This window comes from Streptomyces sp. NPDC054834, from assembly GCF_053611185.1.
This window is the reverse complement of the sequence record NZ_JBSGZV010000022.1, coordinates 1-57,671: the sequence shown is the minus strand read 5'-3', so window position 1 is coordinate 57,671 and position 57,671 is coordinate 1. Positions and strand designations below refer to the sequence as shown.

General features: G+C 72.1%; 41 protein-coding genes and 2 pseudogenes (1 of these 43 running past the window's edge). 19 read left to right on the top strand and 24 right to left on the bottom strand.

The window, feature by feature from the left end:
• Both ACWGJM_RS27075 and ACWGJM_RS27070 read right to left on the bottom strand, forming a co-directional pair.
• Positions 1-1,190: the 5' portion of an ABC transporter ATP-binding protein gene (locus ACWGJM_RS27075; RefSeq protein ID WP_453414315.1), read on the bottom strand. Its footprint begins 592 nt before the window's first position; the window shows 1,190 of its 1,782 coding nt (coding positions 1-1,190); its start codon is at positions 1,188-1,190; its stop codon lies off the left edge, out of view.
• Positions 1,187-2,998: an ABC transporter transmembrane domain-containing protein gene (locus ACWGJM_RS27070; RefSeq protein WP_453414314.1), complete on the bottom strand. Its 1,812-nt coding sequence runs from the start codon at positions 2,996-2,998 to the stop codon at positions 1,187-1,189. The genes ACWGJM_RS27075 and ACWGJM_RS27070 overlap by 4 nt, the downstream gene beginning before the upstream one ends.
• 173 nt (positions 2,999-3,171) lie before the next feature.
• Between ACWGJM_RS27070 and ACWGJM_RS27065 the strand changes: the two genes are divergently transcribed.
• The 3 genes from ACWGJM_RS27065 to ACWGJM_RS27055 all read left to right on the top strand — a co-directional run bounded on the left by ACWGJM_RS27065 (position 3,172) and on the right by ACWGJM_RS27055 (position 7,141).
• On the top strand, positions 3,172-3,927 hold the full coding sequence (locus tag ACWGJM_RS27065) for a L,D-transpeptidase family protein (protein WP_453414313.1): 756 nt from the start codon (positions 3,172-3,174) through the stop codon (positions 3,925-3,927).
• A 51-nt stretch (positions 3,928-3,978) separates the two neighbouring features.
• On the top strand, positions 3,979-5,583 hold the full coding sequence (locus ACWGJM_RS27060; RefSeq protein WP_453414312.1) for a peptide-N4-asparagine amidase: 1,605 nt from the start codon (positions 3,979-3,981) through the stop codon (positions 5,581-5,583).
• A 181-nt stretch (positions 5,584-5,764) separates the two neighbouring features.
• On the top strand, positions 5,765-7,141 hold the full coding sequence (locus tag ACWGJM_RS27055; RefSeq protein WP_453414311.1) for a cation:dicarboxylate symporter family transporter: 1,377 nt from the start codon (positions 5,765-5,767) through the stop codon (positions 7,139-7,141).
• 80 nt (positions 7,142-7,221) lie between these two features.
• Here the strand turns inward: ACWGJM_RS27055 and ACWGJM_RS27050 are convergent, their stop codons facing one another.
• Entirely contained in the window at positions 7,222-7,671 is a 450-nt protein-coding gene (locus ACWGJM_RS27050; RefSeq protein WP_453414310.1) for a MarR family winged helix-turn-helix transcriptional regulator, read from the bottom strand.
• A gap of 125 nt (positions 7,672-7,796) precedes the next feature.
• Here ACWGJM_RS27050 and ACWGJM_RS27045 point away from each other — a divergent pair, with 125 nt between their 5' ends.
• Complete coding sequence (locus tag ACWGJM_RS27045; RefSeq protein WP_453414309.1) at positions 7,797-9,599, top strand: ABC transporter ATP-binding protein; 1,803 nt, start codon at positions 7,797-7,799, stop codon at positions 9,597-9,599.
• A 62-nt stretch (positions 9,600-9,661) separates the two neighbouring features.
• Positions 9,662-10,576: an endolytic transglycosylase MltG gene (gene mltG / locus ACWGJM_RS27040; protein ID WP_453414308.1), complete on the top strand. Its 915-nt coding sequence runs from the start codon at positions 9,662-9,664 to the stop codon at positions 10,574-10,576.
• A 12-nt stretch (positions 10,577-10,588) separates the two neighbouring features.
• Here mltG and ACWGJM_RS27035 read toward each other — a convergent pair whose 3' ends face one another.
• The gene (locus ACWGJM_RS27035) at positions 10,589-11,704 is read right to left on the bottom strand and encodes an NAD(P)-binding domain-containing protein (RefSeq protein WP_453414307.1); all 1,116 of its coding nucleotides are present in this window, start codon (positions 11,702-11,704) and stop codon (positions 10,589-10,591) included.
• Between the two features lie 87 nt (positions 11,705-11,791).
• Between ACWGJM_RS27035 and ACWGJM_RS27030 the strand changes: the two genes are divergently transcribed.
• The 4 genes and pseudogenes from ACWGJM_RS27030 to ACWGJM_RS27015 all read left to right on the top strand — a co-directional run bounded on the left by ACWGJM_RS27030 (position 11,792) and on the right by ACWGJM_RS27015 (position 14,791).
• Positions 11,792-12,214: a secondary thiamine-phosphate synthase enzyme YjbQ gene (locus tag ACWGJM_RS27030; protein WP_453414306.1), complete on the top strand. Its 423-nt coding sequence runs from the start codon at positions 11,792-11,794 to the stop codon at positions 12,212-12,214.
• A 14-nt stretch (positions 12,215-12,228) separates the two neighbouring features.
• Positions 12,229-12,601: pseudogene (locus tag ACWGJM_RS27025) on the top strand (IS701 family transposase); the annotation flags it as partial.
• Positions 12,602-12,930: 329 nt separating this feature from the next.
• Entirely contained in the window at positions 12,931-13,134 is a 204-nt protein-coding gene (locus tag ACWGJM_RS27020) for a cold-shock protein (protein ID WP_384436196.1), read from the top strand.
• A 172-nt stretch (positions 13,135-13,306) separates the two neighbouring features.
• Positions 13,307-14,791, top strand: coding sequence for a DEAD/DEAH box helicase (locus ACWGJM_RS27015; RefSeq protein WP_453414305.1), 1,485 nt, complete (start codon positions 13,307-13,309; stop codon positions 14,789-14,791).
• A 497-nt stretch (positions 14,792-15,288) separates the two neighbouring features.
• Here ACWGJM_RS27015 and ACWGJM_RS27010 read toward each other — a convergent pair whose 3' ends face one another.
• Together ACWGJM_RS27010 and ACWGJM_RS27005 are read right to left on the bottom strand one after the other, a co-directional pair.
• A complete protein-coding gene (locus ACWGJM_RS27010) occupies positions 15,289-15,504 on the bottom strand; it encodes a DUF4177 domain-containing protein (protein ID WP_453414304.1) in 216 nt (71 codons plus the stop codon).
• A 171-nt stretch (positions 15,505-15,675) separates the two neighbouring features.
• Positions 15,676-16,863 (bottom strand): cytochrome P450, encoded by a 1,188-nt coding sequence (locus ACWGJM_RS27005; RefSeq protein WP_453414303.1) that lies wholly within the window; start codon positions 16,861-16,863, stop codon positions 15,676-15,678.
• A gap of 390 nt (positions 16,864-17,253) precedes the next feature.
• Here ACWGJM_RS27005 and ACWGJM_RS27000 point away from each other — a divergent pair, with 390 nt between their 5' ends.
• Positions 17,254-19,410: a SpoIIE family protein phosphatase gene (locus tag ACWGJM_RS27000; RefSeq protein ID WP_453414302.1), complete on the top strand. Its 2,157-nt coding sequence runs from the start codon at positions 17,254-17,256 to the stop codon at positions 19,408-19,410.
• A gap of 155 nt (positions 19,411-19,565) precedes the next feature.
• Here ACWGJM_RS27000 and ACWGJM_RS26995 read toward each other — a convergent pair whose 3' ends face one another.
• Positions 19,566-20,750, bottom strand: a complete 1,185-nt coding sequence (locus ACWGJM_RS26995) for a type III polyketide synthase (protein WP_453414301.1) — start codon at positions 20,748-20,750, stop codon at positions 19,566-19,568.
• A gap of 375 nt (positions 20,751-21,125) precedes the next feature.
• Here ACWGJM_RS26995 and ACWGJM_RS26990 point away from each other — a divergent pair, with 375 nt between their 5' ends.
• Complete coding sequence (locus ACWGJM_RS26990; protein ID WP_453414300.1) at positions 21,126-22,577, top strand: amidase; 1,452 nt, start codon at positions 21,126-21,128, stop codon at positions 22,575-22,577.
• A gap of 126 nt (positions 22,578-22,703) precedes the next feature.
• On the opposite strand, the gene ACWGJM_RS26985 is transcribed toward ACWGJM_RS26990, so the two are convergent.
• On the bottom strand, positions 22,704-24,161 hold the full coding sequence (locus ACWGJM_RS26985) for a 6-phospho-beta-glucosidase (protein ID WP_453414299.1): 1,458 nt from the start codon (positions 24,159-24,161) through the stop codon (positions 22,704-22,706).
• Entirely contained in the window at positions 24,158-25,078 is a 921-nt protein-coding gene (locus tag ACWGJM_RS26980) for a DeoR/GlpR family DNA-binding transcription regulator (protein WP_453414298.1), read from the bottom strand. Before ACWGJM_RS26980 ends, ACWGJM_RS26985 begins: the two co-directional genes overlap by 4 nt.
• Positions 25,079-25,268: 190 nt before the next feature.
• Between ACWGJM_RS26980 and ACWGJM_RS26975 the strand changes: the two genes are divergently transcribed.
• The 3 genes from ACWGJM_RS26975 to ACWGJM_RS26965 all read left to right on the top strand — a co-directional run bounded on the left by ACWGJM_RS26975 (position 25,269) and on the right by ACWGJM_RS26965 (position 28,463).
• Positions 25,269-26,546, top strand: a complete 1,278-nt coding sequence (locus ACWGJM_RS26975; RefSeq protein ID WP_453414297.1) for an extracellular solute-binding protein — start codon at positions 25,269-25,271, stop codon at positions 26,544-26,546.
• A gap of 151 nt (positions 26,547-26,697) precedes the next feature.
• Positions 26,698-27,633, top strand: coding sequence for a carbohydrate ABC transporter permease (locus ACWGJM_RS26970; protein WP_453414392.1), 936 nt, complete (start codon positions 26,698-26,700; stop codon positions 27,631-27,633).
• Positions 27,630-28,463, top strand: a complete 834-nt coding sequence (locus ACWGJM_RS26965) for a carbohydrate ABC transporter permease (RefSeq protein WP_453414296.1) — start codon at positions 27,630-27,632, stop codon at positions 28,461-28,463. Before ACWGJM_RS26970 ends, ACWGJM_RS26965 begins: the two co-directional genes overlap by 4 nt.
• Positions 28,464-28,509: 46 nt before the next feature.
• Here the strand turns inward: ACWGJM_RS26965 and ACWGJM_RS26960 are convergent, their stop codons facing one another.
• The 7 genes from ACWGJM_RS26960 to ACWGJM_RS26930 all read right to left on the bottom strand — a co-directional run bounded on the left by ACWGJM_RS26960 (position 28,510) and on the right by ACWGJM_RS26930 (position 41,819).
• Positions 28,510-30,261, bottom strand: coding sequence for a hypothetical protein (locus tag ACWGJM_RS26960; protein WP_453414295.1), 1,752 nt, complete (start codon positions 30,259-30,261; stop codon positions 28,510-28,512).
• Positions 30,258-33,770: a vWA domain-containing protein gene (locus tag ACWGJM_RS26955; RefSeq protein ID WP_453414294.1), complete on the bottom strand. Its 3,513-nt coding sequence runs from the start codon at positions 33,768-33,770 to the stop codon at positions 30,258-30,260. Before ACWGJM_RS26955 ends, ACWGJM_RS26960 begins: the two co-directional genes overlap by 4 nt.
• A gap of 5 nt (positions 33,771-33,775) precedes the next feature.
• Positions 33,776-34,945, bottom strand: coding sequence for an AAA family ATPase (locus ACWGJM_RS26950; RefSeq protein ID WP_453414293.1), 1,170 nt, complete (start codon positions 34,943-34,945; stop codon positions 33,776-33,778).
• 70 nt (positions 34,946-35,015) lie between these two features.
• On the bottom strand, positions 35,016-40,040 hold the full coding sequence (locus ACWGJM_RS26945) for a hypothetical protein (protein WP_453414292.1): 5,025 nt from the start codon (positions 40,038-40,040) through the stop codon (positions 35,016-35,018).
• Entirely contained in the window at positions 40,037-40,891 is an 855-nt protein-coding gene (locus tag ACWGJM_RS26940; protein ID WP_453414291.1) for a DUF4132 domain-containing protein, read from the bottom strand. The genes ACWGJM_RS26945 and ACWGJM_RS26940 overlap by 4 nt, the downstream gene beginning before the upstream one ends.
• Positions 40,892-40,915: 24 nt before the next feature.
• Positions 40,916-41,368, bottom strand: a complete 453-nt coding sequence (locus ACWGJM_RS26935; RefSeq protein WP_453414290.1) for an ABC transporter permease subunit — start codon at positions 41,366-41,368, stop codon at positions 40,916-40,918.
• A gap of 55 nt (positions 41,369-41,423) precedes the next feature.
• Entirely contained in the window at positions 41,424-41,819 is a 396-nt protein-coding gene (locus tag ACWGJM_RS26930) for a DUF5997 family protein (RefSeq protein ID WP_453414289.1), read from the bottom strand.
• A gap of 59 nt (positions 41,820-41,878) precedes the next feature.
• Here ACWGJM_RS26930 and ACWGJM_RS26925 point away from each other — a divergent pair, with 59 nt between their 5' ends.
• Entirely contained in the window at positions 41,879-42,643 is a 765-nt protein-coding gene (locus ACWGJM_RS26925) for a LysR family substrate-binding domain-containing protein (protein ID WP_453414288.1), read from the top strand.
• A 37-nt stretch (positions 42,644-42,680) separates the two neighbouring features.
• On the opposite strand, the gene ACWGJM_RS26920 is transcribed toward ACWGJM_RS26925, so the two are convergent.
• The 3 genes from ACWGJM_RS26920 to ACWGJM_RS26910 are packed head-to-tail and all read right to left on the bottom strand — an operon-like array spanning position 42,681 to position 45,366.
• Positions 42,681-44,120 (bottom strand): MFS transporter, encoded by a 1,440-nt coding sequence (locus tag ACWGJM_RS26920; protein WP_453414287.1) that lies wholly within the window; start codon positions 44,118-44,120, stop codon positions 42,681-42,683.
• Positions 44,121-44,170: 50 nt separating this feature from the next.
• The gene (locus tag ACWGJM_RS26915) at positions 44,171-44,866 is read right to left on the bottom strand and encodes an HAD family hydrolase (protein WP_453414286.1); all 696 of its coding nucleotides are present in this window, start codon (positions 44,864-44,866) and stop codon (positions 44,171-44,173) included.
• A gap of 23 nt (positions 44,867-44,889) precedes the next feature.
• Positions 44,890-45,366, bottom strand: a complete 477-nt coding sequence (locus ACWGJM_RS26910) for an Lrp/AsnC family transcriptional regulator (RefSeq protein WP_361801642.1) — start codon at positions 45,364-45,366, stop codon at positions 44,890-44,892.
• Between the two features lie 230 nt (positions 45,367-45,596).
• Here ACWGJM_RS26910 and ACWGJM_RS26905 point away from each other — a divergent pair, with 230 nt between their 5' ends.
• Positions 45,597-47,087, top strand: coding sequence for an FUSC family protein (locus tag ACWGJM_RS26905; protein WP_453414285.1), 1,491 nt, complete (start codon positions 45,597-45,599; stop codon positions 47,085-47,087).
• A 174-nt stretch (positions 47,088-47,261) separates the two neighbouring features.
• Entirely contained in the window at positions 47,262-48,296 is a 1,035-nt protein-coding gene (locus ACWGJM_RS26900; RefSeq protein WP_453414284.1) for a lactonase family protein, read from the top strand.
• A gap of 92 nt (positions 48,297-48,388) precedes the next feature.
• Here ACWGJM_RS26900 and ACWGJM_RS26895 read toward each other — a convergent pair whose 3' ends face one another.
• The 3 genes and pseudogenes from ACWGJM_RS26895 to ACWGJM_RS26885 all read right to left on the bottom strand — a co-directional run.
• Entirely contained in the window at positions 48,389-49,312 is a 924-nt protein-coding gene (locus tag ACWGJM_RS26895; protein ID WP_453414283.1) for a sirohydrochlorin chelatase, read from the bottom strand.
• 153 nt (positions 49,313-49,465) lie between these two features.
• Entirely contained in the window at positions 49,466-50,452 is a 987-nt protein-coding gene (locus ACWGJM_RS26890; RefSeq protein ID WP_453414282.1) for an N-acetylglucosamine kinase, read from the bottom strand.
• Positions 50,449-50,829: pseudogene (locus ACWGJM_RS26885) on the bottom strand (uracil-DNA glycosylase); the annotation flags it as partial. The gene ACWGJM_RS26890 and the pseudogene ACWGJM_RS26885, both read right to left, overlap by 4 nt.
• 214 nt (positions 50,830-51,043) lie before the next feature.
• On the opposite strand from ACWGJM_RS26885, the gene ACWGJM_RS26880 reads away from it, so the two are divergent.
• Positions 51,044-51,721 carry a uracil-DNA glycosylase gene (locus ACWGJM_RS26880; RefSeq protein ID WP_453414281.1) on the top strand — a complete coding sequence of 226 codons (678 nt, stop codon included), beginning with the start codon at positions 51,044-51,046 and terminating at the stop codon, positions 51,719-51,721.
• A gap of 163 nt (positions 51,722-51,884) precedes the next feature.
• Here the strand turns inward: ACWGJM_RS26880 and ACWGJM_RS26875 are convergent, their stop codons facing one another.
• Positions 51,885-52,175 carry an Atu4866 domain-containing protein gene (locus ACWGJM_RS26875; protein ID WP_453414280.1) on the bottom strand — a complete coding sequence of 97 codons (291 nt, stop codon included), beginning with the start codon at positions 52,173-52,175 and terminating at the stop codon, positions 51,885-51,887.
• 287 nt (positions 52,176-52,462) lie between these two features.
• Entirely contained in the window at positions 52,463-54,325 is a 1,863-nt protein-coding gene (locus ACWGJM_RS26870; protein WP_453414279.1) for a glycoside hydrolase family 76 protein, read from the bottom strand.
• Between the two features lie 351 nt (positions 54,326-54,676).
• Here ACWGJM_RS26870 and ACWGJM_RS26865 point away from each other — a divergent pair, with 351 nt between their 5' ends.
• The gene (locus tag ACWGJM_RS26865) at positions 54,677-57,571 is read left to right on the top strand and encodes an alpha-L-rhamnosidase-related protein (RefSeq protein WP_453414278.1); all 2,895 of its coding nucleotides are present in this window, start codon (positions 54,677-54,679) and stop codon (positions 57,569-57,571) included.
• Positions 57,572-57,671 lie beyond the last annotated feature (100 nt).

Genomic DNA, 57,671 nt, shown 5'->3' with positions numbered 1-57,671 from the left:
GTGGACTTGCCGGCCCCCGAGGGACCCACGAGAGCCAGCCGGGTGCCGGGGGCGACCTCCAGCGACACCTCGCGCAGGACGTCGACGCCCTCGCGGTAGCCGAAGTGCACCCGGTCCGCCTGCACGTCGCGCCCGTCCGGGTCCGGCGCGGCGTCCCCGGCGGCCGGCTCGATGTCGCGCACGCCGACCAGGCGGGCCAGCGACACCTGGGCGACCTGCACCTCGTCGTACCAGCGCAGGATCAGGTTGACCGGGTCGACGAGCATCTGCGCGATGAGAGCGCCCGTGGTGAGCTGCCCCACCCCGATCCAGCCGTGCAGCACGAAGACCCCGCCGACCATGAGGACCGAGCCGAGGACCGTGACATGGGTGGCATTGATGACGGGGAAGAGCACGGACCGCAGCCAGAGGGTGTAGCGCTCCCAGGCCGTCCATTCCTTGATCCGGCGCTCCGACAGGGCGATGCGGCGCTCACCGAGGCGGTGGGCCTCGACGGTGCGGCCGGCGTCCACGGTCTCGGCGAGCGCGGCGGCCACGGCGGCGTACCCGGCGGCCTCCGAGCGGTAGCCGGACGGGGCCCGCTTGAAGTACCAGCGGCACCCCGCCACCAGCAGCGGCACGGCCAGCAGCACGGCGGCCGCCAGCGGCGGCGCGGTGACCACGAGCCCGCCGAGCAGCAGCGCCGCCCACACGACCCCGATCGCCAGCTGCGGTACCGCCTCGCGCATGGCGTTGGCGAGCCGGTCGATGTCCGTGGTGATACGGGAGAGCAGGTCGCCGGTGCCGGCCCGCTCCAGCACCCCCGGCGGCAGCCCGACCGACCGGACGAGGAAGTCCTCGCGCAGGTCGGCCAGCATCCGCTCACCGAGCATCGCCCCGCGCAGCCGTACTTCGCGTACGAACACCGCCTGGACGGTCAGCGCGAGCACGAACAGGCCGGTGGTCAGGCCCAGGTGCAGTTCGCGTGCCCCGTCGGAGACCCGCTCCACCAGTCCGCCCACCAGGTAGGGACCTGCCATGGAGGCCACCACGGCGACGGTGTTGACCGCGATCAGGATCCCGAAGGCACGGCGGTGCCGGCGGAACAGTTCGGCCACGTAGGCGCGTACGGTCGCCGAGGCGCCGACAGGCAGGGTGGTGGCCGTCGTCGGGGCCGCCGGGTCGTACGCCGGTGGCGCGACGCCGATCATGCGCTCTCCTCGATCTCTTCCAGCGCGCCCCGGAGGGCGGCGCGCTCGTCTTCCAGTGGTTCGGTCACGCGAGCCTCGTCGTCGGTCTCGCGGGTCACGACCGCCCGGTACCGGTGCTCGGTGTGCACCAGCTCGCGGTGCACACCGACCGCCACGACCTCGCCGTCGTGCACGAGGACGACCCGGTCCGCGCGGTCCAGGAGCAGTGGCGAGGACGTGAACACCACCGTCGTGCGGCCGGCCCGCAGCCCGCGCACCCCCTCCGCGATCCGTGCCTCCGTGTGCGAGTCGACGGCGGAGGTCGGCTCGTCCAGGACCAGTACCTCGGGGTCGGTGATCAGCGATCGGGCCAGCGCGAGCCGCTGGCGCTGGCCGCCCGAGAGCGAGCGACCGCGTTCGGTGATGCGGGCGTCCATCGGGTCGGTGGCGTCCAGCGATCCCTGGACGAGGGCCTCCAGGACATCTCCGCACTGCGCGGCGGCCAGCGCCGCCTCCGCCTCGACGGCACCGGACGCGGGCACGTCGAGCAGCTCGCGCAGCGAACCGGACAGCAGCACCGGGTCCTTGTCCTGCACGAGGACGGCGGTGCGGGCGCTGTCCAGGGGCAGCTCGTCCAGCGGCACCCCGCCGAGCAGCACCGAGGGGCCCGGCTCGGTGGCGTGTCCGCCCAGTCGTTCGGCGAGCCGCCCGGCCGCGTCCGGGTCCCCGCAGACCACGGCGGTCAGCCGGCCGGAGGGCGCGAGCAGACCGGTTTCCGGGTCGTACAGCTCACCGCCCGGCGTTTCCGCCGCGCGCGAGCCCCCGGCGTCCGTGGGGCGATCCAGGGACAGCACGCGCGCGGCCCGTTTGGCAGACGGGCGCGAGAAGGAGTACGCCATGGCGATCTCCTCGAAGTGCCGCAGCGGATAGGCGAGGATCATCACAGAGCTGTATGCGGTGACGAGTTCTCCGACGGTGATCCGGCCCGTGCGGGCCAGGTGGACGCCGTGCCAGACGACCGCGATCAGCAGCAGCCCGGGCAGCAGCACCTGGATCGCGGCGATCAGGGACCACATCCGGGCGCTGCGCACGGCCGCCCGCCGTACCTCCTGGGAGGCGCTGCGATAGCGGTCGAGGAACAGTTCCTCGCCGCCGATGCCGCGCAGCACGCGCAGGCCGGCCACGGTGTCCGAGGCGAGTTCGGTGGCCCGGCCCGCCTTCTCGCGCTGCACGTCGGCGCGCCGCGTCGCCCGGGGCAGCAGCGGCAGCACGGCGAGCGCCACCACGGGCAGCCCCACCGCGAGCACCACGCCGAGCTCGGGCTGGTAGACGAGCAGGGCGACGCAGACCACGACCACCGTCAGCGCGGCCGCGGTGAAGCGCGAGACCGCCTCCACGAACCAGCCGATCTTCTCCACGTCACCCGTGGAGACGGCCACCACCTCGCCGGCCGCGACCCGTCGGGTCAGCGCGGAGCCCAGCTGTGCGGCCTTGCGGGCCAGCAGCTGCTGGACGCGGGCGGCCGCCGTGATCCAGTTGGTGACGGCGGCCCGGTGCAGGAAGGTGTCGCCGACGGCGATGCCGGCGCCGCACAGCGCCATCAGCCCGCCGGTCAGGGCGAGGCGTGTGCCCGAGCGGTCGACGACGGCCTGCACGGCGAGTCCGACGCAGAAGGGAAGCGCGGAGACGGAGACGAAGTGCAGCAGGCCCCAGGCCAGCGACTTCATCTGCCCGCCCAACTGGTTCCGCCCGAGCCACCACAGGAATCGGGGACCCGAACGCGCGTCGGGTACGCCCGGGTCGGGATAGGGAAGGTCTTGAATCTGCATGGCGTATGACGTCCCAGTGGCTTGTGTCGGGGGAGTCCGGGGGAGACGGCAACAAACCGTGAAAGGTTCGCGTCGCAGCGTGGTCGAAAGCAAACGGTTTTCCAGGAGGGCGATGCGGGTGTGATGTCCGGAACCTTGCGCAATCAGCCGGTACGGAGTGTCACCATGGTCCGGTGCGGACGAACGGCGTGCGGCGCGCGACAGTCCTGGTGGCGGCGCTCGGAACCCTGCTGACAGCTCTGACCGCCCTGTCATCGTGTGGCTCGGCGGAAGACGGCGGAGCCCGGACCGCCGGAGATCGCGGAGCCCCCGCCCGGGACCGGCACGGCAGCCCCGCCGCTGGCCGCACCACCCGCATACCGGGCGTCGGCGACGGGCTGCACCGGCGGATCCCCGCGGCCTCCGGCCAGGTCCTGGTGGTCTACGGCCGGGGCAGGGACTCGGCCGAAGCCACGCTCGTGCTGTACACCAAGCGGGGCACCGGCTGGGAACGGACGCGCAGTTGGCCGGCGCACAACGGCAAGAAGGGCTGGACCGTCGACCACCACATGGGGGACAACCGCAGCCCCGTCGGCGTGTACACGCTCTCCGACGCGGGCGGCGTGCTCGACGACCCCGGTGCCGGACTGCCGTACACACGGGACGAGTCGTTCGCGGCCCCGCGCCAGTGGGACGAGTCGCACTGGCACGACTTCGACTACGTCATCGCCATCGACTACAACCGGGTCAGGGGCACCCCGCCGAACGACCCGACCCGTCCCGAGGGCGAACAGAAGGGCGGCGGCATCTGGCTGCACATGGACCACGGCAGTGGCACGTCGGCCTGCGTCAGCGTCTCGAAGGAGGCCATGGAGTACCTGCTGCGCACGCTCGACCCGGCCCGGCATCCCGTCATCGTCATGGGGGACCGGGCGGGCCTGAAGGCCTGATCCGCCCGGGCCTCATTGCGGCCGGGCCCAACTCCCCGTAGAACACCGGCCATGAGAAGCCGGATAGTCATGTCCATGCTCGCCGGGCTCACCCTCCTGGCGGGCGTCTTCCTGGGAGCGGCTCCCGCCCGGTCCGCCGACGTCCCCGCCGAGTTAGGCACCGACTGGCACGATCCCGTGACCGCCGCCCCGCCGGTCACCGCACCGCACACCAAGTCCTGCCGCGTCACCCTCGCCGAAGCACAGTTCCGGGACTTCACCCCGTACAAGGGCACCTACACGCCCCCCGAGGGATGCGGCGACCGCTGGAGCAAGGTCGTGCTGAGGCTCGACGGCAAGGTGAAGGGCCGTCAGTACGACCGGCTCGGCTATCTGCACGTCGGCGGCGTGGAGATCCTGCGCACGTCGACACCGGAGCCGTCGCCGGACGGCATCGAGTGGTCCGTGGAGAAGGACGTCACGCGTTACAGCTCCACCTTCCGCGACCCGAGGGACGTCGACATGCTCATCGGGAACGTCGTCGACGACACGTACACGGGCGTCATCGACGTCAAGGTCACGCTGACCTTCTACGCGGGCCGTCCCACCGCCACCGTCCCCGACCGCGTCCTCACCCTCACCGACACGGCCGCCGGGACCACCCTCACCACTCCGCGCAACAGCGAGCGCGTCGTCGCCGAGGTGTACGCCACCGGATCCGGCGGCGGCTGCGAGGAGTTCTGGTACCTCGCCGCGCCCGACCCGGCGCCGTACTCCTGCAAGGCGGCCGGGGGCCCCTACCGCGAGGTGCAGGTCAAGGTCGACGGCCAACTGGCGGGGATCGCCGCGCCGTTCCCGAACGTGTGGACCGGCGGCTGGTCCAACCCCTTCCTCTGGTACGTCATTCCGGGCCCGCGTGCCTTCGACGTCCGGCCGATCGAGTACGACCTCACCCCCTACGCGGGGATTCTCAACGACGGCCGCCCGCACCGCGTCGAGGTCTCGGTGGTCGGCGTCCCCGCGGGACAGACGGGCTGGAGTGCTCCCGTCAACGTCCTGGTCTGGCAGGACGCGGGCCGGGCGCACGTCACCGGCGGGCTCACGGTGCACAAGGAGGGTGAGGTCAGGAACTCCTCGACCTACACGCCCGGTTCGGAACACCGCGTGGACACCGACGCCGGCCACCGGCTCACCGTCGCCGGATACGTCGACACCTCGCACGGCCGCGTGAGGACCACCGTCAGCCGGACGCTGGCAAACACCTCCGCACACCGGTGGACGGAGGGCGAGACGACGGACGGACTCGACGTCACCTGGACGGACGACGAGTCGGTCACGATCGACGGACGCGGGCCCGCCCGGACGACGCACACGCACCGGACGTACACGATGAACGGCACCACCACGATCGGTGCCGACGACCGGCTGCGCACGGTGCTCACGCTCGGCGACCGGGCGGCGGTGGCCGAGACCCGCGGCGGCAGGCGCACGGTGTGGTCGCGGCTCGACGACAGGTACACCGGCGACGCCACGTACACCCTCGACGTCCCGCGCGACCAGCGCCACGCGGTCGGCACGACGAGCGAGCGCTACCGGCTCCACGGCTCGGGCGGCTGTTACGACCGCTCCCTGACGACCGTCCAGGGGGTGCTGACCGAGGACAACAGCCGTTGCTGAGCCGCGTGATGTGGGACGCGTCACCCCGGCGCGTGATTTACACGGGTGCAACACGGAGGTTTTCCAAGGGATCACCGAGTCTTCCAGAGTGGTCGTCACGGAATCGGCTTTCCGCATTGCAGAAGTCCTGTTGGAAGTGTCGTCGGACTTCTGGGTGTCGACGTCCCCCCTAGGAGTGCCCGTGCCGCAGTCCGTACCGTCCCTGCCGCGACGCGTCGCACGCATACTGCGTACCTCCCTCTTCGCGCAGGTCGCCTGCGCGCTCGTGCTCGGCATCGTCGTCGGAAAGCTGTGGCCGGACTCGGCCACGGCTTTCCAGCCGCTCGGCGACGGTTTCGTACGTCTGATCAAGGCGGTCATAGCGCCGCTGGTGTTCTGCGTGGTGGTCGTCGGCATCGCCAAGGCCGGTGATCTGAAGGCCTTCGGGCGGATCGGGCTCAAGGCCCTGATCTGGTTCGAGGTCGCGTCGACGGCCGCACTGCTCATCGGCCTGATCGCCGCCAACGTCGTCGGGCCCGGTTCCGGCATGCACGTCGATGCGTCGAAGCTCGACGCCTCCGCCCTCGACCAGCAGACCCAGGGCGGCGCGCTCCCCTCGACGACCGAGTTCGTCCTGGGCGCGCTGCCCAGTAGTTTCGTCGGCGCCTTCGCCGACAACGCCCTGCTCCAAGTCCTTGTCCTGGCCTGCCTGGTGGGCGCCGCGCTGCTGCACCTCGGCCACACCAGGGTGCCGCAGGTACTGCCCGCGATCGAACAGGTCCAGGAGGTCGTCTTCGCGGTCGTCGGCTTCATCATGCGGCTCGCCCCGCTGGCCGTGTTCGGCGCGATGGTCCACCTGGTGGGGCAGTACGGCCTCGGCGTGATCAAGACCTACGGCAAGCTCATCGTGCTGTGTTACGCCGTCGCCGCAGTGTTCCTCGTGCTGCTCGCCGTGGCACTGCGCCTGGTCAGCGGGCTGAGCCTGTGGAAGTTCGTGCGCTACACCAGTGCGGAGCTGCTGCTCGCGCTGGGCACCGCCTCCAGCGAGACCGTCATGCCGCGCATGATGCAGAAGCTGCGCCGAGCGGGCTGCCGGGACGACGCCGTGGGCCTGGTGCTGCCCACCGGCTACTCCTTCAACCTCGACGGCGCCTCCATCTACCTCTCCGTCGGCACCCTGTTCATCGCTCAGGCGGTGGGCGTCGACCTCGATCTCGGTCGGCAGATCACGGTCGTCCTGGTGCTGATGCTGACCAGCAAGGGCATGGCGGGGGTGCCCGGTTCGGCCTTCCTCGCACTGTCCGCGACCGCGAGCTCCCTCGGCGTCATCCCGGCCGGAGCGGTCGCCCTGCTGCTCGGTGTGGACCGCATCATGGACTCGATGCGCGTCACCACCAACCTGCTCGGCAACTGCGTCGCCGTCTTCGCGGTGTCCCGCTGGGAGGGCGCGCTGGACACCGAGCGTGCGAAGAAGGTACTGGACGGCGAGGACGTGTTCGTGCCGGAGGCGGCGCAGGAAGCGCCGAAGGCCGCGATCCCGGCCGCGGTCGCCAAGGAGCCCGCCCCCGAGGCAGGCTGAAGGGCCCCCGGCACACGGCGGCTCCCGCTCCGGCAGTACGGAGTGGGAGCCTCCGTCGTTTCATGCCACGCACGAGGCAGTCAGCAGCGCTTGACCGTCGACCCGTCGACCAGGATGTCCAGCAGATCGCCGAGCACCTCGCGCTGCTCGTGCGTGAGCGGCGCCAGAATTTCCCGCGCGGCCGACCGGCGCGCGCCGCGCAGCTCCTCGAGCGCCTTGCGGCCGGCCTCCGTCAGCTCTATCCGGGTCACCCGCCGGTTCGTCGGATCGGCCACCCGGCGCACCCTGCCGCTCGCCTCCAGCCCGTCGACCAGGGTGGTCACCGCGCGCGGCACCACCTCGAGGCGCTCGGCGAGGTCGGCCATCCGCGGCGGAGAGCCGTAGTGCGCCAGGGTGCGCAGCAGCCGCGACTGGGCCGGGGTGATGCCCAGGTCGCGCTGTTCCAGATGGTGCTTCTGGATGCGGTGCACCCGGCGCGTCAGCCGCAGCAACTGCTCGGCGAGCAGGCCCTCGGGATCGGGGGTGGTCATGCGGGAACAATATCAGGATGCCGTTCATTGTGAGTATAGGTAACAATGGCCTGAGATCCCTCAGCCGTCGTCGGCCGGCCTGATGCGGTCGCGACGCCGACGCCCGTTCACCTCCGTAGGAGCCCATGCATCCCGACCGTGAAACCTCCTGGACCCCACCTGCCGACGCCAAGGAACAGCCCCGGCAGGTGCGGCGCATTCTGAAACTCTTCCGCCCCTACCGCGGCCGGCTCGCGATCGTCGGCCTGCTGGTCGGCGCCTCGTCGCTGGTCTCGGTCGCCACGCCGTTCCTCCTCAAGGAGACCCTCGACGTCGCGATCCCCGACCGCCGCACCGGACTGCTGAGCCTGCTCGCGCTCGGCATGATCCTCAGCGCCGTCCTCAGCAGCGTCTTCGGCGTGCTGCAGACCCTGATCTCCACGACCGTCGGTCAGCGGGTCATGCACGACCTGCGCACCGCCGTCTACGGCCGCCTCCAGCGCATGTCGCTGGCCTTCTTCACCCGCACCCGCACCGGCGAGGTGCAGTCCCGCATAGCCAACGACATCGGCGGCATGCAGGCCACCGTGACCTCTACCGCCACCTCGCTGGTCTCCAACCTCACCAGCGTGGTCGCCACGATCGTCGCGATGGCCGCCCTCGACTGGCGTCTCACCCTCGTCTCGCTGCTCCTGCTGCCGGTGTTCGTGTGGATCAGCCGCCGCGTCGGCAACGAACGCAAGAAGATCACCACCCAGCGCCAGAAGCAGATGGCCGCGATGGCGGCCACGGTCACCGAGTCGCTCTCCGTCAGCGGCATCCTGCTCGGCCGCACCATGGGCCGCGCCGAGTCCCTGACGGCGTCCTTCGCCGAGGAGTCCGAGCGGCTGGTCGACCTCGAGGTGAGGTCCAGCATGGCCGGCCGCTGGCGGATGGCCGTCATCACCATCGTCATGGCCGCCATGCCCGCCGTCATCTACTGGACCGCCGGAGTGGCCCTCCAAGTGGGCGGCCCACAGACCTCGCTCGGCACGATCGTCGCCTTCGTCTCCCTCCAGCAGGGCCTGTTCCGCCCGGCCGTCAGCCTGCTGTCGACCGGCGTGCAGATCCAGACATCGCTGGCGCTGTTCCAGCGCATCTTCGAGTACCTCGACCTGCCGATCGACATCACCGAACGGGAGCGGCCCGTCCACCTCGACCACGTCAAGGGCGAGGTCCGCCTCGAAGACGTCGAGTTCCGCTACGACGGCAAGAGTAGGCCCGTCCTCGACGGCGTCGACATCACCGTCCCGGCGGGCGGCAGCCTGGCGATCGTCGGCCCCACCGGCGCGGGCAAGTCCTCGCTCGGCTACCTGGTGCCCCGGCTGTACGACGTCACCGGCGGCCGCGTGACCCTGGACGGCGTCGATGTCCGCGACCTCGACTTCGACACCCTGGCCCGCGCGGTCGGCGTCGTCTCCCAGGAGACGTACCTCTTCCACGCCTCGGTCGCCGACAACCTCCGCTTCGCCAAGCCGGACGCCACCGAAGAGGAACTGCACGCGGCGGCGAAGGCGGCCCAGATCCACGACCACATCGCCGCGCTGCCCGACGGCTACGACACGGTCGTCGGCGAGCGCGGCCACCGCTTCTCCGGCGGCGAGAAGCAGCGGCTGGCCATTGCCCGCACCATCCTGCGGGATCCGCCGGTGCTCATTCTCGACGAGGCGACCAGCGCCCTGGACACCCGTACGGAGGCCGCCGTCCAGGAAGCCATCGATGCCCTGTCGGCCAACCGGACGACGCTCACCATCGCCCACCGCCTGTCCACCGTCCGGGCCGCCGACCAGATCGTGGTGCTGGACTCAGGGCACGTGGCCGAGCGGGGAACGCACGAGGAACTGCTGGAGCTGGACGGGCGGTACGCGGCCCTGGTCCGCCGGGACGCGCAATTGGAACCGACCAGCTGAAGATATGCCGATATGAACCATATATGCCGGGATTATGACGGTATGCAAGCTACCGTGCCCGCATGCAGACGAACACTCCGCCACGGAGAACCACCCGACTGACACGCCGGGGCCGTATCGCCCTCGTCGTGACCGGCGCCGTCCTGGCCGGCACCGCCGTGGCGGTGCCGCTGCTCGGTCTGGGCGACGAAGTCAGCCCCCGGACCATGAGTCTGGTGATCCCGGAAGGCTCGCGCGCGAACCAGGTCTACGAGGCCGTCGACAAGGCCCTCGACCTGCCCACGGGCACCACTCGGAAGTCCATCGGCAAGGCCGGCCTGAAGCTGCCGAACGAGGCGCAGGGCAATCCGGAGGGGTACCTCTACCCGGCGACCTACCCGATCCACGAGAAGGCGACCCCGCAGTCCCTGCTGCAATTCATGGTCGACACCGCCAACCAGAAGTTCAACAGGGCGCCGGTCGCCGCCGGTGCGCAGCACAACGCGATGAACGTCTACCAGACGGTCACCATCGCGAGCATCATCCAGGCCGAGGCCGCCTCCAAGGCCGAAATGGGCAAGGTGGCCCGGGTCATCTACAACAGGCTCCAGCGCGGCATGCCGTTGCAGATGGACTCCACCATCAACTACGCCCTGGACCGCAGATCGGTCCGGACGAGCACGGACGACACCCGTATCGAGAGCCCCTACAACTCCTACCAGCGCATGGGTCTGCCGCCCACGCCGATCGACAACCCCGGTGCGGAGGCGATGCGCGCGGCGATCAACCCGGAGCCGGGCGACTGGCTGTACTTCGTCACCGTCAAACCCGGCGACACCCGCTTCACCACCGACTACGCCGAGCACCAGCGCAACGTGGCCGAGTTCAACGCGATGCAGCAAGGCAAGGCGCGGCCGTCGGGTCCGGGCCCGGCTCCTCAGTCCTCGCCGAGCGTGCCCGCGCAGCAGCAGCCCCCGCTCTCGCAGTCCCCCCGGTGAGCGGGAGCGCGGTCACGCGGCGACGGGCTCGGCGGCCAGCAGCCGTCTGATGTCCCGCACGGCCGCGCGTCCCGCCCGGTTGGCGCCGATGGTGCTGGCCGACGGCCCGTACCCGACGAGGTGGATACGCGGGTCATCGACCGCGCGCGTCCCCTCGACCCGGATCCCGCCGCCCGGCTCGCGCAGCCGCAGCGGCGCCAGATGCTCGAGAGCGGCGCGGAAGCCGGTCGCCCACAGGATGACGTCGGCGGCCACCTTCTGCCCTCCCCCAAGCTCTCGGCTGCGCTCGAGCAGGGGGGACCCCCATCGCCACTCCACGCCCTCAGGGGTGACGCGGTCGAACATCGGCAGCCGGTCCAGGACGCCGTCCCGCAGCCCCTGCCGGATGGCGTCGTTGAGTGGCAGCCCCGTGACCGAGACCACACTCCTGGGCGGCAGCCCCTGCCGCACCCGCTCCTCCACCAGCGCCACCGCGGCCCGGCCCGCTTCCTCGCCGAACGGCCCCTCACGGAAGACGGGTGGCCTCCGGGTCACCCAGGTGGTGGCGGCCGCGTACGGGGCGATCTCCAGCAGGTGCTGGGTGCCCGAGGCACCCCCGCCCACCACGACCACCCGCTGCCCGGCGAACTCCTCGGGCCCCGCGTACCGCGCGGTGTGCAGCTGCCGTCCCCGGAAGCTCTCCTGACCGGGGTAGCGCGGCCAGAACGGCCGGTCCCAGGTGCCGGTGGCGTTGATCAGTGCCCGCGTCGACCACGTACCGTCGGAGGTCTGCACCAGCAGCCGCCCGCCCTCGCCCTCGCGCACGGCGCGTACATGGACAGGCCGCCGCACCCGCAGGTCGAACGTCCGCTCGTACGCGTCGAAGTACTCCCCGACGACCTCGGCCGACGGCCGCGTCGGATCGGCGTCCGTCAGCTCCATTCCCGGCAGGGAGTGCATCCCGTGCACCTTGCCGTACGTCAGCGACGGCCACCGGAACTGCCAGGCGCCGCCCGGAGCGGGGGAGTGGTCGAGCACGACGAAGTCGCGGTCCGGCTCGAAGCCCGTGCGCCGCAGATGATAGGCACCGGCCAGACCCGCCTGGCCGGCACCTATGACGACCACATCGACCTCACGCGTGTTGTTCACATTTGTACGAACATCGAGGCGGCCGGGGATCTTCCCCGGAGGCGACCGGTGAAGTGTGAAACCCGGCCTGTGGGTCAGGATGGGGGCATGTCAGATGCCTTCACCACACGAGTGCAGCACGTCGCCACCGGTTCCCGGGAGCGGGTCGTGGACCTCACCCGCGACTGCGAGGCCTTCCTCGGCGAGGTGGCGGCCGGCCGCGACGGCCTCCTGAACCTCTTCGTCCCGCACGCCACCGCCGGCATCGCCATCATCGAGACGGGCGCCGGCAGCGACGACGACCTCCTGGCCGCCCTGCACACCCTGCTCCCCGCCGACGACCGCTGGCAGCACCGCCACGGCAGCCCCGGCCACGGCCGCGACCACGTCCTCCCCGCGATCGTCCCCCCGCACGCGACCCTCCCCGTGATCGACGGACGACTGGAACTGGGCACGTGGCAGTCCGTGTGCCTGGTGGACACCAACAAGGACAATCCAGACAGGAGGGTCCGCCTGTCGTTCCTGGGTTGAGGCGGCGCATTGTGGCCCAGGTCGGGGTCTGCCTCGTCTGCGCGGGCCGCCGAGGGCACGCGGCGGTGGACCGCGAGCTGGTGGACCGCGAGCTGGTGGACCGCGAGCTGTACGTACCGCGCTCGTGGGCCGGCGCCCGGACCGCGGGACTCGGTGACCGGACTGTCTTCGCCACCGAGCCGGAACTGGCTGCCCGCATGGTCGGCCGGCTTTTGGGCGCCGGGCGCCACCCTGGAAGCGCGCGGGGTCGGCTACGTGCTCGCGTTGGCCTGCTCCCATGAGGCGACCACCGCCGCCGGGAAGTTCCACGCAGCCGCCCTGGCTGCGAAGGTCCCGAAGCGGGCCTGGCGGAAGCGGTCGGCCGAGCCCCGCTCCGGCAGCCACCGTGTCCGGTTGAGGCGTTCGGCCTTGCTGTTGCCAACGGATTCGGCCTGTCTTTCGCGGAAACAGACCGAGATAATCCCAGCCGAGGGCTGGTCGCGCCTTGGGTAATCTGGAAGCTCACCCTCCGTATGCATTCGAGGCGACGCCGGCTGACGTACCGTGCTAAACTTACTAGCAGTTGCAGTTGTGGTTCCCGAAACTTCAAGTGCCTTGGCGACCGTATGTCGTCGGGCATTTTTGTATCTCCGGTGCTTATCCGGACGGGGTTCATTGTGGCAACGCAGGGGTTCACACGGTGTGGGCTCGCAGGCACTGCCCCAAGGGGATATGAAATGGCTACTGGCACCGTCAAGTGGTTCAACGCGGAAAAGGGCTTCGGCTTCATCGAGCAGGACGGGGGCGGCCCGGACGTCTTCGCCCACTACTCGAACATCGCCGCCCAGGGCTACCGTGAGCTCCAGGAAGGTCAGAAGGTGAACTTCGACATCACGCAGGGCCAGAAGGGTCCGCAGGCGGAGAACATCACTCCCGCCTGACGTCGAAGCGTATGAGATATCTGGGGTCCCGTCTTGCGATGGGGCCCCAGATATCTGTTTCTGCATTCCGATGGAATTCTGTTAGTCTCACATTTCGGCTCGTGCTTGCAATTCATCCGGCTCGTTCCTGTCGGGAATTCCTCGATGCGCGCCCTGTCGAGGAAGGTTCTGCATGAGCCGTTCAGCTCGCACGAATGACCGTTTCCGCCCGCAGGGTCAGGGGCGCCCAGGCGCCGGTCCGGGCGGCACCGGGCGCCGTCCCTCCGCACCGCAGAGGGAGTTCGCGCTGCCGGTCACCGTCACCCCGGCCCTGCCCGCGGCCGCGACCTTCGGTGAACTGGACATGCCAGGCGAGTTGCTGAAGCTGCTCACCAGTCTCGGCCTGAAGGAGCCGTTCCCGATCCAGGCTGCCACGCTGCCGAACTCCCTCGCAGGGCGCGACGTCCTGGGCCGCGGGCGTACCGGATCGGGCAAGACGCTCGCCTTCGGCCTGGCACTCCTCGTGCGCACGAGCGGGCAGCGTGCCGAGGCGCGGAAGCCGCTGGCCCTGATCCTCGTCCCCACGCGCGAGCTGGCCCAGCAGGTCACCGAGGTGCTCGCCCCGTACGCCCGGTTGCTGAAGCTGCGGCTGGCCACTGTGGTCGGCGGCATGTCGATGGGCAGGCAGGCCGGCGCGCTGCGTGCGGGGGCCGAGGTGGTCGTCGCGACTCCCGGCCGCCTCGCGGATCTCGTCGAGCGCAAGGACTGCCGCCTGGACCGGGTGAACATCACCGTTCTGGACGAGGCCGACCAGATGGCGGACATGGGTTTCATGCCGCAGGTCACCGAACTGCTGGACCAGGTACGTCCCGACGGCCAGCGCATGCTGTTCTCGGCCACGCTGGACCGCAACATCGATCTCCTGGTCCGTCGTTACCTCCATGACCCGGTCGTCCATTCGGTCGACCCGTCGGCCGGTGCGGTCACCACGATGGAGCATCACGTGTTGCAGGTGCATGACGCCGACAAGTACGCCACCGCCACCGAAATCGCTGCCCGCGACGGGCGCGTGATCATGTTCCTGGACACCAAGCACGCTGTCGACCGGTTCACCAAGCACCTGCTGAGCAGCGGCGTAAAGGCCGCGGCGCTGCACGGTGGCAAGTCGCAGCCCCAGCGCACCCGCACCCTGGCACAGTTCAAGACCGGCGACGTCACGGCGCTGGTGGCCACCAACGTCGCGGCTCGGGGCATTCACGTCGACGAACTCGATCTCGTCGTCAACGTCGACCCGCCCAACGACCACAAGGACTATCTGCACCGCGGTGGCCGGACTGCCCGCGCCGGTGAGTCCGGCAGTGTCGTCACGCTGGTCCTGCCCGGCCAGCGCCGGGACATGGCCCGTCTCATGTCCGACGCAGGCATCAGGCCGCAGATCACGCAGGTCCGCTCCGGCGAGGCCGAGCTGAGCCGCATCACCGGCGCCCAGGCTCCCCCCGGTGTCCCCGTCGCCGGCAGCGGGCCGGTCGCGGAGCGCCCGAGGCGCGGCGATGCCCCTTTCCGCGGTCTTGGCACCCGCCCGGGGCGGGCCGGCGGTGGTGGCGAGTCCCGCCGGTCTGCTGAGGCCCGCCAGATCGCCGAGGCCCGCAAGGCCGCCCGGGTCCGTCGTGGCGCATAGGCCGGCAACGGTCCCCTCGCACGCTCTGTGCGTGACTCACGTCGGCTTGCGCCACACGGACACACGGAAGTGTGCTTCGCGGAGCCCCGGGTGAACGGCGCCCCGTCCCAGTCCGCGACGCTTCGTTCCGGCTCGAGCCCCGCGATCCGTGCCATCAGGTCGAGTTCCGCCCGCCATGCGTACCGGTGTCGGGAGTTGCCACGGCGGTAACGGCCGTCGTCGCCGTCGCGGGTGAAGCGTGTGCCGCAGGACCGCCGCCATGTGCTCGGACAGTTCGATGCCCACCGCCGGCACGCCGCGTTCCCGAGCGGGACGCCCACGCGTCCGGTTCCGACGGCGAACGCCCGCGCTCGACCGGCGTGCTCCTGCCCCGGCGTAGCAGGTGCTCGTCGCAGTCACGCCGACGGTGGCCGGCGTTCTGCCCGAGGCGAGGTCGGGAACGGCCTGTCGCCATCAGGAGCCGCCGGCCGGCTCGCGCCGTGCAGGAACAGTGGTCGTCAGCGGCGCGGACGCTCCAGAGTGAGCAGCAGGCCCTCGACCGCACCGGGCCCTATACGGCCCTTGACGTCGGCGGACGTGATCGCCTTGAGGGCCCAGCCGTCCTCGGCGTGCTTGTTCAGAACCTTCTCCAGCTTGTCGCTGTCCAGTGCGTCACCGATCAGCGACTCACGGAAGGTGACGACCTTGTATTCGAGTGTGTAGGGGTTGCTCATGGCTGGGGCCTCTCCGTGGATGGACTGCCTGACGGAACGGGGGACAGCCAATCACCGTTCGGCGTTGCCCCACACGGCGGGGTGGGGCTCATGTCATCGGGGAGGGGAGGGGGGCTATGGGGCGGTGCGCGCTGCCGGTACAGCGCGAAGCAGAGGTGAGCCGGCGTCGCGTCAGCGCTGCGCCGGCAGGTCCCAGCGGACGCGCAGAGCCGGGGGCTTCCGGAAGACCAGGCCGCTGGGCGCGGTGGGCGAGGCCGGGTCGAGCCGCAGGCCGGGGAGACGGTCGAGGAGCGCGAGGAGGCAGGCGCGGGTTTCCAGGCGGGCAAGGTGGGCGCCCAGACAGAAGTGCGGGCCGTGCGCGAAGGCCAGCTGGAGGCGGGAGTTGCCCCGTCGCAGGTCGAAACTGTCGGGGTCCGGGAAGATGTCGGGGTCGCGGTTCGCTCCGGCGAGCGAGACGACCACCAGATCACCGCGCCGCACGTCGGCCCCGCCTATCGTCACGTCGGCCGTCGCGTAGCGGTCCACGACCGCCGCGGCGGGCTCCAGGCGGAGCGATTCCTCGATCGCCGCGTCGACCAGGCCTGGATCGGCACGCACGAGGGCGAGTTGACCAGGGTGTGCCAGCAAGTGCAGTACGGCGTTGGCGATCATACCCTCGGTGGTCTCGATACCGCCGAACATCAGCACGGCGGCGTTGGCGACCACCTCCGGCAGTTTCAGGCGCTTGCTCTCGGCCGCCGTGACCAGCAGCGACGCGTCGCTTCCTGCCGCGACCGTCGCCTCGACGCTTCCTCGCAGCTGGTCGAACGCCGCCGCCCCGGCGGGGTTCGCCGGCAGCCCGGCGGTGATGTCGGAGACCGCGCTCACGATGGCGTCGTACCAGGACAGCACCGCCTCGGCGTCCACGCCGACCAAGCCCAGCGACTCGGCGACGACAGCGACGGCCAGGGGCCCGGCCACCTCCCGGCGCAGTTCGGCGCTGCCACGCGGCCGGATGCCTTCCACGAGCCGGGCCGCTTCCTGTTCCACGAACCCGGTGAACCGGTCGTGTACATCTTGCGTGCGGAACGGGTCGGTGAAGGGGGTGCGGTGCCGCTTGTGCTCGGCGCCCTCCACGGAGAGCATGCTCGGACCGACCACCTGGGCGGTGGAGAAGCGGGGGTCGTCCACCGTGAAGGTCGTCGCGTCGCGCATCACGCGCAGTGCGAGATCACGCCGGGTCACCAGCCAGCCGCCCAGCACGGGGAGCCACGAAACGGGTTCGCGGGCGCGCAGCAGAGCCAGCCGCGGGTGGGGGTCGTCCTCCAGCTCCGTGAGCGTGGTCGCGGAGCCGAGCGGAAACCGGCGCGCTGTCACCATGGAAGCCCCCCTGTTCGCGTTCCTGGAATTCCGGCCTCCCCGGAGCCCCCACTCAGAGCGTATGCGTCTCCGCGGCGCGCTGAGCTGGACCCACAGCGTGGGTGACTCGCCCGGCTCCTGCCGGCGGCCGACATGGCCCCGACGGTGCCGGCGCCCAGTGGTCCTGCGGCGGTCGTCACATGCAGGTGGGCGACGGCCCCGGCAAGGTGAGCACGGCCCACCGGCCGCGGCATTCCGCACTGTCCGCGTTCAACCACGGGATTCGCTGGTGTGGGCGAAGCGACCCCCGGTGTTATTCAATGGGGTGTGCGGTCAGGGGATCTCGGGGCCCCGTCGCACGGGTCCGAGTACGGCCCCGGCGCTGCGCCGGGGATTGCTGAGGGGTGCCGCATGGACTCCACACCCTCTCCCTCGTCCTCTTCGTCGTTCGGCCTGGTCAGCAGCGCCCTGGGGCGCTACATCTCACGCGGCGGAGCGGCAGCGGCCGCCGGTCCTGCCGACGTGCAGGGCGAGCGCACCTCCCGCCAACGCGTACCCGACAACCCGGCAGCCGGCCGTCAGGATCAGATTCTCGGCGTGGTCAACCTGGACAGGGATCTGAGAATCACCGGCTGCAATCTGGACGCCCCCGTGTTCGCGGGTCTGGACGCCGTGACCGGGAGTCCCTTCGTCGATCTCCTGCCCCCCGGGGACGTACCGCCGGTCACACGGCGGTTGCGGCAGGTCTTGGAGACCGGTGAGGCGCACGTCGCACGGATCCAGCGCCTGCGGCGCGGCGACGGCTCGGAACTGGTGGTCTCGCTGAGCATCCTGCCCGCCGCGGTGCCTCAGGAGGGCCTGACCGTCTCCGTGATCGCCATGGCCACGAGGCTGCACCTGTACGCCGCCGAGACCGCGATCGGCACCTCGCTGGACATCGACGAGACCGCGCAGTCGCTGGCGCAGTCCCTGCTGGCTTGGGGAGACGTGGCCGCCGTCGACCTCGACTTCGCCGTGTGGACCGGCGAGGGAGTCACCGGGCGGGGGCGCATCCGGCTACGGCGGGCGGCCCTGGTGCCGGACCGGTCGTGGCCCGAGGGCTATGTGACGCCGGGCGACGATCTTCCCAGCGACGCGAGTCGCCTGCTGGCGCAGGCGGTACGGCGGGACGATGCCCCGCAGGCCATCGTCATACCCGACCGGGAGGCGGTCGAGCGGGTACTCGGCAGTCCGCCAGTGATGCGTGCCCTGGTGCCCGGTGAACGGTCGGCGGGTGTGGCGTGCATACCGCTGGTCTTGGACGGCACGCCGCCTGTCGTGCTGGGCCTGGCGGAGGTCTGGCGGCGGGCGGACTGTCCCTTCCGCGACAGCGAGCTGTTCGACCTGCAGGAACTGGTGGCCAGGACCGCCCATCACGTCGACCTGGCCCGTCAGCACCAGCGCGAGCACACGCAGGTGCTGGCGTTGCAGCGCCGGCTGCTGCCCCGGGCCGGCGGCGACACCATCGAATGCGCCAGCGTCTACCAGCCCGCCACGCCCGACAGCGCGGGTGTCGGCGGCGACTGGGTGAACAGCTTTCCGCTGCCGGACGGCCGTACCGCGCTGGTGGTCGGTGACGTCGTCGGACACGGTCTGGGAGCCGCGGCAACCATGGGCCAGCTGAGCATGGAGGCCCGCGCGCTGCTGTCCGCGGGGCTGGCGCCCGACGAGGTGCTGGAGCACCTGGACGAGACCGTGACGCTGCTGGACGACGCGGAGTCCGGGCTGGCGGCCGGCTACAGCGCCCTCGGGTCGACCTGCTGCATCGCCCTCTACGACCCGGTCAGCCATCATGTGGCGCTGTCCAGCGCCGGCCACCTCCCCCCGATCCTGGTGTCCCCGGACGGGCACGCGGGCCCGCTCCCGGTCCGCCCTCATCCCGGACTGGGCGCCGAGTTCGCGCTGCGGGAGCCGTTCGGCGTGCACACGTTCGGCGCGCCTCCGGGCTCCCTGCTCGCCCTCTACACCGACGGCCTGGTGGAGGATCCGGCCCTGTCGATCGACGAGGGCATCGGCAGGCTGGCGGACGCCGTGTCCACGGTGCACCCCTGGGACGCCCTACAGCAGGCCGCACGGCGCGTCGTCTCCGCGCTGGCGCCGGTTCGCCAGCGTGACGATGTGACCCTGATGCTCGCGCGGATGATCGGTTACCGCAAGGGGGACACCGCGACCTGGCGGCTGCCCGCCCGCGACGACGCCCCCGCCCGTGCCCGCGCGCAGGTCTCAGCGCTGCTGCGGCAATGGCGCACCAGGGACGACACCCGGGACACCGTTCTGCTGCTGGTCAGCGAGCTGGTCACGAACGCGGTGCGCTTCGCCGCCGGTCCCATCACGGTGCGGCTGATCAGGGCCGGTCACGGCCTGCTGTGTGAGGTGGGCGACACCGGCAACGGCAGGCCGCGTCTGAGTCTGGGCGGTCTCCTCGACGACGGCGGTCGTGGCCTGCACATCGTGCACAGGCTCACCACCCGGTGGGGGGTGCGGTGGACGGACACCGGCAAGGTGGTCTGGGCGGAAGTCGCGAGCTGACGCGGCTGCGGGGCGGGGGCGCGGCCGGCGTATGGGAGCGCGGCGACGGTACGGGCGTACGCGTCATCCGGCGCCACGGACGGTGCGGACGGCGCCCTCAGCGGTACCGGTGACGCGGACGGCCCGTTTGCCGACACGGGTGGCTCGGGCTCGCACTACAGCCACTCCCCTTCCAGGGCGGTGGCGGTGAGGCCCGGTGCCGCCGCGTACAGGACGGCGCGGTTGCCCGGCTTCTGCCCGGCGTCGTGCGCCCGCCGCATGATGTCGAACACGGCGGCGCCGCCGCGGTTGCCGCTGGTGTAGCTGTCCCGGCTGTGGTCCAGCAGCCCCGACGGCCACGCGTCGGGCATCGTCTGCTCCATGTACTCCAGCACCCGGGTCCCGCCGGGGTGCGCCAGCAGCACGTCGGGGTGCCAGGCGTCGGGGTGGTCCTGGTAACGGACGCGCAGCCACTCCCACATCGCGGTGACCGTCTCCTGTACGGCGCGCGGCCCGCGCCGGTCCATCACGAAGTGGGTGCCGTCCGCCCGCGTGTCCAGGCGGTGCAGGTCCTGGGTGCCGGGCAGGGTGTGGTGCCAGGCGGTGTCCAGCCGCAGCACCGACTCGCGCCTCGGGCGGCCCGTGACCACCATGGCGACCGCGGTGTCCGCGAACAGCAACCGGACGATCAGGGACTCGAGAGTGTCGTCCGCGGGCTGGTAGGTCGTGCTCAGCGCCTCCGCGATCACGACCAGGACCACCCGGTCGGGGTCCGCGGCCACGAGATCCGCCGCCAGCGCCAGGGAACGGGTCCCCGCTATACAGGCCCACTGCGTGGCCGGCAGCAGCATCACGTCGTTGCGGAGCGGAAGCTTGTTGGCCAGGGCGATGTCCAGACCCGGCAGTGCCGGGGTCGTGGAGTGACTGGTGATCAGGCAGTCGATGTCTGCGGCGTCCAGCCCGGCGATCTGCAGGGCACCGCGCGCCGCACGCTCCCCGTAGGATTGCACGGCCTCCCAGGCCGGCGCGGTGCGCTCCTGGACGGTCTGCGGTGCGGGTATCGCCTCAAGTGCGGCGATCACGCGGTCCACGTCCTGCTGGGTGAACCCGTCGCGTGCCAACGCCTCTTGGGCCGACCCGATGCCGACAGCCCGCAGGCCACCGCCGTTGCCGGGCGCGACGGCGGCCTCCAGCGGCAGCATCCACCCGCGGGTCTCGATGCCCGTGCCGGCCGCGATGCCGTCGATCCGCGGCGCCCACGCCGCGTGCGGATGCCGGTCGCGCACCTCCGCCACGATCTGGCTGGTCTCCACGGCGTGCTCGCCGTGTATCACGGCAGGAGGACAGAGGTAAGCGGCCATAAGGGGGCACCTTTCCAAGGAAACAGACAGGAATGTCACGAATGCTGTGTCATGGGTCACTTTGGAACTTCGTGCCCAAGGGGTTGCCGATAGGCTCCACTTCGGGAGTCGGTATCCGGTTCGAGCATGGACGATAAATGGACATTTCCGCTGTGATGCAGACAACTCGGGCACGTCTTTGGGTGCGTGACACGGCACACACCGCTGAAACAGGGGACCTCGGGGCGGCTCCGTAGGCCTTTCTGCCTTACTTGACTCACCGTCAGCCAGGACAGACGTCCGATGATCACCAGCTGACGTTGCCCGGGCCGGGCATCCACCCTTGTGCGAAGCGGCATTTCATGGCCTGCTCCAGAGGCCGGTACGGTCTGATCCATGGGGTGGAGTTTTCAGACGGCCGAAAAACTCGCGGCTGCCTTGCGTGCCGGTGAAGTGACCTCGGTGGAACTGACCGACGAGGCGATCGCCCGTATCGAGCGGGACGACAAGGCGATCAACGCGATCTGTGTGCCGGACTTCGAGCGTGCACGGGCCGCCGCGCGCGGTGCCGACCAGGCGCTCGCCCGTGGTGAGGACCGGCCACTGCTCGGCATTCCGGTGACGGTCAAAGAGTCCTACAACATCGCCGGGCTGCCCACGACCTGGGGCATGCCGCAACACCGGAACTACGTGCCGGCCGAGGACGCGGTGCAGGTGTCGCGGCTCAAGGCCGCGGGCGCGGTGGTGCTCGGTAAGACCAATGTGCCCGTGGGGCTGCAAGATGTGCAGAGCTTCAACGAGATCTACGGCACCACCAACAACCCGTGGGATCACGGTCGAACGCCGGGTGGGTCCTCCGGCGGATCAGCGGCGGCCCTGGCGTCCGGATTCGGCGCGCTGTCCCTCGGCTCGGACATCGCCGGTTCGTTGCGCACCCCCGCGCACTTCTGCGGTGTCTACGCACACAAGCCGACCCTCGGGCTGGCGGCGACCCGCGGTATGGTCCCGCCGCCCGCCCCGGCCCTGCCGGCCGACATCGACCTCGCCGTCGTCGGTCCGATGGCACGCACTGCCCGCGACCTCGCGCTCCTGCTCGACGTGATGGCCGGACCGGACCCGCTGACGTTCGGTGTGGCGCACCACTTGACGCTGCCGCCCGCGCGCCACGAGCGGCTCTGCGACTTCCGGGTCCTGGTCCTGGACGAGCATCCGCTCATTCCGACCGGGTCCGCTGTGCGGGCGGGCCTGACACGAGTGGCCGACGCGCTCGTCGACGGCGGCGCCCGCGTCGAACGGCACAGTCCGCTGCTGCCCGATCCGGCCGAAGCCGCGATGCTCTACACGCAGTTGCTGTTTTCGAGCTTGGCTGCACGTTTTCCCGTCGAAGCGTACGAGCAGCTGCGGACCCGCGCCGCCGGACTGAGCGCAGACGACCGGAGTCTCGATGCGGCGCGGCTGCGCGGCATGGTGTTCAGCCACCGTGACTGGATCGAGGCGAACAGCCGTCGCGAGCTCCACCGCCGCGGCTGGCGGCAGCTCTTCGCCGAGTTCGACGCCGTGGTGTGTCCGATCACGCCCACTCCCGCGTTCCCGCACGACCACAACCCCGATCCGACGGAACGCCGGATCGACATCGACGGTGTCGAGTACCCGTACCTCGACCAGCTCGTCTGGGCCGGTGTGCCCACCATGCCCGGCCTGCCTGCCACCGCCGTACCAGCGGGTCGGTCCCCCGCGGGTCTGCCGGTGGGAGTGCAGCTCATCGGTCCGATGTTCGAGGACCGCACCCCGCTGCGGCTGGCCGAACTGCTCGAGCAGAAGACCGGCGGCTTCCAGGCGCCGAAGTAGGGCGTACCACCGGGTGTCCGCCAGGTACGAGCCGCGGAGCACGACGAGATCCTCCGATGTTCGTTCTGGCGGAGAGCCAGGGGCCTTGCTCTTCGAGCACGGTCGGGGGTCGGTGGGCCGTGAGGCTCAGTCCGGCACAAGGCTTCTGGCCGGCAGGCCGGTTTCGCTGGGTGTGCCGGCCCGGTCAGCTGGGGTGGGGTTGTCTTCGACCCGGGCAGTGGCTCGACTGCCGAGGTAGGCGAGTTCGGGGAAGTGGTGCTGGTAGGCGTCCAGCAGGCGCTTCGCGACGGCGTACGAGTCGATCAGCGGGTGGATCGTCAGCGCCCTGAGCGCGTGGGCGCGGTCGGCGGTGGTGGCGGCTTGGATCACCGCCCGCTCGGCGGTCTTGACCGCGTGCACCAGGCCCTGGCCGTGGTCGGGCAGCGGGGCTCCGGCGATGGGCCGGGCGCCGTTGGCGTCCACGTGGCAGGGGACCTCGATGACGGCGTCGTCGTCCAGGACGGGGATCCGGCCGCGGTTGCGGACGTTGAGCACGAGGGTGGTGCGCTCGTCCAGGGCGATGGCCCGCATGAGCGCGAGGGCGACCTGCTCGTATCCGCCGGACTCCAGGTCGCAGGAGTCCCGTTCGCCCATGCCGACGGCGTCGCGGTTCTCGGCCATGTAGGTGGTTTCGCGCTCCAGGCGGGTGGCGTCCCACGCGCTCCAGGCGGCGCGGGGAGAGGGCGGGCCGACGGCGACGGTGTCCAGGGAGTCGTAGAAGCGCTGTTGCTGTGAGTGCAGGAAGGCTCCCCGTGTCTGGACGGCGGCCCGTGCGGAGCCGACCGACTCGCGGTGGAAGTAGTAGTAGTGCAGGTACTCGTTGGGCAGCGCGCCCAGCGTGCGCACCAGGTCGGCGCCGAAGAGCTTGCCCTCCTCGAACGAGGTCAGTGCGGCCTCGTCCTCGAACAGGGACGGCAGCAGATCCCGGCCGTCGGCGTACAGGCCGCACAGCCAGCCCAGGTGGTTCAGGCCCACGTAGTCCAGGCGGGTGCGGGCCGGGTCGACGCCGAGCGCGCCGGCCACGCGCCGGCCGAGGCCCACCGGAGAGTCGCAGATCCCGATCACGCGGTCGCCCAGACGTGCGGTCATCGCCTCGGTGACCATGCCTGCGGGGTTGGTGAAGTTGATGACCCAGGCGTCGGGTGCCAGGGCGGCGATGCGTTGGGCGATCCCGAGCGCCACCGGGATGGTGCGCAGCCCGTAGGAGATACCGCCCGCGCCGACGGTCTCCTGGCCCAGCACGCCTTCCTCCAGGGCGATGCGCTCGTCCGCCGCCCGGCCGGCGAGCCCGCCCACGCGGATGGCGGAGAACACGAAGTCGGCGCCGGTGACCGCCTCGTCCAGGTCGGTGGTGACGGTGACGACGGGCGGGTCGGGGTGCCCGGCCGCCTGGTCGGCGAGGACCCGGCTGATGGTCGTCAGCCGGGAGGCGTCCAGGTCGTACAGGGTCACCTCGGTGACGCGTCCTTCGCCCCGGTCGCCCAGCAGGGCCCGGTAGACGAGCGGGACCCGGAAGCCCCCGCCGCCCAGGATCGTGAGTCTCATACTTCGACCACCTGAACTCCCGCCTCGCGCAGCCGATTACAGGTCTTCTCGTCCCCCGGGGCGTTGGTCACCACGATGTCGATCTCCTCCGGACCGCACACCCGGGCCATGCCGGTGCCGGGGAACTTGCCCGCGTCCGCCAGCAGGACCACCTGGGCGCTCGCGGCGATCATCGCCCGCTTGACGGGAACCTCGACGGCGGTGGTGTCCAGTACCTGTCCGTCGGGGCGGATCCCGCTGGTGCCGAGGAACAACCGGTCGGCGTGTACCTGCCGCAGGTTGTCCTCGGTGAGGAAGCCGACCAGCGAGCGGTACTCGCGCCGGACCACGCCGCCCAGCAGGATCAACTGGACGTCCTTGTCGTCCTGGAGCTCCTCGTAGACGGCCAGGTTGCTGGTCATCACCGTCAGGGACCGGCCGTGCAGATGGCGGGCCACGCGGTGGGCGGTGGTCCCGATGTCGAGCAGCACGGTCTCCCCGTCCATGACGAGGTTTGCGCACCAGGCGGCCAGGGCGTCCTTCGCCTCGACGCGGATGCCGGCCACGTCGGCGAACGGGTCGTCCTCATCCACGACGGGGGCGGCACCGCCGTAGACGCGCTTGAGCAGTCCTTCGTCCTCCAGTTGCGCCAGGTCCCGCCGGATCGTGGCCTGACTTGCCCCGACCTTCTCGGCCAGGGTGACCACCGTGGTGGGCCCGTCCGCGCGCAGGACGCGCAGGATCAGCTGATGTCTTCGGTCAGGGAGCATGCGGCTGACCATACTCGCGAACTCGCCAAACTCAAGCAAAGTCGCGCAGGAATGTCTGGATATCTGCTTGACCCTTGTCAAACCCGCGCACCGGGTGCACTCTCTTGCGTAATTCGGAGCCCAGGTCCGGACCCCACTCCGGTCGGCCGAAGCGGACGAACGGCGCATTACGCCACCACGGACGCGTCGGCACCGTCTGGGAGGACCAGGTCACACACCCCGAGTGGCTGAAGAGTTCCCACCACGCCGACGCTCTTCAGCCATCCGGCCCCCGCCGCGCCCCCTCCGCGGCCCACGACTCACAGGTCCTGTCGGACATGCCGGACACGCCGAACCCGCCGAAATCTAGGAGAAGATCGTGGACCTTTCCCGCAGACGATTCCTTCAGGCCGCCGCACTGACGGCCACCGCGGCGGGCGCCACCGCAGCGTGCGGCGGCGGCTCCGGATCCAGCGGCAGCAAGCACAGCAAGAACCTGACCCTCTGGTACTGGTCCGGAGGCCTGAGCGACAAGGTCGTCGCGGACGCCAAGAAGCACTTCTCCGACATGACCCTCAAGGCGTCCGTGGTCGGCGGTGACTTCAAGACGAAGCTGCTCACCGGCCTGCGGGCCGCTCAGTCCGCCCCGGACATCACCGGCATCAAGGGCGAGGACATCGCCTCCTTCCTGCCCAACGCCAACCGCTTCATCGACCTGAACACCCTCGGTGCGGACAAGCTGGCCCCGCAGTACCTGTCGTGGAAGCTGAAGCAGGCCACGACGCAGGACGGCAAGCTCATCGGCTTCCCGATCGACGTCGGCCCGTGTGCCACCTACTACCGCGAGGACCTCTTCAAGAAGGCGGGACTGCCCACCGACCCGGCCAAGGTCTCCTCCGAACTGTCCACCTGGGAGGACTACTTCAAGGCAGGCGTCGAACTGCACAAGGCCGTACCCAAGACCTACCTGATCAACAACATCGGCTCGGTGTTCTCGATGATCATCGGCCAGGGCACCCAGCGGTTCGTCGACGAGAACAACAAGTTCATCGGCGACCAGGACCACATCCGCACCGCCTGGACCACCGCCGTGAAGCCCTACACCCTCGGCATCGACGCCAAGATCAACGACAACACGTGGAACGCGGCCATCAGCGGCGGCACCCTGGGCACCGAGCTCGGCGCCGCCTGGCACGCGCTGGACATCAGCAACGCCGCGCCGGGCGGCAAGGGCAAGTGGCGGGTGGCGAGCCTGCCTGGCGGACCGTCCAACCTCGGCGGGTCCTTCCTGGCCATCCCCGCGACCAGCGGCAACCCCGAAGAGGCCTTCAAGATCATCAGCTGGATCCTCAGCCCCGAGAACGAGGCCCGAGGCTTCACCGACGCGGCCCTCTTCCCGACCGCCCCGGCCGCGTACAAGCTGCCGGCGCTGACCGGCGGCGACCCCTTCTTCGGCGGCCAGAAGACCATCGAGATCTTCGGCCCGGCGGCCAAGAAGATCCCCGCCGCGTACGAGGCCCCGGCTGACGCGGCGGTCTCCGCGCCCTATTTCAGCGAGCTGACCAGCATCGAGGCCACGGGCAAGGACCCCGACAACGCCTGGAAGGACGCGGTCAGCCAGGCCAAGCAGATCGCCCAGCGGCAGGGAGTGAAGTGAGATGTCGTCAAGCCCGGTAGCCGGCCCGGCCCCCACCGGACCGACCTCCGGATCCGACACCGGATCCACCGGACCGACCGGACCGACCGGATCCACCGGCCGATCGGCTCCGGACCGCCGCGAGGGAGGTCCGGGGCGGCACCGCCGCCGGATCCGTCCGGTGCAGGCCGGAGCCCGGCCCGGGCCTCGGCGGCGGGTCGCCAGGTACTGGCCGCAGTACCTGGCCATCTCGCCGTACTACCTGATCTTCTCGGTCTTCATGCTCTTCCCGGTGATCTACACCGTGTATCTGGCATTCCAGAAGTGGGACGGCATCGGGGAGATGCACTTCGTCGGGTTCCAGCAGTTCCGCTTCCTCTGGGACGACCCGGTGTTCTGGCTGTCCGTCCGCAACACCCTCGTCATCTGGGTGCTGTCCACGGTGCCGATGCTCTTCCTCGCGCTGGTGCTGGCGGTCCTGGTGAACTCCACCAAGCGGTTCACCGCCTTCTACCGGGTCGCCCTGTTCATCCCCAGCATCACCTCGCTGGTGGCCATCGCGATCTTCTTCGGCGCGGTCTTCAGCAACAACTTCGGCCTCATCAACGCCATTCTCAGGGCCCTGCACCTGTCGGCCGTGCCCTGGATGAGCAACGAGTGGACGATCAAGCTGGTGATCGCGACGCTGATGACCTGGCAGTGGACCGGTTACAACGCCATCATCTACCTCGCCGGCCTCCAGGCGATCCCCTCGGAGGTCTACGAGGCCGCCACGATGGACGGGGCCGGCCCGGCAAGGGTCCTCTTCTCCATCACGATCCCACTGCTGCGGCCCATCATCCTGTTCACCGTGGTGATCTCCACGGTCACCGGCTTGCAGAGCTTCACCGAACCACAGGTGCTGTTCGGCAGCGAGGCGGCGACCAACCCCAACTCCGGCGGCCCGGGCCAGGCCGGTCTGACCACGCTGCTGTACTTCTACCACCAGGCCTTCGACAACAACGACTTCGGCTACGGGGCCGCGATCGTCTGGGCCTTCTTCCTGCTGATCCTGCTCATCGTCGTCATCAACTGGCGTCTGGTGCAGCGTAAGGAGCGCCGGCCGTGAACAGCCAGAACCGCAAGCGCCTGCGAGGGCTGAGCGTCCACGTCGTCCTGCTGACCGGCGTCGTCATCTCGGTGTTCCCGTTCTACTGGATCATCGTCATGGCCACGAACACCTCGCAGGACATCTACCGCTACCCGCCGAAGCTGTGGTTCGGCGACAACCTGCTGACCAATCTCCAGCACCTGTTCGCCAAGATGGACTTCTTCGGATCGCTGTTCAACACGGTGATCGTCGCGGTCTGTACGACGGTGCTGGTGCTGTTCTTCGACTCCCTCGCGGCCTTCGCCTTCGCCAAGTACGACTTCCCGGCCAAGAAGTTCCTGTTCGGTGTCCTGCTGTCGATGTACATCCTGCCGACCCAGCTGGCGATCATCCCGCAGTACGAGATCATGATGCAGCTGGGCTGGCTGGGCACGCTCAAGGCGCTCATCGTGCCGGCCGCCGCCAACGCCTTCGGCATCTTCTGGATGCGCCAGTACACCAGCAGCGGAGTCCCCGACGAACTGCTGGACGCCGCCCGTATCGAGGGCGCGGGCTTCTTCCGTCTCTACTGGCACGTGGTGCTGCCATGCGTCCGGCCGGCCCTGGCGTTCCTCGGCATCTACACCTTCATCGCCGCCTGGAACGACTACATCCTGCCGTTGGTGATGCTGGTCAACCCCGATCGCCTCACCCTCCAGGTGGCGCTGGCCCAGCTGTACGCCGGACACTCCACCGACTACAGCATGGTGATGTCCGGGGTGCTCCTGTCGGTCATCCCGCTGGTGCTGGTGTTCACCTTCTTCGCCCGCGGTTTCATCGCGGACGCCACCAAGGGCGCCTTGCGCTGAGGCGGGCCCGACGGGTGCGGTCGGCGAGGTGGGCGCGCGGTGCGCCTCACGCGCCCCACGCCGCGGCGCACAGCGCTCGGTCCACCTCCTCGGTGTAGAGGGCGGCGGCCAGCCAGGCGCGGGCGAAGCGGGCCGTGTCGGCCGGGAGCAGGCGGCCGAAGGGGTCGCGGGTGCGGTCCGCGGCGGCGGATCGGAGCTCGTCGAGCAGGTCGCCCGCGGTCGGCAGGCCGTGGTGGCGCAGGCGTCGGCCCTCGGAGTTGCCGTCCCCGGGGAAGGCCAGCACGCGGCGTCCACCGGAGGCCGCCTGGTGGACGCGGCGGCGCAGCAGGTGGAGGGGGGCTTCGTCCGGGGCGGGTTCGGCGGATTCGGCGGGCGGGGGCGCCTCGGTGGGCAGGTCGGCCTGCTGGAGGCGGTCGAGGCCGAGGTCCACGTGCGTGCCCGGACGCGTGGGGTGTTCGGCGGCGAGCAGCAGGGCGCGGGGCTGCGGGGCCGGCGTGAGACGGGCGATGATCCGAAGGCGGCTGCCTCGGGCCGCGGCCAGCAGGCGGAGGTTGTCGCGGTGGGGGAGCGCGGGGTGGTCGTGGGCGGCGGCCAGCCGGAGTGTGCGGCCGTCGCAGTCGGCCAGCAGGCAGTCGCCCGCGGCCTCGCGGACCGTGCCCTTGAGGGTGACGTCCAGGAAGAGCAGGTCGTGGTCGTTGTCCAGGGCCCGTCCGACCTGGTCGGCGACGGGCACGGCCCAGAGCCGGTCCAGGGGCTCGTCGCTCCAGCCGGCGCCGGACGCGCGAACTGCCCGTACCCCGGCACCCGCGCCCAGCCGTCCCGTCGGCGAGACGGTGGCCCCGGACACCGCGAGGCCCGCCCGTGACAACTCGCGGTGGGTCAGGGCCGTGTCGCCGATGCGCACGGCACGGTCCGCGGCGCCCACGGCCCGTCCCGGACCGCCCGGGGTGACGTCCGGGACCGTGCAGAGACGGCCGTCGGCGTCGGCGGTCCAGGTGACGGCGCCCGCGTAGCCGGTCGCGGTGAGGACGGGTTCGGAGAAGAGGCCGTACAGGCGCAGCGAGCCGTCCGGGGTGTACGGCTGCCGCACGGTGCCGCGCAGGGCCGCCAGGTCCGGGCCGGTGGCGGAGGGCAGGCGGTGCGCGACGGACAGGACCTCTCGCAGCGCGGCGACAAGGTCGGTGAGGCGGTACGCCGGATCGGCCGAGCGGGCCGCGCGCACCGCCGTGACCGTGGAGACCGCCGAGGCGGCGGCCCGGGGCAGGCCCGCCAGCCGTGCGGTGTGCGCGGCGCGCAGCAGTTCCGCCTGGAGCACCGCGCCCGTGCCGTCCGTGCCCGCGTCCAGCACGGCCGCCGACGCGTCGTGCACGGCGCGAGCGGCGGCGCGTTGGCCGGCGGTGGCCGTTTCCGGTTCCGCGCGGGTCTCCAGTTGGGCGGAGGGCTCTGCTTCGGCCGGGTTACCTGGTCCGGCGAGGGTCTCTGATCCGGCGGTCGCCTCGGCTGGTCCGGCGTCGGCGATCGGTGCCGCCGACGCCGCCGCGGCGCGGTGCAGACAGTCGGGGGCCAGCAGGCATCCGCAGCGGATCCCGTCCGCGCTGGTCACCGAGCCGCCGGGGGCGTGGAGTTCGAGGTGGGTGTCGTCGTCGACGGCGATGCGCACGGTGTCGCCGTCGACGACGGTGGGACGGGCGGCGAGCTTGGTGACGCCCGCGTCGAGCCGCTTGCGCAGCCGGGGCGACAGCGCCCCGACGAGCTCGGCGGTCACGGACGGGGCGACCGGCGGCAGGTCCGGGTTCATGCGATCTTCTCCCCTACCCAGCGGGCGAGTTCGAGCGGGCTGAGGGCGGCCACGGGCATCCCCGCGGCGACGAGCTGTCCGGCGACGCCGGTGGAGTACCGGGGCCGGCCGGTGTCGTCGAGGCTCGCGCAGCCCAGGACATGGCAGCCGGCCCCGACCAGGGCACGGACCTCGGCGAGCAGCCCGCCGAGCGGGTAGCCCTCCTCGAAGTCGCTGACGACCACGACGAGGGTGCGGGAGGGCACGGTCACCAGTTCACGGGCGTGCCGCAGCCCCGCCGCGATGTGCGTGCCGCCGCCCACGCTCACCTCGAGCAGCAGCGACAGCGGGTCCTCGACCTGGTCGGTGAGGTCGATGACCTCGGTGGAGAACGCCAGGAAGTGCGTGGACAGGGTGGGCACCCCGGCCAGCACGGAGGCCGTGAGGGCGGCCCAGACCGTGGACGCCTCCATGGACCCGGACACGTCGGTGACCAGGATCAGCCGCCAGTCGGCGGCCCGCCGGGCACGCGTGCGGAAGACGGGCCGCTCGGGGACGACCTGGACCGTGCCGTCCGGTCCGCGCCGCGCGGTCGCCAGGTTGGCCCGCAGCGTACGGGGCAGGTCGAGGCCGCCGCCCGGGCGCCGGCTGGGGCGGGGCAGCGCCGTGCCGTGCAGGGCGGGCCGCAACCGCGTGGCCAGCTGCCGGGTCAGGGCGTCGACCAGGCGTCGCACGAGCGGACGCAGCGCGGCCAGCCGGGCCTCGGGCAGCCCGCCCGCATGCCGCAGCACACTGCGCAACAGGTCGACGGAGGGCCGTACGGTGTCGGGGTCGAGCTCGGCGAACACGTCCCGACGGCCCGCCGCGGCGGCCGCCGCCAGCACCTCCTCCCGGATGCCCGGCCCGAACAGCGCCGCCAGTTCCTCCGACCACTCCCGCACCCCGGGATACGGCGCTTCCCGTCCGCCACGGCCCCCGCCGGTGAGATCGCCCCGGCTGCCCTCGCCGCGTCCGCTGCCGTACAGCTCGTCCAGCGCGGTGGCCAGGGCGGCAGCCTTCCGGGGCAGTCGGTCCTTGCGGCGGCCCAGCAGCAGACGCCAGCGGTCGGCGGGGGCGAGCCGGTTCAGCTCACCGGATGTGTCAGGGGAGGCGGCCACTCCGGTGACGGGCCCGGCCTCCTCCCGTCGGCTCACGGGCGGCGGAAGCAGCCCCGTCGTCCGCAGCACCTCGCGGGCCGCCAGATCCGCGCGCGTCCAGGTGGCGAGGGCCGCGGGGTCGACGTCGCCGGTGTCCGCCAAGTGGCCGGTGTCCAGGCGCTCTTCGACGGTGGACAGCAGGCGGTCGCGGGCGGCCGGGCTGAGCGTGTCGAAGCCGCCCCGCAGCGCGGGCAGCCGGTCGAGGAAGTCCTGGTCGCCGAGCTCCGACACGCGGGTGAGCAGAGGCTCCAGAGCGGGAGGCGCGGCCTCCAGCAGCTGGCCGGCGGCGGTCAGCAGTCCGGTGAGCCGGGCGGCCAGCGCGGACCGGGACTCGGGATCGCAGGCGGTGTCCACCCAGGAGGCCACGCGCCCGCCGAGCGCCTGCGCGTCCTCGTGCCCGAGAAGCACGCGGACGGCCCCGGCGGCGCCACGCATCAGCGGGGAACCGTCCACGGCCAGGCGGGCGAGGGCGTCGGCGAGCCGGATTCCGCCCAACTGGTCGGCGCGGTGGGCGAGGGCCAGCAGGGCGTGGGCGTCGGCGGGATCCTCCGAGCCGGTGAGCCCGTCCACCTGGCGCACGGCGGCGGCGGTGAGCAGCTCGGCCACGGCCGTCGCCCTGGCCGTGCGCTCCCCGTCGGTGCCGAGCCCGGCGATGTGCCCGGACCGCAGCCGGTCCAACAGGGCCAGCGCGGCGAGGAGTTCGGGCAGGGTGCCGGTCTGCGGCAGCGCCTCGGCGGTGTCGGCGAGCCGCTCGTCCGCGAGGCCGGGCAGCCCGCACTCCGCCGCCTGCTCCAGGCCGCGCAGGATCTGCGCGGCGGTGGGCCCGCCCTCGTTCCGCTCGGCGTGCCGCCGCTCGCGCAGCAGGCCTTCGGTGGCCTGGGCCGGGGTGACACCGCGCACCCCGGCCGTGGCCAGCATGGCCGCGGTGGCGGGCGTCCACCGCACCTCCCAGCGGGAGGTCAGCGCCTCGGAGCCGCCCGCGCCGACGACGTCCTTCGCCTCCGCGTACGGCACGCCGCACACCGTCAGGCGGCGCAGCAGGAGTTCGCGGCGGCGGTCCAGATCGGAGCGGAGCGGGTCGAGGCGCAGGTCCCGGGCCGCACCGGACGCGCCGGCCTCCGGCCCGGGCAGGCCCAGCGCCGACAGCTCCGCCTCCACGGCGGGGGCGAGGCCGCTGCGCGGCGCGCCGGGTGCGGGGCGCCCGCCGCGCGTGCCGACGAGCACCCGCTCCATCGCCCGGGCGACGGCCCGGCCCCTGCCGTACGGCTCGCCCTGCGCCAGCACCGTCTGCACCGCCTCGACCAGCTCGCCCCGGCCCGCCGCGGGCAGACCGCGCAACCGCGCGAGGTCTCCGGCGAGCCTGCTGATCTCCCGCGCGTCGGCGGGTCCGGACGGATGACCGAGGGCACGCAGCTCGGCGCACACCTGTACGGCCGCCCGGGTCAGCGCCTCCTCCAGCGCGGCCGGGTCACCCGCCGCATCGAGGACCAGGTGCTGCCACTCCGGATCGCGGATGCCCGCGGGGTAGCCAGAGCGTTCGTCCAGCAGGGCGTAGGTGTAGGGGATGAGCGAGGTCGTCCAGACGGGCCCGTCACCGGTCTCGGCCGCGGCGGCGGAGTCCGGCCCGGCCTCCTCGAACGAGGGCACCAAGGCCCGTGCGTGGAAGGCACCGACGACCACGGCTGCCCGCTCGCCCCGCGCCGTGGCCTCGGCCAGGCGGGCGCGCATCCATCGCTCGCGCCGCAGGTCCACCTCGGGGACCCCGCCCGAGGCCGCCGCGTCCTCGCGCAACGCCCATCCCGTGAGCAGTGCGGCCCGGCGCACCGCTTCGGGCGGCGAGCCCGGCGCGGTGGCCTCGACGAGACGGTCCCACAGGTCGTCGCCGGGGCGGCCGGTCAGCCGCGACCGCAGGGCCACGGCGAGGCCCGGCCCGCCGGCCGCCGCTCCCCGGTCACGCCGTTCCTCGCCCCACGCCCGGTCGGCCAGCGGCAGATCGCAGGCGAGGACCGGGATCTCGTGGCGCGCCGCCCAGCGGACGGCGGCCAGTTCGGGGGAGAAGTCGGCGAAGGGGTAGAAGGCCGGGCCGCCGCCTCCGTCGCCGGGCGCGGCGGCGAGGGCGACCGGGGCCCGGGTCTCCTCGTGGCCGAGCCAGGGCAGCCACTCCTGTAGTTCGGCGGGGAGTTCGACGAGCAGCACGTCCGGTTTCGCGGCGTCCAGCAGCGCCGGCACGACCGCGGCCAGGGAGGGCGCGTGGTGCCGTACGCCGATGAGGTAGGGCGCCGCCGGGTCAGTGAGAGCCGCGACGGCCTCGTCGGGGGAGGGGGAGACGGGCACGGCTGTCAGCCCTCCAGGACCGTGCGCAGGTCCCACAGGGTGCGCCAGGTGGCGGAGCCCTGTTCGGCGCGGCGCCGCACGGGGCCGTCCCAGTAACCGCGCAGCCGGGCCGCGTCGGCCGGGTCGTCCTTGCGGACCACGCCGAGCAGATGGCCGGGCAGCAGTCCGAGCACGTCGCGGTCCCCCGGGAAGTAGGCGGCGGCCAGCCCCAGCGCGCCCGCGACGGACACCGCTTCGGCGGTGCTCATCACCGTGGAGGGCCGCTCCACCTCCCAGCCCTCCGCCGACCGGCCCTCGCGCAGGTCACGGAAGGCGGTGACGAGGGCCTCCAGGACGGCGTCGTCCACCTGGAAGGGGGCCCCGGCCCGTTCGACGGCGGCCCGCGCCTGCCTGCGCACCAGCGCGGTCTCCGCGTCGAGGTCCGGGATCGGACCGACCGTCTCGAAGTTGAAGCGCCGCTTGAGCGCGGCGGACATCTCGGAGACGCCCTTGTCCCGCAGGTTGGCGGTGGCGATGAGGTTGAAGCCCGGCGCGGCGTGCGCGAGGGCGTCCTCGGTGCCCGTCAGCTCGGGGACCGCGATGCGCCGCTCGGAGAGCAACGACACCAGCGAGTCCTGTACTTCGGGCAGGCACCGGGTGACCTCCTCGACCCGTCCGATGGCGCCCCGGCGCATCGCGGCGAGCACGGGCGAGGGCACGAGCGCCTCCCGGCTGGGCCCCTTGGCGAGCAACAGGGCATAGTTCCAGCCGTACTTGAGCTGGTCCTCGGTCGTGCCCGCGGTGCCCTGCACGACCAGGCCGCTGGTACCGCACACGGCGGCGGACAGCAGCTCCGACAGCATGGACTTGGCGGTGCCGGGCTCGCCGACGAGCAGCAGGCCGCGCTCACCGGCGAGCGTGACCACGCACCGCTCGACCAGCGCGCGGTCGCCGACGAACTTGCCCTCCACCACCAGCCGGCGCGGCACGCCCTCGGGCACCTCCGCGTCGTCGGCCAGCCGCAGCGCCCGCCCGTCGCTGCCCATGACGAACGTGACCACGGCACGCGGGGTGAGCCGCCAGGCGGGCGGGCGCGGCCCGTCGTCGTACACGGCGAGGAAGGCCAGCTCGGTGGCGTACCGCTCCTCGGGCGGGACGATCTGCCGGGTGGCGTCGGGGACGAGGGTGGTGGTCATCGGCGGTGGTCCTCGGGGGCGGTGGTACGGGTGGTGGTCAAGGGGGTCGTGGTGCTCGAACTGGGGCTGCTCATCGGCGGCGCCCCCTGCGCGTCGCCCGCGTGGTCAGCTCCTCGTACGCCGGCGCGTCTCCCGCGCGTACGCGGTCCCAGGCGCGGGCGAACAGCTCGGGCACCGGCAGCGGAGGTACGCCACGGCCGTTGCCGGAGACCGGGTAGAGCCCCTCCTTCCAGGTCTCCACAGGGAGTGCCGGCGACTTGAGGTCGTGCCAGCCGCACGGCAGGAACAAGGTGCGCCCGGCGCGCGGCCGCTTGGCCTCCACGACCAGGCCGGTCCCGGCCAGTTCGGCTCGGGCCTTCTTCAGACGGGCGGGCTTCCAGCCGGTCCAGCGGGCGCAGTTGCGGTCCGTGGGGTCGGGCAGGGCCAGCAGTTGCAGATAGAGCGCCGCCGCGTCCTCGCTCAGCCCCTGCGCCCCGGCGACCTCGGCGACCAGCGCGGGCACGCTGAGGGTGGGGTCCTGGGCGTGGCCGGTCGGTCCGTCCGGCTCGGCACCGGCCGCGAGGGCCCGGACGAGCCCGTCGCCGAGGATCGTCCGCAGTGTCCGCAGACCGTCGCCCCGCGCGGGGCCGACCAGGCCTTCGAGGAGCAGCAGGACGTCGTCGTCCGGGCCGGTGAGCGCGGCCGGGCGGACCAGGACGCTCTCGCTGTCGCCGTACCAGGGGCGCAGGACGAGAGCCTCGCCGACCCGGGTGCGCCCGTACGCGTCCGCGCCGCCGGTGGCGGGCAGCCCGTACGCCTTGCGGAGTTCGACAGCGGTCGGACCGCCCTTCTCCGCCCAGGCGACGTCCAGATCGAGCAGCAGTTCCGGGTCGGTGAGCCGGCGGCGCAGCGCGGCCAGGCCGTCCGGCAGGGCGGCGCGCAGCGGATGCCCGTACGGCAGGTGGTAGGCGAGCGTGGACAGGGCGGCGACGGCGCCGGTCAGGTCGTACCGGCTCGGGATCGCCGTCGGGTCGGCCCAGGCCAGTTCGCCGTCCTTGTCGGGGCGCAGGACGGTGGTGCGGCTCAGCCAGGGAGTGTGCCCGGGGTTGAGCACCGCCTCGGCGGCGCCCGCGGCCACGGGAAGCTCGGCGGCGAGCTCCTCGGTCAGGCGTACGAGCGAGCCGTGGCGCTCGGCCCACACCCGGCCCGCAGCCTCGGTGTCCGGTCCCGAAGTCCACAGGTCGGCCGGGTCCTCGGGCAGCAGGGCGGCGACGAGCGCGGCACGGCCGTCCGCGCCGAGCGAGGCCAGCATGCGGTTGCCGAAGTCCACCTGACGCGACTTCAGCCCGAGGGTGGCGAACACCTCGGCGTCGGGATGGTCCGGCAGACCGGCGAGCAGCACGGTGGCCTGGACGGGGCCCAGACCCTGGCGCGTCGCGGCGGCGAGCGCGGCGGGTGCCTCGGGCCGCCAGGGCGCGGCGCCCTTGTCCCGGATCAGCCGGGTGACGGTGGCCAGCCGATCGGTGGAGATCTCCGGTGTGTGCCGGGTCTCCCTGTCCAGCGTGAAGTGGGCGACGGCGCCGAACGCGCCGGTCGGATCGTGGTCGAGGGCCAGCCAGTTGACCCGGTCGTGCTGGGCGTCGATGTTCTGGCAGCCGAGGACGACCACGGTGCGGCCCTCGCGGCGCAGTACCTGGCCGGCCCGCTGCTGCTTGTCGTGCGGTTCGCTCAGCACGATCTCGCGGAGCGTGTCTCCGCAGGCGGTGACGAGCGGGCCCTCGGTCATCGCCTCGAACAGCAGGAGCAGCGCCTCCCGCTCGGTGTCGGGCAGGGCGGTCGAGGCGGCGCGGTGGGCGAGGGGGCGCAGCACGGACAGCAGAGGCGTCCACACCATGCCGAGGTCGGGGATCGTGTGTTCGTCGCTGTGCCAGCCGTCGCCGAGCGCGGCGAGCCGCTCGTGGTCGGGCAGCGGCTTGCCGTCGGCGGGGCTGCCGGACAGCACGTAGTTCACGGACCGGATCTGACGCAGCACGCTCCAGCGCTGTCCGCCCCACCACGAGCCCAGGCGGGCGAGGCCGGCGGTGGCGACGTGCAGGGCGCGGTCGTCGCCGAGTTCGGGACCGTAGTCGGCGAACATGCCCTCGGTCCGCCGACGGTTCGGCTGCGGCCGCTCCACGGGTGGTGCCGCGAAGGCGGCGGCCGACTCGGCGATCCGCAGCGCCGTACGGACGAGGGCGGCGACGCCCATGCGGACGCGCCGGTCGGCGAGGCCGGGCAGCGCGCGGGCCACGGCGTCCCGGGCGACCTGGTCAGCGGTCGGCACGGCGGGCTTGAGGTCACTGGTACCCCTGTTGACGGCCGGCGGCTCGGCGGCGCCCGCCCGGGCCACCTGCTCCTGCCGCTCGGCCAGCGCCTCGGCCGTCACCCGCAGCACTTGGGCGACCTGCTCGTCGCTCAGCGAGCGCAGCACGGCCGACGACCCCTCGTCGCGGGGGCGCAGGGCGTGCCAGAAGGCGATCGGCGGCACCAGCCGGGTGCCGGCGGCGAACTCTCCGCCCTGCTCGTTCGCGACCACCCGGCCCAGTACGCCGGTGGTGGAGGTGTCCTCGGCGGCGCACAGAGAGACCGTCATATGGGTCTGTGCGACGACGGGCTCGGCGCCGCCAGGCAGGCGCAGCGCGCCGAGCGGCACCCTGCGCACATGCCCCTCATCGGCGGGCAGGCTGACGGTCCGCCCGTCCGGGGTGCCCGCTGTCGTCACAGCTCCGGGACCCTGGCCCTCCGTGCGCACCCAGCGGCCGAGGACCGTGCCGTCTGTGCCGAACGGGCTGTTCTCCAGGCCCGGTTGCAGCGGCAGGACCTCGCAGTAGCCGGTCAGAAGGGAGGCGTCCTCTCCGATGCCGGACCGCAGGAACGCGGGCAGCGAGGCACGGCCGTGCGTGCCGGTGGCCGGGTCGTACTCAAGCCACGCCGTCCCCCGGCCCTGCCGCCCTCGCCGCCAGTACGTGGTGCCGTCGCCGATGACCGGGCGGTTCGGCGGCAGGACCGTGTCCCCGGCATGCAGCGTGCGCCCGCCGGTGGCCCGGCCGCCGCCGGGCAGCGGGATCGAGGGAGTGTCGGCGTCGTGAGTGGACCAGTAGCCCGGGATCTGCTCGCCGTCGAGGGGGAACACCTCGGACAGCCGGGCGGACCAGTAGCCGGACTGCTTGCTGCCCTGCCGCCACATCACCAGCAGCTCGCCGTCGGTGTAGCGGAACCGGGGGCGCTGCCAGCGGTCGAGGTCGTCGGGCACGCGCAGTTCGTGCTCGAGCAGGATCTCCTCGGGGCCGACGACGACCGCCTTGTGCTTACGGGCGAGGATCAGCGCGGGCCAGGCCTCGGTCACGGTGAGGGTGTTGTCCTGGCCCTTCCTGGGACTGCCGTCGAGCAGCCGCAGCCCCTCCTCCAGGGCGGGCCAGCCCAGCTCGTCCAGGATGCCCGCGCGCAGCGTCCGGCCGAGCAGCGGCGCGACCGCGTGCCGGGCGATCCGGGCGACGGCCTCGGCGTTGACCTCGCGGGCGACCACGCGGAAGGGGCGCATCCGGTCGAGGGCGGCGCGGGCGCCGGGCAGGCCCACCGCGCGGGTGAACTCCCCGGCAGCTTCGTCCAGCCATTCGCGCAGGACGTCACCGAGCACGGGGTGGGCGGCCAGGGCGGCCAGCACCTCGGGCGTCGCCCGCTGTCCGTTTCCGAGTGTGCCGATGGCCCGGTGCAGCAGGTGCCGCAGGCGCGGGTCCGCCGCGGCGGCGACCAGATCACGCCGGCCCGGCAGGGCGGTGTCGGGCAGCCAGCGTTCCAAGGCGAGGTACACGTGCACGTCGGCGTCCGGCACGGCGAGCGGAATGCTCTCCGCCGCGCACAGGTCCAGCAGGTCGAGGTCGGCACCGGCGGACCAACGGCCGGTGAACAGGTCGACGGGCCGCCCGGCGGCACGCAGCTTCGGCGCCATCCGCTCGACGAGCGCGAGGGTGGCCGGGGAGCGGTGGGTGTAGGCGCCGCCGTGCTTGCGGTGCAGCGCCCAGCGGCCGAGCCAGTCGGCGGCATCGACGACGAGCCCAGCGTCGTCTCCCTCCCCGGTCAGCAACCGGTCCGCGCCGCTCTCCGCCAGCAGCGTCAGCCAGAACTCGTCGTCCTCCACCTTCCGCCCCAGCGCGGCCGGCATGATCTCCAGGAGCCGGGTCCGGATCGCCGGCCGCTGTTCGGCGAGGACCGGCAGGGTGGCCCGGTAGGCGGTCCAGAAGGAGGCGGGCGCGCGGACGGCGGCGGGCGAGGAGAGCAGGTCGGCGAGGAGGGCGCACTCCTCGGTGTCGCGGGGCAGCCCGGCCGCCTTGATCAGACCGCGCGCGTCCTGCGGCAGCGAGGCGTACGGCGGCATCCCGGCCGCGCAGCGCTCCACCGTCAGCTGCCGGAACTGCGCCCACGCCTGCGCAGGGTCGAGCCGTCGCGCGAGGTCCTTCACATGCTCCTTGAGCGCCTTGACCGTCAGCGCCCCGGCGAAGGCGAACTCCAGGAACACCGCCCGCTGCCGCTCCTCGTCGACGGCCAGCGCGTGCACCCGCTCGGCCTCGCGGGCCTTGCCGAAGAAGGCGGCGGCGTACGTGGTGTTCTCGTGCTGGAGGAAGACCCGGGCGGCCTGCTCGTAGAAGGTCGGCAGGAAGTGCGGCACGGCCCGGCCGAGCCGCACGCCGAGCGCCTCGAAGCCGTCCTTGGCGTTGCCCGGGCGGGACTTGGCCTGGCGGGCGAGCCGCTCCACGTCCTTGACCAGGGCCAGCGCGTGGTGCCCGTTCGCCGGGTCGTTGACCAGTGCCCAGGCGGGGAAGCCCAGCGTCTCGCGGCGTACCTGCCCGACCTCGGGCGTCTCCGGCTCCCGGGTCAGGCCGAGGAACTCCAGCGCCAGGTCCTCGGCCTCGCCGAGGGTGGCCGGCACGAGCCGGACCACTTGACGGTCGTCCAGGGCGGGGTGGGTGTAGGTGCGGACGGTGAGGGTGTCGGCGTCCTCGCGGACGGTGCTGCCCGCGGGCAGGACGGCGCCGGAGTCCAGCAGCGCGGCGACGGTGGTCTCGTCGTAGGTCGTCATGCCGCCCGCTCCTCGTCCTCGATGTCGCGTCCGGCGTACAGCGCGGCCGCCATGCGCATGCCCTCCGACCAGGCGACCGGCCCGACCTGACCGAGCTTCAGCGCCCGGCCGCCGGTGTCGGTCCACATCAGCGGTCCGGTCTCGGTCTCCTCGTAACCGTCGTAGTCGCCGATCCACACCCGGGCCTCGATCCCGCGGCCGTCCTCCAGCACGGAGCACACGGCGTTGCCCCCGCGCACGCGGTAGCCCAGCTGGGTGGCCCGGCCGTGCAGGAAGCGCAGCTCCTTGAAGGATCCGCCCGCGTACTCCTCGACCTGCGTGCCCTCGGCGCCGACGGCGGCGGGGCGGGGGAACACCTCGCGGAAGAGCTGCTGGGCCCGCTGCTCCACGCCGAGTTCGACGGCGAACTCGCGCAGCTCCTCGAGGTCGTCGAGGAGCACGGGGTGCGGGATGCGGACGAGGCCGGGGGCCATGCGCACGGTGTCGCCGTCGAGGTCGACCAGGCCGAGGCCGCGCTCGGCGTCGGCGTCCCGCAGGAATCCCGCGACCGTGCCGTCGGCGCCGGTGACCACGAGGTCGTGCAGGGCGGCCCGCCAGGCGGGGTCGGGCCACACCCGGGCGATGACGGCGAGGGGCACGGGAAGCGAGCGGACCATCCACTTCTCGACGTCGGCCAGGCACTGCCGTTCGTGCCGCTCGAGCCACTCGACGAGCTGCCGCAGCCCCACGACCGCCGGTTCGTCGGCGAGTTTGGCGGGGACGGACTTCAGCCGCCGCCCGGACGCGTTGCGGCACACCACCTTCCCGGCTTCCAGGGCGACCTCGTAGTCGCCTGCCCGCACCCACCCCATACGTGCCTCCCCGCACCGCAGTGATCAAGTGACGGGAACTCTAGGACACGACACTGACAACGCCGTCGGGGCGGGGCGGTCACCAGGGGCGGTCACCAGCGGGGCAGCCGTGGACCGTACTCCGGGTGGAGCCAGGGCGACCGTGACCGTGTAGTCGGTGGGGTCCTTGGCGGTGATCAGGGGCAGCAGGTACTGGTCCCAGACCATGATGAAGCCGAGCACGCCGGCCACGCCGAGCGCGGGCTTGCACAGCGGCAGGACGACCTGCCACAGCAGCCGCAGTTCGCCGACGCCGTCGAGCCGGGCCGCCTCCTCGATCTCGGCCGGGATGTCCTTCATGAACTCGGTCAGCAGCATCACCGAGAAGCCCCAGGCGCCGAGCGGCAGGATCACCGCCCGGACAGTCCCCTTCAGGTCCAGGCCGACGACCGGCACATGGCCGAGGACCGGGGACAGCGGACAACGCGACGCCCCCACCGCCGGGTGATCGGCGATGGGGGCGTCGGTGAGGGGAGAGCCGGAGCGCTCGGTCTCAGGGGCGCGGGTGCTCGGCGCGTTCGGCGTTCTTCTTCTTGATCCGCGCGGTTTCCTTGCGGACCTCCGCCTGGGTGGCGCGCTCCTTCTCCAGCCACTCCGGGCCGGCCTGCTTCAGCGCCTCGATCTGCTCGGTCGTGAGCGCCTCGGTGACCCCGCCGCGCGCGAGACCCGCGATGGACACGCCCAGCTTCGCCGCGACCACCGGGCGGGGGTGCGGGCCGGTGCGGCGCAGCTCCCGCAGCCACTCGGGCGGATCGGCCTGGAGCTCGCTCAGCTCGGCGCGCGTGACCACGCCCTCCTGGAACTCGGCGGGGGTGGCGGGGAGGTACACACCCAGCTTCTTCGCCGCCGTGGCGGGCTTCATCGTCTGGGTGGTCTGCTGCGACTTCATGAGGTCAAGGGTATCGGCCGAGTAGGGGACGGCCGAACACGGCCGGTAACCTGGCGGACGTGACAGACTCGCAGGAATCACCGTCGTTCCGGCTCGCGTACGTCCCCGGAGTGACCCCCGCCAAGTGGGTGCGGATCTGGAACGAGCGCCTGCCCGACATCCCGCTCGACCTCCTCCAGGTGACGGCCGCCGAGGCGTCCGACGCGCTGCGGACGGGCGAGGCCGACGCGGGATTCGTACGGCTGCCGGTGGACCGTACGGTCTTCAGCGCGATCCCCCTCTACACCGAGACCACGGTGGTCGTGGTCCCTAAGGACCACCTGATCACAGCGGCCGAAGAGGTGACCCTGGCCGACCTCGCCGACGAGGTCCTCTTCCACCCCCTCGACGACGTGTTCGACTGGGACAGCCCGCCCGGCGAGCCCGCCTTCGAGCGCCCCGCGACGACCGTGGACGCCGTCGAACTCGTCGCCGCCGGCGTCGGTCTCCTCGTCGTCCCCCAGTCGCTGGCCCGCCTGCACCACCGCCGTGACCTCACCTACCGGCCGGTCGTGGACGCCCCCCAGTCGAGCGTCGCCCTGTCCTGGCCGGAGGAGGCCACCACCGACCTCGTCGAGGACCTCATCGGCATCGTCCGCGGCCGCACCGTCAACAGCACGCGCGGCCGCACCGCCCAGCCCGAGACCCCGCCCAAGCGCAAGCGCCCGGACACGGCCGCCGCCCGGCAGAAGCCCGCCGCCGGCAAGGCGACCGGGCGCAACCCGAGGAACCGCTCCGGCGGCGCGAAGACCCCGAAACGGGGAAAGCCGCGACGGCGGTCGTGACCGGCGAGCCCCGCGGCCGTCCGTTCGCACGACCGGCTCACCGCCTCGCGGAACGCTCGCCCTCCCACAGGTCCGCCATGGCCAGCACCAGTGCGATCAGCACGAACCCGAGAGCGGTGGCCAGACCCAGCTCCAGCGCCCCGGCGACCTGCCCGTGGCCCGCGAGGTGGGCGAAGTACACGGCGCCCACGGCGGCGATACCGGCCGCGGAGCCGATCCGCTGGCCCGTCTGGAGCACGCCCCCGGCGGCCCCGGCCCGGCGGACCGGGACGCGGCCGAGGGTGAGCGTGGTGTTGGGGGAGACGGTCAGCCCCGAACCGACCCCGGCGACGAGCAGCGGGAGCGCGGCGGCCCAGGCCAGGTCCCGGTCCGGGACGAACTCCACGGCCGCGACGGCCCCGAGCAGCCCCAGCGCCACGGCGCACAGCCCGTGGACCACCAGCATGCGGCCGTAACGGACGACCAGCCGCCCTCCGACGAGGGCGGCGATCGCCGAGCCGACCGCGAACGGCGTCGCGGCGGCCCCGGCGGCGAGCGCGCTGTAACCGAGGCTGTTCTGGAGGAACAGCGTGTAGACGAAGAAGACCGAGGTGAAGCCCGCGAAGTACACGAGGCTCAGCAGCGCACCCAGGGAGAACGACCGCCGGGTGAACAGCCGCAGATCCACCAGTGGCGCCCGCCCGAGCCGCCCCTGCCGCCGCTCCCACGCCCAGAACGCCAGCAGAAGGAGCACGGCCACGGGAACCAGCGCCCACTTGGCCCGTCCGGGCCACTGCTGTTCCTGCACCACGGGCAGCATCAGCGCGAGCGCACCGGAACCCAGAAGCAGCACGCCGGGCACGTCGAATCCCTCCTGCGGGCCCTTCCGCGGCGGGGTCCGGGGCAGCAGCCGCAGCGCCGCGGCGAACACCGCCATGCCGATCGGCAGATTGACGTAGAACACCCAGCGCCAGGCGTCGTCGCCGCCGGACGCCTGGATCAGCAGGCCGCCCGTGAGCGGACCGACCGCGGTGGAGATGGCGACGACACTGCCGAACATGGCGAACGCCCGGGCCCGCTCGGCACCCTGGAACATCTGCTGGATCAGTCCCGAGCTCTGCGGCGCGATCATGCCCCCGGCCATGCCCTGGAGCAGCCGGAACACCACGAGCCACCCGGCGGCCGAGGACAGCCCGCACGCCGCCGAGGCCAGCGTGAACAACGCCACCCCGACGAGGAAGGTCTCCCTGCGGCCCCGCAGATCACCGAGCCGGCCCGCCGGCACCAGCATCAGCCCGTACGTCAGGGCGTACCCGGAGGCCACCCACGACAGGTCGGCCTGATCGGCCCCCAGCCCCTGCTGTATCGACGGCAGGGCCACGTTCACGATCGACGTGTCCAGGAGGGTCATGAACCCGGCGGTGAGGCACACCCCGAGCGCCAGCCAGCGCCGGTCATCGACACTCGGCTCGGACGACCGTGCCTGGACTGTGGTCATGGCGTCACGCTGGCATGCCCGGCCGTCCACCGCACGGGGAGCGCGGCCGGTCAGGCGGTCGCAGCCCGCCCCGCGAGCCACGCGTAGGCCGACCGCGCCGTGAACTCCGCCTGGCCGCCGCGCACCAGCAGAGCGGCGGTGGCGAACTCCGGCGCGTCGGCCTGCGCGGCGACGTAGGGGACCGCGACGCACCGCATCCCGGCCGCGTGGGCGGCGGCCGCACCGGGTGCCGAGTCCTCCACGACCACACAGTCCGCCGGGGCCGACCCGAGCCGCCGGGCCGCCTCCAGGAAGACGTCCGGGGCGGGCTTGCCACGGGACACCTCGTCGGCCGAGACGACGGTGCGAAGCCGGCCGTCCAGGCCCGTGCCCGCCAGGATCGCCTCGATCGCCTGGGGGGAGGAGCCGGAGGCCACGGCCATCGGGACGCCCTCGGCGGCCAGCAGCTCCACGAACTTCCGCATCTCGGGGTACACGCGCGTGCGGGTCCGGGCCAGCTCCAGATAGCGCCGGTCGGTCGCGGCGAACAGCTCCGCCACCGGGGCGCTCAGGCCGTACCGCTCCCGCCAGAGGGCGACCGTCTCCAGGGTGCTGACACCGACGTAGCTCTCGTGGTCCGCCCAGGTGAAATCCCGGACGCCGTGGTCGGCCAGGGTCAGCCGGCTCGCTTCGTAGTAGTTCGGCTCGCTGTCCACGAGCGTTCCGTCGAGATCGAAGATGACCGAGAGGTTATGGCCGATGCTCATGGCGTCCAGGATGCCGCGCCGCGTCATGCGCGGGTGGCCCTGCCCACCGACTCCACCAGCGGCAGCAGCCGGTGCGCAACGCGCTCGCGCAGGGCCACCTCCGTGCGGGTGCGTACCACACCGGGCAGGCTGATCAGCTTCTGGATCACGTCCTCCAGGTGCTCGTTGTCCCGCGCCACGACCCGGGTCAGCAGATCCCCGCCACCCGTGATCGAGAACGCCTCCACGATCTCCGGCACGGAGGCCAGCGCGTCCCCGACGTCGTCCAGATGACCCTGGGTGACCTCGATGTGCACGAACGCCAGCACCGGGTGGCCCAGCGCGGCGGGGGAGAGGGACGGGCCCGTGCCGGTGATCACGCCGTCCCGCTCCAGACGGTCCAGGCGGGCCTGGAGTGTGCCCCGGGCGACACCGAGGATGCGGGCGTACTCGCGCACACTGGTGCGCGGCTGCTCCAGCAGCAGCCGCAGGATGCGGGTGTCGAGCTCGTCCACGGTCATGACGTACGACTGTACCAATGGCTCAGCGATGCCCGGTTGGCGTGTACCGCGCGACCTGCGCCGTTGGCCTCCCTGAGGACGCGCGCAGTGTGCGGGAGCTGGGCCAATGGCTCAGTGATGCAGCAGCCACTTGAGCCAGTGACCTCATTGATGCTCTCATTGACGCGTCGATGGCGCCGCGGATCTCCGTGGCGCCTTTTGTATGCCGGTGCGTCTAGGGGTGGGAAGCAGTGCTGAAGAGGGCGTTCGTGGCTCCGGACCCGGGGCGGCTGCGGCTCAGGTTCGCTTCGCGGGCCGTGCTCGGCATCGGACTGGCGGTCGTGGTCTGCGGTCTCGCCGGACATTCCCTCGTGGGCGCCGTGACCGGCGGGCTGGCCGCGCTGCTCGCCCTGTTCACGGTCACCGACGCCACCGTGCGGGGGCAGGCGGTCACGACGGCGCTGCTGCCGGCCGTGGGCCTGCCGGTGCTCGCTGCGGCGGCCGAACTGCACGACCACTCCGTGGCGCGGGACCTGGCCTTCCTCGCCGTGGTCGGGGCGGGCGTCTACGCGCGCCGCTGGGGGCCACGCGGCCACAGCCTCGGCGTGTTCGCCTTCATGACGTTCTTCGTGGCCCAGTTCCTGCACGCGAGAGCCGGACAGCTGCCCGAGCTGTACGGCGCCGTCCTGCTGTCCGTGCTCACCGCGGCGGCGGTGCGCTTCGGGCTGTGGTGCTACGAACGGCGGCTGCCCCCCGCCCCGGTGCCCGCCGCGCCCGTCGGCGGCGGACTGGCCCGCGTGACCACCCGGCAGGCGATCCAGGCGACCGCCGGCTCCGCCTTCGCCCTCGTCCTGGGCCAGCTGGTGTCCGGGCAGCGCTGGTACTGGGCCGTCGGTGCTACCTGGTGGATCTTCGTGAACACCGCCTCGCGCGGCGAGACGCTGGTCCGCGGCTTCCGCCGGGTCCTCGGCACGGTCATCGGCATCCCCCTGGGGCTGCTGGTCGTCGTCCCGCTGCACGGGGCGCCGCTCGCCACGGCCGTCCTCGTCGCCGCGTCGGTCTTCGGCATCTTCTACACCGCCGCCGTGTCCTACACCTGGATGATGCTCTGGGTGACGTTGCTCGCCGAGCTCCTCTACGGACTCCTCGGCGTCCTCAGCCCCGGCCTGCTCGCCCTGCGCCTGGCGGAGACCGGCGTCGGCGCCGTCGGTGCCGTGCTGGCCGTCCTGTTCGTGCTGCCCGTCACCACCCACGCGACCACCGACGCCTGGATCCAGCGCGCCCTGCGCTGCGTGCACGCCTGCACGGCGGAGGCCGCGGCCCGCCTCGCGGGTGACGGGACGGCCGACCCGGCGCTCCGCGTGGCGGAACTGGAGCTGCTCCTCGGCCGGGTACGGCTCTCCGTCGCGCCGCTCGTGCACCCCCTGAACCCCATGCTCGGCCGCAAGCGGCGCGCCCGCCGGGTGCTCGCCCTGCTCGACGACTGCGCCCGGGAGATCCGCGGCCTGGTCGCGGTCGCCGCGGATCCGGAGGCCTCCCACGACGCCCGCCTGGCCGCCGCCTGCTGGCGCGTGGAGGCGGCCGTCGAGGCGCTCACCGAGGGCGGCACCGGGCACGCCACCCACCCCGCCGAACCGCCCGCCGAGCCCGCCCTGGCCCACCTGCACGGCCTGGAACGCGCCCTGTCCGACCTGGCGGAGCCGCTGCGGACGCCTCCGAGGGCGGGGCTGGTCGGGGCCTGAGCGCTCTCCGCCGGGCCCGCTTCGGGCGGCGAGCTGACAGCCCGCTTCGGGCGCCGAGCCAGGCCACGCGTCGGCGCCGCGCCATGCACCCCCCTCTTGGTCTAGACCGCCCGTGATCGACTGCTACCGTCGGGCCGAGCGAGCAGGCGCGGGCGCGGCGAGAAAGGGGCAGCGGTGGCAGAGGGCGGCACGCGGCGGCGGAGGGCGTTCATCGGGTCGTTCACGGCGGCGGGCGGGCCCGGGATCGTGATGGCGGCGGTTCATCCGGAGGGCGGCGCGCTGAGCCTGCTCGGCAGCGTCGGCGGCATTCCCGACCCGTCGTACCTGGCCCTCTCACCGGGCGGGGACACGCTCTACGCGGTCAGCGAGACCGCCGACGGCGCGGTGGCCGCCTACCGGGTGCACGGCGAGCGGCCCGAGCTCGCGGGTCATCCGGTGCCGGTCGGCGGCAGCGGGCCCACGCACCTCAGTGTCCACGACGGGCACGTCCTGACCGCCAACTACGGTTCGGGCAGTGTCACCGTCGTCCCCCTGCGCGCCGACGGCACCCTCGAGGCCGCGCCCTCCGGCCACCTCCAGCACACCGGTTCAGGCCCCCACCAGAAGCGTCAGCGCGGACCGCACGTCCACCAGGTGCAGCCCGCCCCCGGCGGACGCTGGGCCGTCAGCGTCGACCTCGGCACGGACTCGGTCCGGGTGTGCACGCTTCGCCGGGGCACCCCGGCGGTGCACCGCGAGTTCGCGCTGCGCCCCGGCTCCGGCCCCCGTCACCTGGCCTTCCATCCGGACGGCCGGTACGCCTATGTCGTCAACGAACTCACCCCGACCGTCACCGTCTGCCGCTGGGAGGGTGACAGCGGTTCCCTCCAGCCGCTGGCCGAGACCCCCGTCCTGCCGGGCGCCCCGGCCGGGGACGCCTACCCCTCCGGCATCGTCGTCTCGCCCGACGGCCGCCACGTGTGGATCGCCACGCGCGGTGAGGACGTACTGACCGCGTTCGCCGTCGAGGGCGAGGTCCTGCGGATGATCGGCACGGTCCCGTGCGGCGGCCACTGGCCGCGTGCGCTCGCCGAGTCCCGGGGCGTCCTCTACGCGGCCAACGAACGCTCCGGGAACGTCACCTGGTTCACGGTCGACCCGGCGACCGGGATGCCGCGCTACGAGGGCTCGGTCGAGGTGCCCGCGGCCTCCTGCGTGGTCCTCGACTGAAGCGGCCCCGCCCGGCACGGCCAAGGGCCCGCACCTCGGGGAGGTGCGGGCCCTTGGCCGTACTGGTATGTCTCGGGGCGGACGCCGGCGCCTCAGCGGACCGGCGTGCCCTGCGCCTGCTGCGGGGCGATCCCGAGCGCCGTCGTGTACTTGGCCAGCGCCAGCTTGCCGATCGCCGGGTACGGGCCGAGCGGCTCCGCGATGGCGCAGTCCGCCTCCGTGGCCGCCGCCTCCAGCAGGCCGGCGTCGATCTCGGGGCCGATCAGATACGGCGCGAGCGCCAGCTGCTGCGAGCCCGAGGAGCGCAGCTGGTCGGCGACGGACGAGATCGAGCCCTCCTCGTCCAGGGCCGCCGCCATCACCGGCACGGCGAGGCGCGCGGCGAGCAGCATGCCGGTGATCCCGGCCGCCTGCACGGCCTCGTCGCCGCCGACGGAGGCCAGGATGATGCCGTCCGCGGCGGTCGCCACGGTGAACAGCCGCGCACGGTCGGCCCGGGCCAGGCCCGCCTCGGACAGGCGGACGTGCAGCGCCTCGGCGAGCAGCGGGTGCGGGCCGAGGACATCGGTCAGCTCGGCGGCGACCCGGCTGTCCATGAGGGCCTGCCGGACGCGGCGCAGCAGCGCACTGTCCGGGCCGGCCAGGAGCGGAACGACGACGGCCACCGGGCCGTCGGGCGCCTTGACGTCGACACCCGCGGCGCGGGCCTGCTCATAGCGGGCCGTGCGCTCGTCGGCGGCGTACGCGAGGACGGACTTCAGGGTCGGGAACTCCGCGTCGTCCCCGTCCAGGTAGCCGATCCGGGCATCCAGGCCGGGCAGCTCGGAGCGGGCGATGCTCACGACCTCCTCGGCGAGGCTGCGCGTGGCGGCGCTGGGCGTGCCGGGCACCGCGAGGACGAGCGCGGGCGCGCCCTCGGGAGCCACCAGCGGTTCGGGGCGGCGGTGCCGCCCGGGCTGGCGGGGTCGCGGCATTCGTACTGGCAGGCCGGACGCGGGCCCAGTGGGGGAACTCATGGCGCCGCATGTTACTGGTTTCCTGGGCTTCTCTGTTCGGGGAGGGTGCAGGTGAGCGGTATCCGTCCGGTTTTGTCTGATGAGTTACGGACGGATGAGAAGTGATCCCTTCACGTTTCGGACACTTCCTGGACACTTCCCTCACCGACAGGATCAATCCCGTTTTGTGGTCACCACGTACAACATCGCCTCATCACTCGGGAGAGTGAGCCGCCCGGCCGCCAGCTCGGCCGCCAGCCGCACCGCGCCGTGCAGCGGATCCCCCTCGGGCGGGACACGACGGGCGTGCGGCAGTCGCCGCGCCAACTCCTCGGCCAGCGGTACGAGAAGCGGCGCGCCCAGCTCGACCAGACCCCCGGTGACAGCCACTTGGGGCTCCCCTGCGGGCGGGCAGACCGCGGCGGCGGATTCGGCCATGTGCCGGGCCGCGGCGTGCAGGATGCCGGCCGCGACGGGGTCGCTCGCGGCACAGGCGGCCACCTGGGGCGCGAAGGAGGCGAGGACGGCGGGGCGGTCCGCGCGCGGGTAGAGCGTACCGGGCAGGCCCGCGACCGGCCCGAACCGCTCCTCGGCGCACGCCAGCAGCGGGGCGGAGCCGCCGTCGCGTCCGTCATGGGCGCGCAGCGCCGCCTCGAGCCCGGCCCGTCCGATCCAGGCACCGCTGCCGCAGTCGCCCAGCAGATGGCCCCAGCCGTCCGCCCGCCGCCAGCTCGACAGATCGGTGCCGAGCGCGATCAGTCCCGTACCCGCGGCGACCACGGCCCCGGCCCGTGGCCCCAGCGCACCCACGTACGCGGTGACGGCGTCGGCGGCGAGCGCGACGGCCCGCACCCCGAGCTCCCGGGCCAGGGCGCTCGGCAGCTCGGCACGCAGCGCCCCGCCCAGGGACGCGAACCCGGCGGCACCGATCACGGCCGTGTCCAGTCCGCCGACCCCGGTCTCCGCCACCAACGCCCGGACCATGGGCACCAGTTGCTCCATCAGATGTGCGGGGTCGATCCCCCGGGCACCCGTGCGCACCGGCTCTCGCGACTGCCCCTGCGCGGACGGACCGCGCCCGGCCACCCCGACGACGACCCGCAGGCCGGAGCCTCCCGAGTCGACGGCCAGGAAGCCGGGTTCGGCCCGCACACCGGTCACGGCAGGCACCAGTCCACGGGCTGTCCCCCCTGCCGGACCAGCAGGTCCTTGGCCCGGCTGAAGGGACGGGAGCCGAAGAAGCCGCGGTCGGCCGACATCGGTGACGGGTGCGCGGACTCCACCGACGGCAGATCGCCCAGCAGCGGACGCAGGTTGCGGGCGTCGCGGCCCCACAGAACGGACACCAGCGGCTTGCCGCGCGCGGCCAACGCGCGGATCGCCTGCTCGGTGACCTCCTCCGACGGCTGGGAGAGCCCCAGGTCGGCGCCCAGCTCGCGGATGATGTTGATCAGACGGGGCGGCAGCGGCCGTACGTCCGGCGCGACGGAGAACGACAGCCCCACCGCGTGGGCGGAAGTTCCGAGATCTGAGTATCCGGGGCGAGGAGCTGAGCAGGGATGACGGCCATGGCGGAGTGGGTCGATCACTGACTGCGACAAGCTCCCCTCCTTCGCGGTGACCGGTTGTGCGACCTGCTCGACCGCTCGCGGACCTCGACGAGGACGAAGACTAGCGCCTGAGGGACAGTCCTTGCGCGCGGGCCTGCCTGCGCATTCAGGGCGCCTGTGTGTGCCGGTAGAGTGACGCGCCGTGGCACCACGACCCTTGCATGAACTAGTTGAAGCAGGCTGGGCGAAGGCTCTGGAACCTGTGGCCGAACGTATCGCCGCGATGGGGGACTTCCTCCGGGCAGAGATAGCGGCGGGGCGGACCTATCTTCCGGCGGGGGCGAATGTCCTGAGGGCCTTTCAGCAGCCCTTTGATGACGTCCGCGTTCTGATTGTCGGCCAGGATCCCTACCCGACGCCGGGTATGGCGATCGGGTTGAGTTTCGCGGTCTCGCCGGAGGTGCGTTCGTTGCCGGGCAGTCTGGAGAACATCTTCCGGGAACTGCATACGGATTTGGGGCTGTCCAGGCCGTCGAACGGGGATCTGACGCCGTGGACCGAGCAGGGGGTGCTGCTGCTGAACAGGGCGCTGACGACGGCTCCTCGTCAGCCGGCGGCGCATCGTGGCAAGGGATGGGAGGAGGTCACCGAGCAGGCGATCCGGGCGCTGGTGGCCCGGGGCAAGCCGTTGGTGTCCGTCCTGTGGGGCCGGGATGCGCGCAATCTGCGTCCGCTGCTCGGGGAGTTTCCCGCGATCGAGTCCGCCCACCCGTCGCCGATGTCGGCGGACCGTGGTTTCTTCGGTTCGCGGCCGTTCAGCAGGGTCAATGACCTGCTGGCGCGGCAGGGCGCGCAGCCGGTCGAGTGGCGCCTGCCGTAGGGCATGCCCATCGCAACGGCCGGGTCCCTTGCCGAAGTGCCGACAGGTTCTCCGTCCAACCTGCGGCGATGCGGCAATGGGCCCCCTGTTGTCGCGCCTGTTCGTTAGCAGGGGCGTGCTCGGGCCGGGGTGGTGCAGGCGGCCACCTGGAGGTGGATCTCGGTCATGGTCGGGTCCCCTGCCGGCTGTCCTCGTCGCCTTCGCGGTAGAGGACCAGGTGCTCGTGGAAGAGAACGCCGCCGCGGACGTCGCCGGTGGCGGTGAAGCCGGTGTCGTCGACGTAGTCGATGTGGTTGCCGGTGACGGTGTAGCGGCCGGTGTAGGCGCTGGGGCGGTTGCCGCGGGCTTCGTCGTAGCGGCCGTTCGGCAGCAGTTCCTGGCGGATGAATCCGTCCGCGGTCACCCACATCCCGACGAACGGATGTGGGTCGCGAGGCGTGTCGTGACTGGTCATGGCTCTACGGTCGGCCCGTCGGCCGGTGCCAACCAGGCCGCCGTCTCCCCAGGTGAGGGCTTCCTGGGTGCCGCGCACCCAGCCTCGCGAGCGGCCGGCCCCGTGCCCTCTCCGCCGCACGTGCCCGGACGGATCGTGGGTGCGTGACACCTGGGGAAACGGCGGCCTGGTTCCGCTTGCACCGTGCGTCGAACCTGGTGGTCGGGCAGCCGCCGAAGCTGCCGGACCCCCGCCTCGTGCACCGGCGCTTCGCGCAGCGGGCACACCGACGAGGCGCCCCACCGTCGTCACCCCGAGGCAGCGGTGAGTGCTCCGAGGGCGCTGGCCTGGGTCCGCCAGTCTGTCTGGTTGGGGGCGGTGCCGGCCCAGCGTTCACCGAGGGTGTTGAGGGGGGTGCGGTCCTGCGCCCACAGTGTGTCCGACTGTTCCTGGACGTAACTGCGGTAGGTGCTGGAGCCGGTGGCCTTCGCGAGGTCGGCGAGGTTCCGCATGAAGATGCCCTTGAACTGCTTCTGGTTGTCGTCGCAGGACGCCGAGCCGATGTCGCAGGACTCGGTGAGCACTCCGCCCCGGGTCAGTGCCGGGCTGCTGATGGCGGCGTCGGCCAGGGTCCGCGCGGTGGTCAGCAGTGAGCTGTCCCCGGTCGACTTCCACAGCTCGGTGAAGCCGCCGATGGCCAGCCCCTGGTTGTAACTCCACACGGTGCTGCCGTTGTTGGCGCAGGACGAGGTGAGGCCGTCGTTCACCAGTCCTGAGGAGTTGATCATTCCGCTGGACCGGTACCAGGCGGCGGCCGTCCTCGCCCGCTGGAGCCACACGGTGTCGCCCGGGATGCGCTGGTGCAGCGCCGTGGTCAGCCAGAGGTATTGCCCGTTGGTCACGGCGTTCTTGTAGGTGCGCTCGCGGTCCCACCACACGCCACCGCCGCAGGTGCCGGTGTCCCAGTACTGCTGGACGTACTTGGCGATGGTGACGGCCTCGTCGAGGTAGCGGGAGTCGCCGGTGTAGTCGTACGCGTCGATCCAGGTGATGGCCCACCAGCCCGAGTCGTCGATGGAACGGCTGATGAAGTCGCCCTCGACCGCGTCCGAACTGCGCACGCCGGCGGCAAAAGTGCCCTTGTTCTGGTCGAAGGTGCGCGCGATGGCCCAGTCGTAGTCGTGCGTGCCGGTGGTCTTCGCGAAGTCGATGAGGGAGGTGAGGGTGGCCGCGGAGTTCCACCAGCTGCTGGGCCACCAGCCGTTGTAGGGGTCGTACGAGGTCATCAGCGCGTCCGCCGCGGCACGCGCCCTGGTCGCCGCGGGCCTTACCCAGGCGGTGCAGCTGCCCTCGTTGTGGCCGGCTTCGCGTCCGCAGGCGCGGACCGCGCCGCCGTAGAGGAGGCCGCGCGGGTCGCGGGTGGCGTACATCGCGGTACGGGTGGCGGTGGCTCCGGACGGGGTGCTGGTGCGGCCGAGGGAGGAGCCGTCGGGCCAGGTCGAGCCGCCGTCCCAGGAACGGTCGAGCCAGATCTCGTCGCCGGCGCCCCCGGTGTCGATGCCGGCCCAGGCCATGGAGTTCTTCTGGTCGACGTGCAGCCGGATCGTGCGGCCGTAGAGGGTGGTGGACGGCACCGGCTGGTCGTCGCCGGCCGCCTGGTCGGCGTTGGTGCCGTCGCAGAGCGTGTCGCAGACGCTGGGGTAGACCCAGTTGGTGCAGCCCACGCCGGCGGCGTCGCCGCAGGCGCGCACGAGTCCGCGTCTGTGGTTGCGGGGGTCGGTGATGTTGTACATCAGCGTCCTGGTGCCGGTCCAGCTGCCCGGGATGCTCGCCTTGCCGAGCAGTCCCTCCCAGGTGGAGCCGCCGTCCCAGGAGCGGTCCAGCCACACCGAGTCGCCTCTCACGCCGTTGTCGACGCTGGCCCACGCCATGTCGTCCGTGTCGGACACGTGCAGTTCCAGGCGACGGCCGTTGAGGTCCTTGTCCGGCACCGGGAAGGTCTCCTGCCGGGCCTGTGAGGGGTCGAGCGTGTCGCAGGCCAGTACGCACACCTGGGTGGCGGCGGCCGCGGGGGGCGCGGCCGGGACCAGGGCCGCGAACGCGAGCGCGGCCGCCGGCAGGAAGCCGAGAAGGCGTGGTCTGACAACGATGTCTGAGCTGCGTGAGGACATCGGAACTCGCCTCGATTTCACGATGGGGGAGACCGTTTGGCGCACGTGACGGGAGCCGACGGCTCTCAGGGAGCCGGACGGGAATCGAGCATTGGTCCGTACCTCTCCCCGAGGCAGTGAACCGGCTTGGCGGGACCCTGTCAATGACCAAGGCGCCCCTGTTCCGGCCGAGTTGAGAGGCTGCTGCGACGGGTTGACACCCCGTTTCCGGGCGCCCATCATCGGTGGAACTTCGGCGAGGCTCCTCGCGCGTCCAACTGCCCCAACGGACACCGGGCTTCGTACGGGCCGGTTTTGAATCGTTTCAGAAACCGTCTTCCCCGCACTCGCGCATCGATCCAGGAGGTTTCCATGCGACGCCGCTCCCCGCTGAGCAGATCGCCGAGCCGGCACCATCTGCTCGGCCTCACCATCGTCGCGGCCACCGCGCTCGCCGCAGGTCCCGCGCCGACCGCCAGTGGCGCGCCGGCGTCCTCCACGGAGACCTCGACGGGCGTCCGCACGGCGGCCGTCGACGCGCTGAACTACTCGCCGACCTCCCGCACCGTCAAGCCGACCGCCGTCTACAGAACGTCCGGCAGTGTCGCGAACCCGCAGAACGTCCTCAGCGGGCAGTCGACGCGGATCTCCGGCTCGCAGTCGGCCATCACCCTGGACTTCGGCAAAGAGGTCGGCGGCGTGACAACGTTGTCCTTCGCAAGTGTGAGCGACAGCGGCCAGCGAGTCGGTCTGGCCTTCAGCGAGTCGTCGCGGTACGTGGGCAACAACAGTGACCGCAGCAGCGGCCGCGACGGCGAGGACGGGGCCCTCTACGCCACGGCCTCCGCCAACGGCAGCTACACGGTGCCCACCGCCCAACTCCGGGGCGGCTTCCGCTACCTGACCGTCTTCCTCGACACCTCGGGCTGGGTGGACCTCAAGGGCGTCAGCCTCGGCTTCACCGCGGCGCCGGGGAAAACCGACCCGGCCGACTACGCCAACTACTTCTCCTCCAGCGACGACCTGCTCAACCGCATCTGGTACGCCGGGGCATACACGGTGCAGCTCAACACGATCGCCTCGAACCAGGGCCGCGCCTGGCCCCCGCCCGCCTCGGCGTGGGACAACAGTGCCACCGTCGGGGTGGGTGAGTCCGTCCTGGTCGACGGCGCCAAGCGCGACCGTACGGTGTGGCCCGGCGACATGGGCATCGCCGTACCCACCCAGTACGCGTACTCCGGCGACCTCACCTCGACCCGCAACGCGCTCACGACGATGTACGACGCGCAGTCGGCGGAGGGCGAAATCCCGTGGTCGGGCCCGCCGTTCAACCTCACCGGCTCGGACACGTACCACACCTGGACCTTGCTGGGGACGTCGACGTACTACACGTACACCGCCGACCGGGCGTGGCTGGACTCCGAATGGGCCAAGTACAAGCGCGGGATGGCCTTCATCACCAACAAGATCGACGGCAACAACCTGCTCAACGTCACCCGTACCCAGGACTGGGCCCGGGTCGGTCAGGGCGGCGAGAACATCTCCGCCAACGCGCTGCTGTACGGCGTCCTCAAGGGCGGCGCCACGCTCGCCACGGTCGAGGGCGACAGCGCGCTGGCCGCGAGCTGGAACAGCAAGGCGGCCGCCATCAAGTCCGCCGCCAACTCCCGGCTGTGGGACGCCTCCAAGGGCATGTACAAGGACAACCCGACCAGCGGTCTGTATCCGCAGGACGGCAACTCCCTCGCCGTCTGGTACGGGTTGACCGACTCCACGGCGAAGTCGAAGAGCATCACCGCGGGGCTCGGCAAGAACTGGGGCGTCTACGGACCCACCACCCCCGAGTGGGGTGGCGACGTCTCGCCCTTCGCCGGTGGCATGGAGCTGAACGCCCGCTTCACCGCCAACGACGACTTCACCGCCCTGGACCAGATCCGCCGCACCTGGGGCCACATGCTGGACAGCGACATCGGCACCAAGAGCACGTTCTGGGAGGGCATCAAGTCCGACGGCGGCCTCGCCTACGGCGGTTCGTTCATGAGCCTGGCCCACGGCTGGTCCACCGCGCCCACCTCCACGCTCACCTTCGACGTGCTGGGCACCGCACCCGAGTCGTCGACCGGCGGGTACCGCTTCGTGCCGCACCCCGGCGACCTGACCAGCGCCCAGGGCCGCATCACCATGCCCCAGGGCGCCGTCAACGCGTCCTGGTCCCGCAATCCGTCGGCCGGCACCTACTCGGCCACCCTCTCCAGCCCGTCCGGCAGCACCGGCCGCATCGGCGTCCCGAAGCTCGGCGGCAACATCACGGTGACCGTGAACGGCACCGTCGTCTGGAGCAACGGAACCTTCACGCCCACCTCCGGCATCACCGGCGGGAGCCAGGACGACACCTACGTCTACCTCACCGGCGTCGCCCCCGGCAGCTACACCGTCTCCGCCACCGGCCTCGGCAATCCCTCGGCACCCACCGACCCCGGCACCGGCGCGCTGCGTGCGGGCTTCACCCGGTGCGCGGGCGAGGGCGGCACCTGCTCCTTCAGCGGCAGTCGCTCGGTGGCCTACGGCGCCGACACGTACACGTACAAGACGGTGACCGGCAGCACCGCCTGCACCAACTACTCCTTCGGCGGCGACCCGGCACCGAACCTCGTCAAGTCCTGCTACGTCGCCGACGCGGGCGGCCCGCCCGGATACACCGCCTGCGCGGCCGAGGACGGCACCTGCACCGTGCCCGGCTACAACCGTGACGTCGCCTACGGCGCAGGCGGCAACTTCGCGCACCAGGTCACCAACGGTTCCGTCGCCTGCACCAACGCCCACTTCGGCGATCCCGTCCACGGAGTGGCCAAGTCCTGCTACCTGGCGCCCGCCGGAGCGCCGGCCGGTGGCTGGACCAAGTGCGCGGACCAGGACGGCACATGCCCGGCCGCGGCGGGACAACCGGTGAAGTACGGCGCCTTCGGCGCGTTCACCACCCGCACGGCCACCGGCGACACACCGTGCACCGACGCCACATTCGGCGACCCGATCTTCGGTGAGTCGAAGGCCTGCTACACCGCCACCGGCGGCCCGGTCGGTTACGCCGCGAACTGCTCGGACGAAGCCGGGACATGCGCCTTCAGCGGACAGCAGACCGTGGCCTACGGCGCACGGGGCACGTTCGTCTACAAGTCGTTCACCGGCGGCACCGGGTGCACGACGGCGGCTTTCGGCGGCACGGATCCGCTGCCGGGCGTACGGAAGGGCTGTTACCTCACCTCCTGAGCGGCGCGAGGACGGGACCGGGACCTTCACCTGGAACGCGCTGGCCTCGCAGTCGGCGTTCCAGGTGAAGTCCCACAGCTGTCTCTTATACACATCTCCG

Bases quoted from the DNA above. Each gene is read 5' to 3' on its own strand.
- ACWGJM_RS27045 (WP_453414309.1), top strand. From the start codon at position 7,797: ATGCATCCCGACCGTGAAACCTCCTGGACCCCACCTGCCGACGCCAAG.
- ACWGJM_RS26910 (WP_361801642.1), bottom strand. From the start codon at position 45,366: ATGACCGTGGACGAGCTCGACACCCGCATCCTGCGGCTGCTGCTGGAG.
- ACWGJM_RS26865 (WP_453414278.1), top strand. From the start codon at position 54,677: ATGCGACGCCGCTCCCCGCTGAGCAGATCGCCGAGCCGGCACCATCTG.
- ACWGJM_RS26985 (WP_453414299.1), bottom strand. From the start codon at position 24,161: ATGAGACTCACGATCCTGGGCGGCGGGGGCTTCCGGGTCCCGCTCGTC.
- ACWGJM_RS26940 (WP_453414291.1), bottom strand. From the start codon at position 40,891: ATGGGGTGGGTGCGGGCAGGCGACTACGAGGTCGCCCTGGAAGCCGGG.
- ACWGJM_RS26945 (WP_453414292.1), bottom strand. From the start codon at position 40,040: ATGACGACCTACGACGAGACCACCGTCGCCGCGCTGCTGGACTCCGGC.
- ACWGJM_RS26980 (WP_453414298.1), bottom strand. From the start codon at position 25,078: ATGCGCCGTTCGTCCGCTTCGGCCGACCGGAGTGGGGTCCGGACCTGG.
- ACWGJM_RS27070 (WP_453414314.1), bottom strand. From the start codon at position 2,998: ATGCAGATTCAAGACCTTCCCTATCCCGACCCGGGCGTACCCGACGCG.
- ACWGJM_RS27030 (WP_453414306.1), top strand. From the start codon at position 11,792: ATGTCAGATGCCTTCACCACACGAGTGCAGCACGTCGCCACCGGTTCC.
- ACWGJM_RS26960 (WP_453414295.1), bottom strand. From the start codon at position 30,261: ATGAACCCGGACCTGCCGCCGGTCGCCCCGTCCGTGACCGCCGAGCTC.
- ACWGJM_RS26930 (WP_453414289.1), bottom strand. From the start codon at position 41,819: ATGAAGTCGCAGCAGACCACCCAGACGATGAAGCCCGCCACGGCGGCG.
- ACWGJM_RS27015 (WP_453414305.1), top strand. From the start codon at position 13,307: ATGAGCCGTTCAGCTCGCACGAATGACCGTTTCCGCCCGCAGGGTCAG.
- ACWGJM_RS27000 (WP_453414302.1), top strand. From the start codon at position 17,254: ATGGACTCCACACCCTCTCCCTCGTCCTCTTCGTCGTTCGGCCTGGTC.
- ACWGJM_RS26990 (WP_453414300.1), top strand. From the start codon at position 21,126: ATGGGGTGGAGTTTTCAGACGGCCGAAAAACTCGCGGCTGCCTTGCGT.
- ACWGJM_RS26895 (WP_453414283.1), bottom strand. From the start codon at position 49,312: ATGAGTTCCCCCACTGGGCCCGCGTCCGGCCTGCCAGTACGAATGCCG.
- mltG (WP_453414308.1), top strand. From the start codon at position 9,662: ATGCAGACGAACACTCCGCCACGGAGAACCACCCGACTGACACGCCGG.
- ACWGJM_RS27010 (WP_453414304.1), bottom strand. From the start codon at position 15,504: ATGAGCAACCCCTACACACTCGAATACAAGGTCGTCACCTTCCGTGAG.
- ACWGJM_RS26915 (WP_453414286.1), bottom strand. From the start codon at position 44,866: ATGAGCATCGGCCATAACCTCTCGGTCATCTTCGATCTCGACGGAACG.
- ACWGJM_RS26870 (WP_453414279.1), bottom strand. From the start codon at position 54,325: ATGTCCTCACGCAGCTCAGACATCGTTGTCAGACCACGCCTTCTCGGC.
- ACWGJM_RS27060 (WP_453414312.1), top strand. From the start codon at position 3,979: ATGAGAAGCCGGATAGTCATGTCCATGCTCGCCGGGCTCACCCTCCTG.
- ACWGJM_RS27005 (WP_453414303.1), bottom strand. From the start codon at position 16,863: ATGGTGACAGCGCGCCGGTTTCCGCTCGGCTCCGCGACCACGCTCACG.
- ACWGJM_RS27050 (WP_453414310.1), bottom strand. From the start codon at position 7,671: ATGACCACCCCCGATCCCGAGGGCCTGCTCGCCGAGCAGTTGCTGCGG.
- ACWGJM_RS26995 (WP_453414301.1), bottom strand. From the start codon at position 20,750: ATGGCCGCTTACCTCTGTCCTCCTGCCGTGATACACGGCGAGCACGCC.
- ACWGJM_RS26920 (WP_453414287.1), bottom strand. From the start codon at position 44,120: ATGACCACAGTCCAGGCACGGTCGTCCGAGCCGAGTGTCGATGACCGG.
- ACWGJM_RS27020 (WP_384436196.1), top strand. From the start codon at position 12,931: ATGGCTACTGGCACCGTCAAGTGGTTCAACGCGGAAAAGGGCTTCGGC.
- ACWGJM_RS26875 (WP_453414280.1), bottom strand. From the start codon at position 52,175: ATGACCAGTCACGACACGCCTCGCGACCCACATCCGTTCGTCGGGATG.
- ACWGJM_RS26950 (WP_453414293.1), bottom strand. From the start codon at position 34,945: ATGACCACCACCCTCGTCCCCGACGCCACCCGGCAGATCGTCCCGCCC.